This is a genomic window from Mesorhizobium sp. M6A.T.Cr.TU.016.01.1.1 (assembly GCF_003952585.1).
Taxonomy (GTDB): domain Bacteria; phylum Pseudomonadota; class Alphaproteobacteria; order Rhizobiales; family Rhizobiaceae; genus Mesorhizobium; species Mesorhizobium mediterraneum.
Genome location: NZ_CP034452.1, coordinates 3,248,373 through 3,305,439, shown reverse-complemented (window position 1 = coordinate 3,305,439; position 57,067 = coordinate 3,248,373). Strand labels below are relative to the sequence as shown.

Annotated in this window: 51 protein-coding genes and 8 pseudogenes (2 of these 59 only partly in view); 21 read left to right on the top strand and 38 right to left on the bottom strand. The window is 60.4% G+C overall.

Features of this window, described 5'->3' with window-relative positions; genetic code table 11:
* Positions 1-191, bottom strand: the 5' portion of a protein-coding gene (locus EJ075_RS15935; protein ID WP_126097316.1) for a beta-ketoacyl-[acyl-carrier-protein] synthase family protein. The gene continues 1,018 nt to the left of window position 1, outside the view; the window shows 191 of its 1,209 coding nt (coding positions 1-191); its start codon is at positions 189-191; its stop codon lies off the left edge, out of view.
* On the bottom strand, positions 192-473 hold the full coding sequence (locus EJ075_RS15930; protein ID WP_029356603.1) for an acyl carrier protein: 282 nt from the start codon (positions 471-473) through the stop codon (positions 192-194).
* Positions 474-913: 440 nt separating this feature from the next.
* On the opposite strand from EJ075_RS15930, the pseudogene EJ075_RS34150 reads away from it, so the two are divergent.
* A pseudogene (locus EJ075_RS34150) lies at positions 914-1,251 on the top strand (LysR family transcriptional regulator); the annotation flags it as partial.
* Positions 1,252-1,693: 442 nt separating this feature from the next.
* Here EJ075_RS34150 and EJ075_RS15925 read toward each other — a convergent pair.
* Positions 1,694-2,917 (bottom strand): IS110 family transposase, encoded by a 1,224-nt coding sequence (locus tag EJ075_RS15925; protein ID WP_245458168.1) that lies wholly within the window; start codon positions 2,915-2,917, stop codon positions 1,694-1,696.
* 255 nt (positions 2,918-3,172) lie between these two features.
* Between EJ075_RS15925 and EJ075_RS33625 the strand changes: the two are divergent.
* Together EJ075_RS33625 and EJ075_RS15920 are read left to right on the top strand one after the other, a co-directional pair.
* Positions 3,173-3,378: pseudogene (locus tag EJ075_RS33625) on the top strand (integrase core domain-containing protein); the annotation flags it as partial.
* Between the two features lie 238 nt (positions 3,379-3,616).
* Positions 3,617-4,534, top strand: a complete 918-nt coding sequence (locus tag EJ075_RS15920; RefSeq protein ID WP_063170390.1) for a LysR family transcriptional regulator — start codon at positions 3,617-3,619, stop codon at positions 4,532-4,534.
* A gap of 48 nt (positions 4,535-4,582) precedes the next feature.
* Here the strand turns inward: EJ075_RS15920 and EJ075_RS15915 are convergent, their stop codons facing one another.
* The 14 genes and pseudogenes from EJ075_RS15915 to EJ075_RS15855 all read right to left on the bottom strand — a co-directional run bounded on the left by EJ075_RS15915 (position 4,583) and on the right by EJ075_RS15855 (position 17,646).
* A complete protein-coding gene (locus tag EJ075_RS15915; protein ID WP_029356612.1) occupies positions 4,583-5,386 on the bottom strand; it encodes a TIM barrel protein in 804 nt (267 codons plus the stop codon).
* Positions 5,387-5,550: 164 nt separating this feature from the next.
* Entirely contained in the window at positions 5,551-6,612 is a 1,062-nt protein-coding gene (locus EJ075_RS15910; protein ID WP_051695606.1) for a LacI family DNA-binding transcriptional regulator, read from the bottom strand.
* A 275-nt stretch (positions 6,613-6,887) separates the two neighbouring features.
* Positions 6,888-8,171 carry a dicarboxylate/amino acid:cation symporter gene (locus EJ075_RS15905; RefSeq protein WP_210326678.1) on the bottom strand — a complete coding sequence of 428 codons (1,284 nt, stop codon included), beginning with the start codon at positions 8,169-8,171 and terminating at the stop codon, positions 6,888-6,890.
* Between the two features lie 392 nt (positions 8,172-8,563).
* Positions 8,564-9,325: a sulfotransferase domain-containing protein gene (locus EJ075_RS15900; protein ID WP_126104967.1), complete on the bottom strand. Its 762-nt coding sequence runs from the start codon at positions 9,323-9,325 to the stop codon at positions 8,564-8,566.
* Positions 9,326-9,612: 287 nt separating this feature from the next.
* On the bottom strand, positions 9,613-10,401 hold the full coding sequence (locus EJ075_RS15895; protein ID WP_095517113.1) for an ABC transporter permease: 789 nt from the start codon (positions 10,399-10,401) through the stop codon (positions 9,613-9,615).
* 3 nt (positions 10,402-10,404) lie between these two features.
* Positions 10,405-11,319, bottom strand: a complete 915-nt coding sequence (gene nodI, locus EJ075_RS15890) for a nodulation factor ABC transporter ATP-binding protein NodI (RefSeq protein ID WP_029356623.1) — start codon at positions 11,317-11,319, stop codon at positions 10,405-10,407.
* Positions 11,320-11,582: 263 nt separating this feature from the next.
* Positions 11,583-12,908, bottom strand: a complete 1,326-nt coding sequence (gene nodC, locus EJ075_RS15885; protein ID WP_095488116.1) for a chitooligosaccharide synthase NodC — start codon at positions 12,906-12,908, stop codon at positions 11,583-11,585.
* 15 nt (positions 12,909-12,923) lie between these two features.
* A complete protein-coding gene (gene nodB, locus EJ075_RS15880) occupies positions 12,924-13,583 on the bottom strand; it encodes a chitooligosaccharide deacetylase NodB (protein WP_091600617.1) in 660 nt (219 codons plus the stop codon).
* Positions 13,580-14,170, bottom strand: a complete 591-nt coding sequence (locus EJ075_RS15875; protein ID WP_063169401.1) for a NodA family N-acyltransferase — start codon at positions 14,168-14,170, stop codon at positions 13,580-13,582. The genes nodB and EJ075_RS15875 overlap by 4 nt, the downstream gene beginning before the upstream one ends.
* 853 nt (positions 14,171-15,023) lie before the next feature.
* Positions 15,024-16,232 carry a beta-ketoacyl-[acyl-carrier-protein] synthase family protein gene (locus EJ075_RS15870; protein ID WP_126104966.1) on the bottom strand — a complete coding sequence of 403 codons (1,209 nt, stop codon included), beginning with the start codon at positions 16,230-16,232 and terminating at the stop codon, positions 15,024-15,026.
* A complete protein-coding gene (locus EJ075_RS15865) occupies positions 16,233-16,514 on the bottom strand; it encodes an acyl carrier protein (RefSeq protein ID WP_029356603.1) in 282 nt (93 codons plus the stop codon).
* Positions 16,515-16,665: 151 nt separating this feature from the next.
* Positions 16,666-16,870: pseudogene (locus tag EJ075_RS15860) on the bottom strand (acyltransferase); the annotation flags it as partial.
* Between the two features lie 179 nt (positions 16,871-17,049).
* Positions 17,050-17,172: a hypothetical protein gene (locus tag EJ075_RS34000; RefSeq protein WP_281033468.1), complete on the bottom strand. Its 123-nt coding sequence runs from the start codon at positions 17,170-17,172 to the stop codon at positions 17,050-17,052.
* Positions 17,173-17,370: 198 nt separating this feature from the next.
* Positions 17,371-17,646, bottom strand: coding sequence for a hypothetical protein (locus tag EJ075_RS15855; protein WP_063169403.1), 276 nt, complete (start codon positions 17,644-17,646; stop codon positions 17,371-17,373).
* A 409-nt stretch (positions 17,647-18,055) separates the two neighbouring features.
* On the opposite strand from EJ075_RS15855, the gene EJ075_RS15850 reads away from it, so the two are divergent.
* Genes EJ075_RS15850 through tnpB form a run of 3 tightly spaced genes read left to right on the top strand, consistent with a single transcriptional unit; the run spans position 18,056 to position 18,978 of the window.
* Entirely contained in the window at positions 18,056-18,529 is a 474-nt protein-coding gene (locus EJ075_RS15850) for a transposase (RefSeq protein WP_095488108.1), read from the top strand.
* Positions 18,530-18,583: 54 nt separating this feature from the next.
* Entirely contained in the window at positions 18,584-18,826 is a 243-nt protein-coding gene (locus EJ075_RS33615) for a transposase (RefSeq protein WP_245458167.1), read from the top strand.
* Positions 18,823-18,978: an IS66 family insertion sequence element accessory protein TnpB gene (tnpB, locus tag EJ075_RS33995; protein WP_095488107.1), complete on the top strand. Its 156-nt coding sequence runs from the start codon at positions 18,823-18,825 to the stop codon at positions 18,976-18,978. The genes EJ075_RS33615 and tnpB overlap by 4 nt, the downstream gene beginning before the upstream one ends.
* Before the next feature lie 46 nt (positions 18,979-19,024).
* On the opposite strand, the gene EJ075_RS33990 is transcribed toward tnpB, so the two are convergent.
* Both EJ075_RS33990 and EJ075_RS33985 read right to left on the bottom strand, forming a co-directional pair.
* The gene (locus EJ075_RS33990) at positions 19,025-19,273 is read right to left on the bottom strand and encodes a tyrosine-type recombinase/integrase (protein ID WP_236372574.1); all 249 of its coding nucleotides are present in this window, start codon (positions 19,271-19,273) and stop codon (positions 19,025-19,027) included.
* Positions 19,222-19,518 carry a hypothetical protein gene (locus EJ075_RS33985; RefSeq protein ID WP_281033164.1) on the bottom strand — a complete coding sequence of 99 codons (297 nt, stop codon included), beginning with the start codon at positions 19,516-19,518 and terminating at the stop codon, positions 19,222-19,224. The genes EJ075_RS33990 and EJ075_RS33985 overlap by 52 nt, the downstream gene beginning before the upstream one ends.
* Here EJ075_RS33985 and EJ075_RS33605 point away from each other — a divergent pair.
* Both EJ075_RS33605 and EJ075_RS15825 read left to right on the top strand, forming a co-directional pair.
* The gene (locus EJ075_RS33605; protein WP_245458166.1) at positions 19,512-19,886 is read left to right on the top strand and encodes a hypothetical protein; all 375 of its coding nucleotides are present in this window, start codon (positions 19,512-19,514) and stop codon (positions 19,884-19,886) included. The two genes, EJ075_RS33985 and EJ075_RS33605, sit on opposite strands and share 7 nt — an antisense overlap.
* Positions 19,887-21,153: 1,267 nt before the next feature.
* The gene (locus EJ075_RS15825) at positions 21,154-21,570 is read left to right on the top strand and encodes a hypothetical protein (RefSeq protein WP_063169404.1); all 417 of its coding nucleotides are present in this window, start codon (positions 21,154-21,156) and stop codon (positions 21,568-21,570) included.
* Between the two features lie 250 nt (positions 21,571-21,820).
* On the opposite strand, the gene EJ075_RS34145 is transcribed toward EJ075_RS15825, so the two are convergent.
* The 6 genes from EJ075_RS34145 to EJ075_RS15785 form a co-directional block, all read right to left on the bottom strand.
* Positions 21,821-22,591 (bottom strand): redoxin domain-containing protein, encoded by a 771-nt coding sequence (locus EJ075_RS34145; protein ID WP_245458165.1) that lies wholly within the window; start codon positions 22,589-22,591, stop codon positions 21,821-21,823.
* Positions 22,592-22,643: 52 nt separating this feature from the next.
* Positions 22,644-22,868 (bottom strand): DUF411 domain-containing protein, encoded by a 225-nt coding sequence (locus EJ075_RS33595; protein ID WP_236372580.1) that lies wholly within the window; start codon positions 22,866-22,868, stop codon positions 22,644-22,646.
* Positions 22,865-23,701, bottom strand: a complete 837-nt coding sequence (locus tag EJ075_RS33590) for a multicopper oxidase domain-containing protein (RefSeq protein ID WP_245458164.1) — start codon at positions 23,699-23,701, stop codon at positions 22,865-22,867. The genes EJ075_RS33595 and EJ075_RS33590 overlap by 4 nt, the downstream gene beginning before the upstream one ends.
* On the bottom strand, positions 23,598-24,248 hold the full coding sequence (locus EJ075_RS33585; RefSeq protein ID WP_245458163.1) for a multicopper oxidase domain-containing protein: 651 nt from the start codon (positions 24,246-24,248) through the stop codon (positions 23,598-23,600). The genes EJ075_RS33590 and EJ075_RS33585 overlap by 104 nt, the downstream gene beginning before the upstream one ends.
* Before the next feature lie 817 nt (positions 24,249-25,065).
* Entirely contained in the window at positions 25,066-25,272 is a 207-nt protein-coding gene (locus tag EJ075_RS15790; RefSeq protein ID WP_164547116.1) for a hypothetical protein, read from the bottom strand.
* An 879-nt stretch (positions 25,273-26,151) separates the two neighbouring features.
* Positions 26,152-27,081: a TauD/TfdA family dioxygenase gene (locus EJ075_RS15785; RefSeq protein WP_126104964.1), complete on the bottom strand. Its 930-nt coding sequence runs from the start codon at positions 27,079-27,081 to the stop codon at positions 26,152-26,154.
* A 609-nt stretch (positions 27,082-27,690) separates the two neighbouring features.
* Between EJ075_RS15785 and EJ075_RS15780 the strand changes: the two genes are divergently transcribed.
* The 5 genes and pseudogenes from EJ075_RS15780 (at position 27,691) to EJ075_RS15760 (ending at position 36,313) form a co-directional block, all read left to right on the top strand.
* Positions 27,691-27,948 (top strand): hypothetical protein, encoded by a 258-nt coding sequence (locus tag EJ075_RS15780; RefSeq protein ID WP_126104963.1) that lies wholly within the window; start codon positions 27,691-27,693, stop codon positions 27,946-27,948.
* Positions 27,945-28,232, top strand: a pseudogene (locus tag EJ075_RS15775) (pyridoxal-phosphate dependent enzyme); the annotation flags it as partial. The gene EJ075_RS15780 and the pseudogene EJ075_RS15775, both read left to right, overlap by 4 nt.
* A 290-nt stretch (positions 28,233-28,522) precedes the next feature.
* Positions 28,523-29,635 (top strand): TlpA disulfide reductase family protein, encoded by a 1,113-nt coding sequence (locus EJ075_RS15770; protein ID WP_126107345.1) that lies wholly within the window; start codon positions 28,523-28,525, stop codon positions 29,633-29,635.
* A gap of 349 nt (positions 29,636-29,984) precedes the next feature.
* Entirely contained in the window at positions 29,985-34,715 is a 4,731-nt protein-coding gene (gene gltB / locus EJ075_RS15765) for a glutamate synthase large subunit (RefSeq protein WP_126104962.1), read from the top strand.
* 143 nt (positions 34,716-34,858) lie between these two features.
* Entirely contained in the window at positions 34,859-36,313 is a 1,455-nt protein-coding gene (locus EJ075_RS15760; protein WP_126104961.1) for a glutamate synthase subunit beta, read from the top strand.
* Between the two features lie 68 nt (positions 36,314-36,381).
* On the opposite strand, the pseudogene EJ075_RS33580 reads toward EJ075_RS15760, so the two are convergent.
* Positions 36,382-36,576, bottom strand: a pseudogene (locus EJ075_RS33580) (DUF459 domain-containing protein); the annotation flags it as partial.
* Positions 36,577-36,830: 254 nt separating this feature from the next.
* On the opposite strand from EJ075_RS33580, the gene EJ075_RS15750 reads away from it, so the two are divergent.
* Entirely contained in the window at positions 36,831-37,094 is a 264-nt protein-coding gene (locus EJ075_RS15750; protein WP_126104960.1) for a hypothetical protein, read from the top strand.
* 18 nt (positions 37,095-37,112) lie between these two features.
* Positions 37,113-37,451, top strand: a complete 339-nt coding sequence (locus EJ075_RS15745) for a hypothetical protein (protein WP_126104959.1) — start codon at positions 37,113-37,115, stop codon at positions 37,449-37,451.
* Positions 37,452-37,640: 189 nt separating this feature from the next.
* Here EJ075_RS15745 and EJ075_RS34140 read toward each other — a convergent pair whose 3' ends face one another.
* A complete protein-coding gene (locus tag EJ075_RS34140) occupies positions 37,641-38,396 on the bottom strand; it encodes an RHE_PE00001 family protein (RefSeq protein ID WP_348627374.1) in 756 nt (251 codons plus the stop codon).
* Here EJ075_RS34140 and EJ075_RS34135 point away from each other — a divergent pair.
* The 4 genes and pseudogenes from EJ075_RS34135 (at position 38,374) to EJ075_RS15725 (ending at position 40,292) form a co-directional block, all read left to right on the top strand.
* On the top strand, positions 38,374-38,982 hold the full coding sequence (locus tag EJ075_RS34135) for a hypothetical protein (RefSeq protein ID WP_348627373.1): 609 nt from the start codon (positions 38,374-38,376) through the stop codon (positions 38,980-38,982). The two genes, EJ075_RS34140 and EJ075_RS34135, sit on opposite strands and share 23 nt — an antisense overlap.
* A gap of 56 nt (positions 38,983-39,038) precedes the next feature.
* A pseudogene (locus EJ075_RS33575) lies at positions 39,039-39,278 on the top strand (transposase); the annotation flags it as partial.
* 80 nt (positions 39,279-39,358) lie between these two features.
* A pseudogene (locus EJ075_RS34130) lies at positions 39,359-40,060 on the top strand (IS6 family transposase).
* A 25-nt stretch (positions 40,061-40,085) separates the two neighbouring features.
* Entirely contained in the window at positions 40,086-40,292 is a 207-nt protein-coding gene (locus EJ075_RS15725; RefSeq protein WP_126104958.1) for a hypothetical protein, read from the top strand.
* A 25-nt stretch (positions 40,293-40,317) separates the two neighbouring features.
* On the opposite strand, the gene EJ075_RS15720 is transcribed toward EJ075_RS15725, so the two are convergent.
* From EJ075_RS15720 to EJ075_RS15705, 4 genes are all read right to left on the bottom strand, one after another.
* Positions 40,318-42,348, bottom strand: coding sequence for a class I tRNA ligase family protein (locus tag EJ075_RS15720; protein WP_164547115.1), 2,031 nt, complete (start codon positions 42,346-42,348; stop codon positions 40,318-40,320).
* A complete protein-coding gene (locus tag EJ075_RS15715; protein ID WP_126104956.1) occupies positions 42,312-43,670 on the bottom strand; it encodes a SidA/IucD/PvdA family monooxygenase in 1,359 nt (452 codons plus the stop codon). Before EJ075_RS15715 ends, EJ075_RS15720 begins: the two co-directional genes overlap by 37 nt.
* Positions 43,561-44,622, bottom strand: coding sequence for a saccharopine dehydrogenase C-terminal domain-containing protein (locus EJ075_RS15710; protein ID WP_245458199.1), 1,062 nt, complete (start codon positions 44,620-44,622; stop codon positions 43,561-43,563). The genes EJ075_RS15715 and EJ075_RS15710 overlap by 110 nt, the downstream gene beginning before the upstream one ends.
* A 227-nt stretch (positions 44,623-44,849) precedes the next feature.
* Positions 44,850-46,085, bottom strand: coding sequence for an MFS transporter (locus EJ075_RS15705; RefSeq protein ID WP_126104954.1), 1,236 nt, complete (start codon positions 46,083-46,085; stop codon positions 44,850-44,852).
* A gap of 393 nt (positions 46,086-46,478) precedes the next feature.
* On the opposite strand from EJ075_RS15705, the pseudogene EJ075_RS15700 reads away from it, so the two are divergent.
* Positions 46,479-46,709 (top strand): annotated as a pseudogene (locus EJ075_RS15700) (IS21 family transposase); the annotation flags it as partial.
* A gap of 161 nt (positions 46,710-46,870) precedes the next feature.
* Here the strand turns inward: EJ075_RS15700 and EJ075_RS33570 are convergent.
* A complete protein-coding gene (locus EJ075_RS33570) occupies positions 46,871-47,338 on the bottom strand; it encodes an extracellular solute-binding protein (protein WP_245458162.1) in 468 nt (155 codons plus the stop codon).
* A gap of 1,178 nt (positions 47,339-48,516) precedes the next feature.
* On the opposite strand from EJ075_RS33570, the gene EJ075_RS15685 reads away from it, so the two are divergent.
* Positions 48,517-49,575: a class I SAM-dependent methyltransferase gene (locus EJ075_RS15685; protein WP_095487025.1), complete on the top strand. Its 1,059-nt coding sequence runs from the start codon at positions 48,517-48,519 to the stop codon at positions 49,573-49,575.
* 441 nt (positions 49,576-50,016) lie between these two features.
* Here EJ075_RS15685 and EJ075_RS15680 read toward each other — a convergent pair whose 3' ends face one another.
* The 6 genes from EJ075_RS15680 to EJ075_RS15655 all read right to left on the bottom strand — a co-directional run.
* Positions 50,017-51,447 carry an FAD/NAD(P)-binding protein gene (locus EJ075_RS15680; protein ID WP_126104953.1) on the bottom strand — a complete coding sequence of 477 codons (1,431 nt, stop codon included), beginning with the start codon at positions 51,445-51,447 and terminating at the stop codon, positions 50,017-50,019.
* On the bottom strand, positions 51,444-52,619 hold the full coding sequence (gene ssuD, locus EJ075_RS15675) for an FMNH2-dependent alkanesulfonate monooxygenase (protein ID WP_126104952.1): 1,176 nt from the start codon (positions 52,617-52,619) through the stop codon (positions 51,444-51,446). Before ssuD ends, EJ075_RS15680 begins: the two co-directional genes overlap by 4 nt.
* A gap of 30 nt (positions 52,620-52,649) precedes the next feature.
* The gene (locus EJ075_RS15670; RefSeq protein ID WP_126104951.1) at positions 52,650-53,897 is read right to left on the bottom strand and encodes an SfnB family sulfur acquisition oxidoreductase; all 1,248 of its coding nucleotides are present in this window, start codon (positions 53,895-53,897) and stop codon (positions 52,650-52,652) included.
* Positions 53,894-54,685: an ABC transporter ATP-binding protein gene (locus tag EJ075_RS15665; RefSeq protein ID WP_126104950.1), complete on the bottom strand. Its 792-nt coding sequence runs from the start codon at positions 54,683-54,685 to the stop codon at positions 53,894-53,896. The genes EJ075_RS15670 and EJ075_RS15665 overlap by 4 nt, the downstream gene beginning before the upstream one ends.
* A gap of 66 nt (positions 54,686-54,751) precedes the next feature.
* Positions 54,752-56,083 (bottom strand): ABC transporter substrate-binding protein, encoded by a 1,332-nt coding sequence (locus EJ075_RS15660; RefSeq protein ID WP_126104949.1) that lies wholly within the window; start codon positions 56,081-56,083, stop codon positions 54,752-54,754.
* A 49-nt stretch (positions 56,084-56,132) separates the two neighbouring features.
* On the bottom strand, positions 56,133-57,067 hold the 3' portion of the coding sequence (locus EJ075_RS15655) for a branched-chain amino acid ABC transporter permease (RefSeq protein ID WP_095487013.1). The gene runs 115 nt beyond the window's last position; the window shows 935 of its 1,050 coding nt (coding positions 116-1,050); its start codon lies beyond the right edge, outside the window; it ends in the stop codon at positions 56,133-56,135.

Here is a 57,067-nt window from a genome sequence, read left to right as displayed (position 1 = left end):
TTGCGATCGATGTCGTGCTCGGGCAGCGCCTTGATCTCAGCGCCGGTCATGCCCTCCAGGTCATGAAGCTCGGAATTGGCGAGCGGGCCGATGGCGGAGCGGCCTTCGCGCATCTCTTTCCACATAGAGGCGGCGTCAGTGCCCAGTCCGCACAGGCCGCCCACTCCGGTGATAACGACGCGCCTGTCCATTCAAGCCTCCTTCGCAAGCAAGCCGCGGACGGCTTCCACGACGTCGCCGACATTCTTGAGATTGGACCAGGCATCGGCCGTGTTCATGTCGATCTTGATGCCGTAGGCCTGCTCCACATCCCAGAGGACGTCCGCCAAACCCAGCGAATCGAACCCGAGCGCGTCCAGTTCCGTGGCGATTGTTATCTCGCCGACGAATGACGCAGGCATTCCCTCACCGCTCTCCGACTCGGCGCGTTTCTTGATCAGGGCAATGACGTCCGTTGCGAATTGATCGGCCATTCTGTTTCCTGTCTTTCTTTCCCGCGTTTCGACCTGGACGCGGCTCAGTTCCTGAGGCGCGCCGCGTCGCGAAAATAGCCACGACGCTTGTGCGTCTGACAAAGCCCAATGCTCATAAAGCCGGATCAGGTCCGGCCGGTGTGTGGCGTAGGTGCAGTATGACGATGTGAGCCGCTACACCGTGCGCGTCTCCCAGTCTGTCCATAGGCTCGGAAGAAGTCGGACAGTTTGACATGGCCGGTCAGTTGCAACTCCCTTTCCCAGCACTCCACTGCCCGGTAGAGCGCATGAAAAATCTCCTTTCGGGCGGTTTCTTAAGACGCTCGCCACGCCATGAGGCAGTGGGGCATCGGTGTCCGTCAGGTGCTTCTGCCCATGCAGGATTCCAGAACATTGATGAAATCGTTTGTTTCGATGAAAGGCATCCACACTTTGGATAGTTGACCACGCGTTTCAAAGGTCGTGAACTACATCTCCTCGTTGTGCTCGACGCACTCCCGACAGAGCGCAACCTCATGGGCGCGGCATGCAGGATTAACCGAGCCCAGCCGGTCATGAGTGCGGCCGGCGCTCGGCTGCTCGATTATTTGCGCGATGAGCTCGCGACCATGTCCGCGGAGGTATTCAAACTTAACGCTGCGTCCGGGAGCTCTTGCCCTCCAGTTCGCGACGCTCTCCCGCCCATCCAGTGCTCGTTTATTTCGTCGGATAGTTTGACCCGGCTCTACCGAATCGCCGCTTCAGGATCATTCTTTCCGATTTCGTCACGCTCGTATTTCTGCCGCGTCCTACACCGATTGGGCGCGAACAAAACTGAGCGCCTTGGAACCCGAACCCGTGCGTCGTGACCGGGAGCAACCGGGGCGAACTCATCCGCTCGGGGGCATCGCATCACCGGACGGCGACAGGCACGGTCGACCGGCATCTCGGCATCGGCTGGGAATTCGTCCATGGTCTGCATTGGCGACGCTTCCTGAGGCCACGTAGCCCTTATGCCAAGCTGGGCGCCCGGGTCGAGCGCGTAATGACGACAATTGCTTCGCTACAGGTCAAACGCTTTCCGGGCCACCTGCAAAGTCTTCACCCGGCCGTACAGCGCCCAAGACCACTGATGTGATCGACAAGAGCCTTTTTGATAAATCTGCGCTATTCTCCTGTCGCGCACGGACGACCGCGTGGCGAAGAGCAGGGTCCGAGATGAGAGCCCTGCCGCGCAGCTTCTATCGTCGCGCCTCGTTTGCGGCATCCGTGCCTACCCTCTTCGGACCTCGTGGGTTCCAACCGGCGACGAGGCGTGCATAGGCGCCCTCGGCCTGCTCCACCCAGCGGCGCTCTTCTTCCCGGTGGCTCTTTATGTTGTAGGCGTGCGCTCCCTTTTGGCCGCGCACAGCCTTGCTCCCGGCCTTGAGTTCCACATCGCGCAAGCTTCTTGGCATGCAGGGAGGGTCGAGCCCACGCGTAACTCTCGCCCTTCTCAACAGATGCCAGATCACGACAGAGAGTTTGCGTGCGGTTGCCACGGCCGCGACATGCTGTCCGCGCCGGGCTCGCACGCCGCAGGGAGAAGGCTCGCAACGGTCCGGGAGCACGAGCGGCCGCCCAGGCCGCCTCGACGAGCATGCCGCGCGCATGACCACGGCCCTGCTTGGTGATCCGCCCATGGTAGGCCGGACCTGGCCGGACTGCCGGACGCTTGGGTTCAACCCGAGATAGGTCACGAGCTTCTGCGGATCGTCGAAGCGCGACACGTCGCCGATCGCCGCCTTCATCGCCAGCGCGACGGTGATGTCGACGCCGGGAATGGTCATCAGCCGCTTCACGCCTTCATCCTCGAGAGCCGAGCGGACAAGATCGCGTTCGATGACCTGGAGGTCTTCGCCCAATCGGTCGAACTCGCGCAGATGCCTATCGATCGCGAGGCGCTCGTCCTGCGGTACGACCTGCTCGATTAACCAGGTCCGACCCTTGGCGCCGCACAGGTCGGCATGCGGGCAGGACGGGATCAGGTGGCTATGAAGGATCGACTGGATGACGCTCTTCAATCGAGATCTCTGTCGGACAATCTGATTGCGCCGTGTCACCTGTCGACGCAGAGCCTGCGTCGGCTCGTCCGCAATCCAGACTTCTGGCAAGAAGCCGCTGGCATAGAGCTGCGCAAGAACGTCGGCGTCGATCGTCGTTTTGATCTTGGCATAGGCAACGATAAACACCTGTTTCGGGTTGGCGATCCCCACCTTCTTCACATGCGGCGCAACCACAGCTGCAGCGGACGTCGCGTTACCGGTGGCCTCGATCACCCCGACATCGTTCGGCGACAGCTTCGCGGCGAACGCCGCCAGCAGATCGCGCCGCATGTCGACGCGGCCGAGTCGCCTGAGCCTGCCCTCCTCCCATGCCACTGCTTCGGCGAAGGCGCGGTGAATATCCAGTCCGATGATAAGCATGCCCGTTCCTCCTTCTTGGCTCGGTCAAAGACGGGAGCTGGCGGGCAACACGACATCTACTGATCCGCGCTCGCAGCGCATCCGGGAAAGTCGCGAGGGGTGGCCATGTAACGAGTTCGGGCTCTCAGCCCACGGTCTATTGACGGCCTGCCTGCACCTTTGTGCTCCCGGTGCCCCACGTCCCGGATGGGCTCACCATAAGGGTCCAAAACCAGAACAGCAGGACGAAAAGGCACCACAGATCACATACCGGATAGCGGCAAGGCCAAGCGCTTCGTTCAGACAGGCTTGCGCCAATGGGCTTAGGCCGAGCCTACAACAGCTCTCAAAAACGCTGCCGGACTGCTGCATTGGCTTCGCCGATACAATTGGCACAGGCCTCACGGCAGCTTAGGATCAAACCGCCCATCAGTCGCCTCGGACTGGAAGGGTGCACCCTATTAGGTTCCACGCCTAGCTAGGTCGGGGCCGCCGAAGACGCTGGTTGATAGCCCGGCGCCATCGGCCCGGCGTTTCAAACTGCCAATCTCTGACCTGCACAGTACGAACGATTGCTCGCTTCGGCAGATCACGCGGCTCATATGTCGGACCTTAACGTCATCCATCATAAACTTTTTGCGACAAAAGATTGCAAGAATGCTAAATTGTTAAAGTCGTTTGTTTCGGTTAAAGGCATCCATCCCATGGATGGCTGATGACATGCGTTTCAAAGGACTTGATCTAAATCTCCTCGTTGTGCTCGACGCACTCCTGACGGAGCGTAATCTCTCGGCGGCGGCACGCAGGATCAACCTGAGTCAGCCCGCCATGAGTGCGGCCGTCGCCCGACTGCGCGATTATTTCCGCGATGAACTGTTTACGATAAGAGGTCGCGAACGATTTCTAACCCCGCGTGCGGCAGCATTTGCCCCCGCAGTTCGCGACGCTCTCCAGCACATCCAGTGCTCGATTATTTCTTCGGATCCGTTTGACCCAGCTCGAGCCGATCGCCTCTTCAGGATCATTCTTTCCGATTTCGTCACGCTCGTGTTTTTCGAAAAGCTTGTGGAGCGTATTTCACGGGAAGCCCCCGCCGTCAGCTTCGAACTGCTGCCTGTCGACGATAGCCCCGATGAGCTTCTCCGGCGCGGTGACGTCGATTTTCTAATTCTACCGGATATGTTCACGTCGAGTGTGCATTCAAGCGTTGCGCTGTTTGACGAGAAGCTCGTGTGCGTAGGCTGTCCCACAAACAAGCAGCTGCCACAGCAGCTTACATTCGAGAGATACATGTCGATGAGGCACGTCGCGGTCAGGTTCGGGCGTACGATGAAGCCGTCTATCGAGGAATGGTTTTTGCTTGAGCATGGCCTTAAGAGACGTGTCGAGGTCGCCGTGCAGGGCTTCAGCATGATTCCACCTATGGTGTCCGGCACAGCTCGTATAGCGACCATGCCCTTACGGCTGGTCAGGCATTTCGAAAAAACGTTCCCCCTGCGGGTTATCGAACTTCCGCTGCCATTTCCCACATTCACCGAGACCCTCCAATGGCCGGCCCTCCACAATAGCGATCCGGCAAGCATCTGGATGCGGGAAATAATGATACAGGAGGCATCTCGGATGGCTGCCCCGCTGTGAACCCACGGAAAATTCAGGCGCACCTATAGTCACTACTGCTGTCACCATCTACTCTGACGACAATAGCCCTCGCCGGATAAAGTCGATGCTGGCGGCAAGTGCGCCTGCGAGATCGTCCAGAGAATGGACTTCCTCGACCAGCTCGAACGAGAAAGGTCCCGCGTAGCCGCCATCCAGCAGCGCCTGAATCTGGCTGCCATTGTCGGAACCTGCAAGAAAGCGATCGGGGTAAATCCAGAAGGTCGGGTCGTTTACGCTTGAAATGTGCACCAGGCCGGTAAGCTCGCAGAACAGGCATGTCTCCCCGGCCAGGGTGTGGTGGAACGTGTCGTGCACGAGGCGAAAGACGGACTGGCCATCAACCGCGGCAACGGCCTCGGCCGCTTCCTTCTTTGATCGAAGCGAGCAGGTTCGGAAACCCAGCGGCTCGATGAGACCGATCAGACCCCGCGACTGGAGGATTGGCTTGATCTCGTTTAGAGCGAAACGAAGATTGTCCTGGCGCTCGCTATTGGTGGGCCACGAGCTGCGGTTGGCCGGCACCAACACGAGCGTCTCCGCCCCGCACGCCGTCGCATAATCGGCGAGGTTGCTTGCCTCGGCCTGACGCGTTGGAGTCCAGTCGTTGAACCGCTGCAAGGCGTTGACAGAGATGATCGTGACGCCCGCTTCGGTAGCGGCAAACCGAACGTCCGCAGCCGGAATGCCGCGTGCGACAGGATTGCTGAAATGAGGGTAACGGATTTGGACGTCGGTCAGGCCTTGGTCACGGGCAAGCGCGAAAAGCGCACTGACGTCAAGGCGGGGCGCCGCCATGTGATCGAGTGCAAAGCGGGGCGATACCTGGCGCATTGCTTGACTTTCCTTCCATGAAGCGCGGCTGCCATTTCGGCATCCGGCTTCTTTCAAGACGGAACCACGCCGGTTCACAGATCGGACAGAGACGGCCGAGTCAATCGAGCTTTCCTTTCATCGGTGAAAGGAAAATGGGCGCTCATGATAGAAATCCATCAAGGTCAAATATTTTCCGGAAGATAAATGTCGAACGGCAGAAATGTCTGCCCCGGGCTCTCCGCGACGCCGGCTTTGATGGCCCGCTCCATTGCCATTATCAGCTCCTGGCAAAGTCGGCGCATTGGCGTGCCGACCGCCATCGTCAAGATGTCATCCGCAAGCGCCCCACGTGACTGCGGCGTCATTTCACTCACGATCGCGACGAGATCCTGACCGCTCCCCTCTTCTCGGAGCGCGGAAATTGCCCCCTCTATCCCCCCGCCGGCCATATAGAAGCCGACGAGCTCTGGTTCCCGCTGCATAAGATCCAGCAATTTTTCGTAAGTGAGCTGCCGTTCATCAAGGTTCACGAGCGCATCAAGCACCTCGAATTTTGGCGCGTTCTCACGAAAATACGCACGAAAGGCCGTTTCCCGCGTCGCATGCGCCTGGAAGCGATGGCTTCCGACAAACACCGCCACCTTGCCGGGCCGTTTTGCGGCCTTGGAAAACACCCAAGCGGCAGTCCGTCCGACCTTGCTGTTGTTGAGGCCGATGTAGCCCTCGCGCACGCCATCGGCGAAGTCGGATAGCAGCGAAAATACCGGGATACCTTTCGCCTTGAGCTCCTCGACTGATGCTGTGATTTTCGGGTGATCGGCCGCCACCATGGCGATCGCCTGGCAGCGGCTCCCAAGGTCCTTAAGAAGCGGGAGCAGGTCACGCGGCAAATGTGACTGCGCGAACTCGATGATCGGAAGGCCGTGGAAGGATTTAGCCATACTGACCGACTCTTCGATCTTGCGAGCGAAATCTTGGTAGAAATCGTGGGTAGGTTTTCTCAAGATGAAGCCCAGCTTGTAGTGCGGCAGGTGCTGCTGCAAGCGCTGTTTGATGAGACCGGCAGCATGATAGCCGATCGCGTGCGCGGCCGCATGGACCCGCTGGGCGGTCTCCTCTCGCACCGGAAGGCGGACGTTCAGAACCCGATCGACTGTTGCTACGCTGACTCCGGCTTCGCGGGCGAGATCGGCTATTGTGACGCGCTTTCCCCTAGCGATTCTGATCGGCCGGTCCTCCATCATCCGGTGCGCTCCCGCGACGGCTTGGGGCGGCAAGCTGAAATAGTTCCCCCACCCCGCGGATAGCGCATTCGACGAACAGCGCTCCATGCGCACCCAGATGAGTCTCCGTGAACCGTTCGTTTGCTTAGGGGCTTCATGATGTTGTATTACTCACTGCGTTAGTACTCTATTTCCAGCGCTCTTTGGAGGCTGGCAATTCGACTGTTGTGTCAAGGCCGCTACTTACACGTCGCGCTGTTGCGATCTTGCTTGCGGGGAGCCAGTTTGATGTAACCCTAACCGCGGAAAGCGGTTTCCATCCGTGACTGGTCCAATTCGCCTTCCCAGCGAGCGACAACGAGCGATGCCACCGCATTACCGACTAAATTCGTCAGCGCGCGGCATTCCGACATGAAGCGGTCCACGCCAAGAATTAGAGCCATTCCGGCAACGGGAACACTCGGCACGACAGAGAGAGTAGCGGCCAATGTGATGAAGCCGGCGCCGGTGACGCCTGCCGCACCCTTCGAGGAAAGCATCGCAATTAGCAGCAGGAGGATCTGATCGGCAATTGACAAATCTGTGTTCGTCGCCTGGGCGATGAAGAGGGCGGCGATCGTCATGTAGATATTGGTACCGTCCAGATTGAATGAGTATCCAGTAGGGATGACGAGACTTACGACCGAACGGGCGGCGCCGGCCTTCTCCATCTTCTCCATTAGCGAGGGCAGCGCGGCCTCCGAGGAGGACGTTGCCAGGACAAGCAGCAGCTCGTCCTTGATGTAGCGGACGAGAGAAAAGATCGAGAAGCCGTTGTAGCGGCAGACCGCGCCGAGAACCCCGAACACGAAGAGGAAGGCGGTAAGATAGAACGTCGCGACCAGTATCGCGAGGTTGGCCACCGAACCGATTCCGTATTTGCCGATCGTAAAGGCCATTGCGCCGAAGGCGCCGATGGGTGCAGCCTTCATCAGAATGCCGACGAGCTTAAAAATGGGGGCGGTAAGCGCCTGGAGAAAGGTAACGACCGGCCTGCTCGTCTCTCCGGTCATCGCCAAAGCAATGCCGAACAGGACCGAGAAGAACAGGACTTGCAGGATGTCGCCTTCCGCGAAGGCACTGGCAATGGTTGATGGGATGATGTTCATCAGGAAGCTGGTCACGGACTGCTCGTGAGCCGTGGCCACATAGCCCTTAACGGCTTGGACATCGAGCGAGGCCGGATCGATGTTGAGGCCGGCGCCAGGCTGAACGATATTCGCGACAATCAGTCCGACAACGAGTGCAAGTGTCGAGAAGGTGAGGAAATAAACCATCGCCTTGGCGGCAACTCGGCCGACCTTCTGCAGATCGCTCATGCCGGCAATGCCGGTCGCAATTGTCAGGAAGATGACAGGTGCGATAATCATCTTGACGACTTTGATGAAGGCATCGCCGAGCGGCTTCAGGCTCTGGCCGGTTTCCGGATAGAGGTAGCCAATTGCGGCTCCCAGGACTATGGCGGCAAGCACCTGCACGTAGGTCCGGGCAAAATGGGGCTTGCGGGGCGCTGCGATCGCGCGGGGGACTCTTGGAACCAACACCGTTTCTCTCTCCCTGACCGGATCGGGGTGGGGGCTCCTCCTTCTCCCATGCTGCGCTCCGGTCGAGCGCTGCTGTCATCTCGGAGCAAGCGCCGTGCCAACTGGAGGCCTGTCCCGTCCAGCGAGATTGGTGCGGGTTGCGCACTGGAACCCTCCACCTTTGCCGGAATTTGCACTCAAGGCTCGCCAAAGATCGCGTCTGAAGAAGTGCTTCGCCAGAGAGGGAATTGACCAGGTCGCCTTGCGGCCGTGTCTTTGATGTCTGCCGCAGATCGACTGCCGGCCGATATCTCTGTCGTCTTGGTGACTTTGGTTTGTCAGTTTTGCGACGGAATGCGCGCAAACTGCAGGATATCCTACACGCCCATCAGAGCACGCGGTACAAGCGATTAAGCGTAGGAGCGCATTGAATCTCCGAGGTCAAAAAATCTTGAATAAGGTCCCCGTGCGAAGTGAATCCGCAACTCGTCAAAGTTCTCCACCGTTTGATCCAGCGGTCGCGTTTCCTGGCGCTGCAGGATGGCGTTATCTGATGGCTCAAGCGCTGGAACGCCCAGGAAATCCCAAACCGCTCCCAAGCATTGGGCAGGTCCGTGAAGAAGGCTCTCGTATTCCATTACAAGCAGGTTGGTCGACGTGAAGGATTCCATAACGCGAGCGTGAAAATCGTCGGCGGCTTTGAAATAAGCCTCACAGTCAGCGATTGACAACCTGACGCTCGGTGGCCGAGCGGTATCGTTGTCCGACCTGAACTTCAGCCACTGACCGCTTTCCCTGGCCTGCACAAAGGATCGGAGCGATTCCAATACGTTTCGGCGAACAACGAGGATGACCTTGAGTGCTGGCCAACGAGCTAATTCCGCAAAGAATGCTGGACGCTCGCGAAACTGAGGTTCATTGATCTTGCAGCCAAGATGCGTCACATTCTTGTAGTCGCGCATAGGGCAGCGCACATAGGCAAGCTCAAGAAGCTCGCGATCCGTGCCTAGCAGGCGATCCGTGCTGGGCCAATTGGGATCATATTCGTTTAGCAACTCACCGTTACTCAAAACGGTCGGATGCTCGTTTAGCAATTCTTCTAAATAGTGTGTTCCGGTCCTTGGCATAGCAAGGATCACAAAAGGCTCAGGAGTTGGTTCGTTGTGGGTCATTGCATGTGTATCCAACTAAATAATGGCCGCGACGGTCTGGGGACGCGCACAAGAAGCTTGGCTGCTATCGCTTGAACGCTCCGGGTGGGTCCGCGCCTCACCACTCAGCCTGTACTCCGAGGTGTGGTCGCGAAGATGGGCGCGTGCCTGCAGCGGCTGGGTGGCGCCCGGCTTCGGCGTTGTTGTACCACTCGCGATTCCTGGCACACGCATGCCTCCGGGCCGCTGTGGGCAGTTTGCAATCGGGCATTGCGGACCTCCTTCTCGTTGATGGGCGTAGGTAAGCGTCAACGCATTAGTCGTCGATGAAACAGTCCAGCCGACAGAAAAAAAGGCAATACAGCGAACATGCAAAGTGCGCCTATATGCAGCCCTACATTGTCGCCCAGGCGGCCGAGCATCACCGGACGGATTAGATCGATAGAATTCGCCAGCGGCGAGAAGGCCGCAATCTGCTGAAACACTCCTGGCAATTGGCCGACTGGAAAAACCGCGCCCGAAAGGAACAGCATGGGTGTGATGACAAGCGTCTGATAGAAAATAAAATAGTGATAACTGGGCGCGAGCGCGATGACGAGCATGGCCAGGCTCGCAAAGGCGAACCCGGTGAGAGCGATGACCGGCAGCACGTAGAGAACCGACGTCCACGCGGCATAACCTAGCGCGGCGGCAACAATCGCAATTGTCGTACCGGCCAGAAAGGCCTTTGTGGCTGCCCAGGTCAATTCACCGAGAACGATGTCGCCGAGGGTAAGTTGTGTGTGCAAGATTGCTTCCCAAGTGCCCTGATCCCGCATTCGACCGAAAACCGCGTAAATTGTTTCGAAGGTCGATGCTGTCATCGCGCTTGTCGCAACCATGCCGGCTGCCAGAAAAGCGATGTAGGATGCACCTTCGATGCGGCCTACCAACAGTCCAAGGCCAGTGCCGAGCCCGAAAAGGTAAATCATCGGATCAGCAAGGGTGCCGAGCATTGAAGCAAATGCCACCTTCTTCCATGCCAAATGATTGCGGCGCCACACCGCGATCCAGTTCCAGGCGTTGGCGGGTAGAGCGGCCGCAAGACGTTCACCCATTGCTCACTTCTCCATCTCACGTCCGGTTAGCCGCAAGAAAACGTCCTCCAGACTGGGTGGACGCTCCAGAATACGCAGACCCGCTCGACCGCGAAGCTGGATGCGCACATCCTCCGGATCAGGCGCATAGCAAAAGAGCGTCTCGCCGCTTACCTCGATACGCTGAACGTACGGCCTGATCAGCGAAATCAGCTCCTGTGGATTGCCGCCGAAGATCTCGATCACGTTGCACCCAATGTACTCGTCGATCAGCGCATGAGGACTGCCCTCGGCGATCTTGCGTCCCCGCTCGAGAACACACAGCCGATCACAAAGCCGCTCAGCCTCTTCCATGAAATGGGTGGTCAAAATGATCGTTTTTCCGCTCGCCAGCAGGAAACGAAGTCGCTCCCAGATCAGATGGCGGGCATGCGGGTCGAGGCCGGTCGTGGGCTCATCCATCACAAGCAACTGGGGGTCGTTGATCAGAGCACGTGCCAGCGTCAGGCGCCGCTTCATCCCGCCGGATAGCAGGCCGACACGTGAATCCGCCTTGCTCTCAAGGCGAGCGAACTCGAGGAGCCGTGGGATGACGGCGTTGATCTCTCTTGTACTCATGCCGAAGTAGCGCCCGAACACCAACAGGTTCTCACGTACCGTAAATTCCAGGTCGAGATTGTCGAACTGCGGGACCACGCCTATGCCCTTGCGGGCCAAGCGGCTGCGTGCCGGCACTGGTAGACCGAGGACTGTTATATCACCCGCGTCAGGCCGGGTCATACCGAGGAGCATACGCGCAATCGTGCTCTTGCCTGCGCCGTTCGGCCCCAGCAGACCGAAGCACTCTCCCGATGCAACGGTGAAGGACAGCCCGTCCACAACGAGCTTGTTCCCGAATAATTTGGTTACGCCGGTAAGGTCGATTGCTACATTGGACATGCGTCTATCTCAAGCGGAAGTGAGTCCGATTGGCCACCGGCAGCTTACTTACGAATTCTGGTTCAGAGCAGGCCACCGCCTTGAGATGGCACCTTTGGAAAGTCGCGGCCGGAGCGACGCGTGTATCGCTTCCGCCAAAGAATTAACGTCAAGGTGCCAGGTGTCGCTTCCAGATAGTTCCCGATCTGACCATAGGTAACTCGACAAGCTTCACCCCGTGTCGACTGACACAACTTACTCGGTCACTCGGCGCTGCAAGGCCGTCAGACTTCACCAGCTGTGAGCGAAAGATCTGCAGTATGAAGTGACTCCGCAATTCCAGAATTGCCCGCAGCATTTGCTCCGGCAAGCGGCATCGCGCTTGTGATTTCCTTTGTGCTCCTGTTGGGCAGGGGAACACTTTTACGCGACAGCCAATCGCTATTGCTCAATGTACACAGGGCGTAAGCCTTCAAGGGGATCAACAGGAATATCCTGATTAACGCGTGCATTGAATAGCCGATGAATCGAAGCTGCCGAGTGCGGAAAGATAACACTGTAGATCTGATTATGGTCATCGTGACAATAGCCAGCACCGTCCACCAATTTACTGTATGTGAAAATAGTAGCTCACCGAGCGCCGTTACTACCGCGATGCCGAGCAACAATGGGCCGAGATTCTCTCCCATCACATCCAAAGTTAGATAGCGATCCAGGCCACGCAGTAGACCTCGCGCAAGCATCGTGTCCCGGAAAGTGCTTCGTGCCCAGCGGAGTTGTTGGCGCAAATAAGGTCCCATCTTGTCCGGAACGACTGTCGCCGCGACGGCACCTGGAACGTACTCGGTTCGAAAGCCTGCTTTCAGCATGAGGATCGTAAGATGACGGTCTTCACCGAAGTCGCTTGGTTTCCCCCTGAACAGCTGCGTCTCGTATTGATCCAGCAGAGAAAGGAGACAAGACCGGCGGTACATTGCACATGGGCCGCAGCAGCACATGACCGCACCAAAGCGACCTTGTGCCGCGCGCTCCTCATTGCAAGCCAGCCAGTATTCCATATCGATCAATCGGGTCAACCAAGTGTCGCTGCGGTTGTATGCCGTCAGCTGGCCCATGGCCGCTCCGACCATGGGATCCCGCATTTTTACTGCAAGCTTCGTGATGACGTCGGACGCAAGTGTCGTGTCAGAGTCGACGCTGAGCACGAAATCTCCAGATGAGCGGCGGATGGCGGCGATCTGCGCCTTGCGTTTGCCAACATTCTCGCGGAGCAGAATGAAATTGAATCTCGGGTCGCCCTCGTAGGCGTGATGTACCGGGATGACGGCATTACGATTTCCAGAACCGTCGTCAACCAGATAGACCTGAAATGTTCCGGCGTAATCTTGAATTGCAATGGAAGCTAAACACGCCGCGAGTGTGCGCGGGTCCTCATTGTAGCAGGGGATGATGACATCCACGCTCGGCCAACGGTCGGATCCGAACAAGCTTTCCGACGGCGGCGTAACATTTTCCGGTTGGGAGTAGACCGCTTGCATGCCTCTGTAAACAGTCGAGAGCACCGCATAAGACGAAACGGCAACAGTACTGGCTGTGGTGAGAAGGTCCATAGGATCTCTGTTTGTTCAGGGATGTTGAGGAAGTGATCGGATTACAAATCCGCGGCCGTGCAATTCTGGAATTAGGCGTGACAACGCTGTCACCGTCTGGTCGCGCAGACTGGCTTGATTGCCTGGTTGCAATTCGTCGGGAGCGCACCCGTCGTGCAACAGCACGATTGCGCCCGGCCGGATATCGGCGAGCACTCTGTCGACGATGGCGTCAACGCCGGGGCGAGACCAGTCGCGTGGATCAATGGACCAATGGACGGGCGCCAATGCCGCACCCGCTGATGCAGCGATTACTTCTTCGGTCCAGATGCCATACGGTGCACGAAAGTACCGAACCATGGCCTGCGGGCAAGCCATCCCTATGACTCTGTTTGCCTCAACTATCTGGCGGTCGACTTCGACGGGCCCGCATTTAGCCAGGTCCGGATGAGTCATCGTGTGGTTGGCTATACCGTGCCCGTCTGTAATAATTCGGCGAACGAGTTCCGGCTCGTCGGCCGCGTAGGCCCCAACAACGAAGAAGGTCGCCGGCACCTGATGTTGCGCCAGCACATTGAGTATCTGCGGTGTGAAAAATGAATTGGGACCGTCGTCAAACGTCAGATAGACGCTGCGCTCTGCAATGCCATCGGCATTGTCACTCTGCCCTTCGCATATGTAGTCCAGAGGCTTCATAGTTCCGGACCGTTCCGGTCGATCAGGGTACCGGACGGCCACTCGTCCATCGAGCGTCCGATCGGCGAAACCAACACGAGTACGTCTTCCAGGCGCGTGGGCGGCAGGTCGGGATGCACATCTGGACGGGTCGACCGTACGCGAACGCCCGACACAATGTTCGCGAGGCCGGCTCTGCAGAATCTTTCGACATGGTTTCGCAGCGCGTGCCGAACCGTGCCGAAAGCGAATGGAACACCCAACTGATGGAGCACTGGGTACGCCACGCGCATCGAAAAACCGATTCCGAGCCCTTCAAGATCCGGACGAACCGCGTACAGGCCCAATTCAGCGACGATCAAGTCGACCTCGCCAACTTTGATGAAGCGCCGCAGCATGCCGATGTGAGCCGCTACCCCATGCGCGTCGTAGCCGATTGCGCGGAATTCCGGCCTCGCGCCGGCCCAACTGCGGCCGCCTTCGAATGGCTCCGCGTTGAAGGCGCCAGTCCGTCCATAGGTCTTTCGAAAAAAGTCGGAGAGTTCGACATGGTCGGCCAGTTGCAACTCATTTTCCCAGCACAACTTCCACTCGACATTCGGGCGCATGGAAGACCTCACCTTGTAGCTGTCTGGTTGAGATAAATGTCCAAGCATTGGTTAAATAATTGGCGTCGCGCCAACGGGGCGTAACTTGTGGAGACCGCCGAAAGACCAAGCCGCAATGCAGATGCGACTGACTTTGTACGCCCCGCACACCAGATGATGCTCCTCGGATCCAACGCAACCATCGGAACTACCTATCTTTCCAACTTGAAGCGCTTCTATGGGACCTGCAGCAAAAACGGTAAAATCCTTTGTTTAGATGAAAGGTATCCACGCTTTGGATAACTGGGCGAATGCGTTCCATATGGCTGGTCAATTATCGTCGTCACGCTCGAGGCACTTCTGACGAAGCGCAAAGCTCACGCCCGCGGCACGCGCGGCCGTTGCCGGGCCGCGCGATTATCTCCGTAAGAGCCGAGCGGAGCTCAGACACGACGATTGATCAGAATCTGATTCGCGGGTTCAGTATCTCTTTCGTGTATCCAGCTCTGGGCTGTCCTTTGGCGGGAGTTAGGTTCGCCCAGGTTCTGAGCCTGGGGCGTCGGCCCGTTCGCCGCACAGGCTCCTTCGCACATCGTCGAGGCCGAGAAAGAGGGGGCCACACAGCTCCCCCTGTACTTTCCACCACCCGACACCAGCGCTCACCCAGGGCGCCGGCCTTGCTCACCTCAACGGATAGCGCACTCGCGCCGCTTCACGATTAAAAGAATTCTACAAGCAGATGCCTGTTTGATCGTGAGACGTCCGCTGCCAATTCCCGCATCGCAGAGGCAGCCAATAGCGCTCGCTTCACATAGTGGTCCGGCAAGCAGCTAGATACGACAGGTGACCTCAAATGAGGCGTCTTGCATGGCTTCTACACCTGCCTGAATGCCAGAACTGCGTTCGTGCCGCCCATGGCGAAGGCGTTGCTCATGGCGACGCGCACCTTGCGCTCGCGCGGCACATTGGGTGTGATGTCGAGGTCGCAAGCGGGATCTGGCTCGCGATAGTTGGCGGTCGGCGGCACGACGTCCTCTTGGATTGCCATCACGCAGGCGATCATTTCAAGCGCGCTCGCTGCGCCGAGGCAATGCGCGTGCGTGGACTTGGTGGAAGAGATGGACATCGAATAAGCGTGGTTTCCAAACACACGCTTGATCGCCGCCGTTTCAGTCTGATCATTGCTCTTGGTACCGGTGCCGTGCGCGTTGAGGTAGTCGACGTCCTCGGCATTCAGCCCGGCATCGGCAAGGCAGGCGCGCATCGCCGACGCTGGCCCCTCGACAGATGGCGCGGCGATGTGGAAGGCATCGGCGGAAAGGCCGACGCCGGCGATCTCGGCAAGAATTGTGGCACCACGCCTCGTGGCATGCTCGTAGCTTTCCAGCACGGCCATGCCCGCACCCTCGCCCAGCACCAGGCCCTTCCTATCGGCGGAGAAGGGCCGGCAGGTATCGGGTGAAAGCACGCGCATTGCTTCCCATGCTTTCAGCACGCCCCATGCGAACGGCGCGTCGCTGCCCCCGGAAACCATTACGTCGGCCCGGCCCAGCTTGATCTGATCCACCGCCGAGGCGATCGCATGGTTGGCCGAGGCACATGCGGAGGTCACCCCGAAGACCGGCCCGCGCAAGCCGAGGCTCAAGCTAAGATGGACGGAAGCGGCGCTGGGCATCACCTTTACTCCAGTGAAGAGTTCAGCACGGATTGCGCTACCCAAAAGCAGTGAGCGGTAAGTTTGTTCTGTTGCGTATGAACCGGTAAATCCGACGCCCACTGTAGCGCCGAAGCGATGGGCATTCCCTTCGTCGCAGGAAAGTCCGGCCTGCCGCATGGCTTCGCGCGCTGCAAGCACGGCGAGCAAGCTGAAGCGGTCCATGGAGATGAGATGCCCCCGGTTGATGTCGTGCTCGGGCAGCGCCTTGATCTCAGCGCCGGTCATGCCCTCCAGGTCATGAAGCTCGGAATTGGCGATCGGGCCGATGGCGGAGCGGCCTTCGCGCATCTCTTTCCAGATAGAGGCGGCGTCGGTGCCCAGTCCGCACAGGCCGCCCACTCCGGTGATAACGACGCGCCTGTCCATTCAAGCCTCCTTCGCAAGCAAGCCGCGGACGGCTTCCACGACGTCGCCGACATTCTTGAGATTGGACCAGGCATCGGCCGTGTTCATGTCGATCTTGATGCCGTAGGCCTGCTCCACATCCCAGAGGACGTCCGCCAAACCCAGCGAATCGAACCCGAGCGCGTCCAGTTCCGTGGCGATTGTTATCTCGCCGACGAATGACGCAGGCATTCCCTCACCGCTCTCCGACTCGGCGCGTTTCTTGATCAGGGCAATGACGTCCGTTGCGAATTGATCGGCCATTCTGTTTCCTGTCTTTCTTTCCCGCGTTTCGACCTGGACGCGGCTCAGTTCCTGAGGCGCGCCGCGTCGCGAAAGCCACGACGCTTGTGCGTCTGACAAAGCCCAATGCTCATAAAGCCGGATCAGGTCCGGCCGGTGTGTGGCGTAGGTGCAGTATGACGATGTGAGCCGCTACACCGTGCGCGTCGTAGCCGATTGCGCGGGCTTCGGGTCTCGCGCCGGCCCAACTGCGGCCTGCTTTCGAATGGCTGGAAGGTTTCCAGTCTGTCCATAGGCTCGGAAGAAGTCGGACAGTTTGACATGGCCGGTCAGTTGCAACTCCCTTTCCCAGCACTCCACTGCCCGGTAGAGCGCATGAAAAATCTCCTTTCGGGCGGTTTCTTAAGACGCTCGCCACGCCATGAGGCAGTGGGGGCATCGGTGTGCGTCAGGTGCTTCTGCCCATGCAGGATTCCAGAACATTGATGAAATCGTTTGTTTCGATGAAAGGCATCCACACTTTGGATAGTTGACCACGCGTTTCAAAGGTCGTGAACTACATCTCCTCGTTGTGCTCGACGCACTCCCGACAGAGCGCAACCTCATGGGCGCGGCATGCAGGATCCGAGCCCAGCCGGTCATGAGTGCGGCCTTGCCGGGTCGGGCGATAGGCAGTCATGCCCTGCCCTTCCTGCGGGTCAAGCACTCCGAAAAAACATTTCCCCCATAAATGCTAGATCTTCCGTTGCCTTTTCGCGTCACAGGCCGTCAAACGCCCGGCCGTTCACAACAGTGATCCGGCAAGTGTTTGGCTGCGCGAGACGATGCTGCAGGGAGTCGTCCTGCATGGCACTTCGCTATGATGCTGCGGTGCCGTCTAACGGCGCCTCGTGCTTGAACGCACTGAACGGCCACCGCGATCGAAATCGATGGTTCGAGGACCGTTGATCATCACCCCGCCAGCCTCGATCTTGTTTGCCGCCACGAGAGCGACACAGAGACTGCTGGTGAAGATGCCCGCCTGCCCGCTATGTTCCGGATGGTTGACCATCCCGGATGGACCCATCGAGGGTGTCAAGGCGAGCATGAGCACAGGCGCGAACAGTTCACGGGCAGGCGCGACGGTGGCCGCAAAGCAACGTCGCGCCAGCATGCGATCTCAGCAGGATCGGCACCATCCTGTCAGGGAGCAATGCGAGTGGCTGGCTTAGCCGCTGCGACGCTGCCCGGCATCGATGACGAGGACCTGGCGCCGTGCGAGGAGCAAGAGTAGACGGATAGTATGCGCGGGAGTGGCGACCGACCACCTTGTTTCTAAGGCAGACTGAAAGCGGCTCTTACCGGGCGGCTACGCTGTTTCAGAGACTGGGGCGTCGTGCACATCCAGCCGATACTCTTTGTTGCGGATTGCGAACCGATTGCATTGCCGCAGTTACTGGCATCATGTTAACGCGTCGGACGGCGACATTGGCGAGCACGGTTTTGTGGCCGCAGTTGACAAAGCCCATAAGTTCTAGATGCTGCGTGCTAGAATAGATGTTTGAAATCGCAGGGAGTTTCTGATGTCCAACCTTAAGGAAACTGAGGCAACCCAGGCAGCAGGCGAGGTGCCCGTGAAGGAACAGACACCCGATATAAAGGCGCCGAAGACGCGGAAGCGGACCGCGCAGCGCGCAGGTGCTATACGAACCAGCGCCGCCAGCTCGGCTCTTCAGGCGTCTTCATCTAAAGCGATCGCTTCGCCTACAGTCCGGGCAGCGCGGAGAAATTACTCTGAGAACGAGCGTGCCCAGAAGCTCGGCGAGATCGAGAAGCAGATCGGACGGGGAGAGAGTATCAAGGCAGCCGTTCAGAACGCTGGAATATCGGAACAGACGTACTATCACTGGAAAAGGGCTGCTGGGCAGACAACACAGAGCGATGAGCTCAAGGATCTTGTGAAGCTTGAAGAAGAGAACGCCCGTCTGAAGAAGCTCCTCGCTGACCGGCTCCGGAAAGAAAACGCCGAGCTCAGGAAAAAGCTCGGGCTTGCTTGAGCCCTTTGCCGCCATAGGCAAAAAGCCCGAGGGGCGACTGACCTGAGCTCCAAGGTGACCTTCCTTTCTTCCTGTGACACAGCGTCGCGCCCCAGCAGCCGATACTGGCGCAACGAGCTGTTTCGACCTGAGACCGGGCAGCCGGCAACTGAAGACGTTCTTGACGAACGCGCCCAGCCGCTCCCGCCGCCAGTGGTGATCGAGCTGGAGGTCGCCGGCAAGGTGCGGCTGCGGATTCCACTGACCACGCCGCCAACACTGGCAGCGGCGATGGTGAAGGCGCGGGGCGTGTCATGATCCCGGTCCCGAGCCAGGTGCGGATCTGGTTGGCGGTGGGCCGGACCGATATGCGTCGCGGAATGCAGGGTCTCGCTCTGCAGGTTCAGGAGACATCGGGCCGGGATCCGCATTTATGCGTCGGGCGAGATTATGTGGCGGAGCCGCCCTGACCCCTTCGGACCGGCCAAACCCAGCTTGCCTCCGCCACATAAAGATTCAGATGGAGTTCAGCAGTTGCAGAACGGAGTCATTTGGTCGGAAACGCACGCCGTGATCGCCGGTGACGCCCGCCTTCTCGAGTCCATTGCGCATCATCTCTACATCCGCTGTGGCATAGCGGTGGGTCGTGGCGACCCGTGCATGCCCGAGCCAGGCTTGGATCGTCAAAAGGTCCACGCCGGACTGGAGAAGCTTCATGGCGAGGGAGTGCCGGAAGATGTGCGGCGATATGGGCTTGTCGGCCAAAGCCGGTCTGGTAGGCCCGGCGCTCGTTGCGGGCGCCGAGGAATATCGGTCGCGGCTCGTGATGGGCGATCCCGCGCTGGCTCAACAAGGATGTCAGCGCCCGCAGCCGGGTCCTTAGCAATGGGGACGACGCGGTCTCTACGCCCTTTGCCGCGCAGCAGCACTTGTGGGTGCGGCCGCTCCAACTGAAGGTCGTTTGCGTTGACGCCGGTGGCTTCGGAGGCCCGGGCGCCGGTCCGTGCCAAGAAGAGCAGAAAGGCTCGTCGCGCCGACCACGGGGCGTCTTTGGATCGGGCGCCGCGATGAGGGTGTCCACTTCGGCCGTGGTGAGGTGGTACGTCACGTCAATGTGCGTCCGTTTAATGGGAATCGTCAGCACGCGTTGGGCGACGCCGAAGGATGCCGGGTCGGCGGCAGCGACGTGGCGGAAGAAAGATCGGATCGCGGCCAAGCGGGCGTTGCGCGTGGTGACGGAATTGTTCCGCTTCTCCTCGAGTTCGTCGAGAAAAGCGAGAACGAGATCTCGATCAGCTCTTCGAGCGCCAACGCCGCCGGCTTCTTCCGCAATCGGGCGGCGGCAAAGAGGATCAGCATGCGCAAGGCATCGCGATAGCTGGCCACGGTCGCGGGAGTCGCATTGCGCTGCTTCGTCAGGCGCCGGCGGAAATAGGACTCCAGGAGCGGCGCTAGGAGTAGGTGTTCGCATGCTGCTCCTTGAGCGCGCCGCCATCGAGTGCCACCTCGGCTTGATCATCAGATCAACGAGGCGTTGACGGTGGTCGAGGCGGATATCGCGGTGCATGCCCACTAGATCCGACAATCCGTCGCCTGATGACGTTGCCTCCGACGTCACCGTGGGTGCGAACGTTGCCGCGGCAATCGGCAACATTCGGCGCTTCAGCGATCCACAGAGGCTTGTCGCCTACCTTGGCTTCTTCCGAGCGTGCGGCAGTCGGTGAGGGACCGGCCTATCATGGCCGCATCACGAAGCACGTCTCCTGAATCGAAACCTCTATCCGATCGACGAACGCCTCAAGTCTCGCAGGCGAGCAGGGCCGGGCGGGTCCAGATGTAGTCGGTATCCTAATCATCGCCGAGCGTGTTTAGCTTGGGTCGCGCAGAAAGGTGGATGGCGTGAGCGCGCTGAGATGGATCGCCATTTGGACTAAACGACGGGACGGCTGACTGGTATGCGCGTTCAATTGATCTGGCGCCTTAAATGCAGGAAGGCTTCGCGGCCGGTACGAGGCGCATCCCTCCTCCGAAGCAGCACGCCCAAGTATCATCACAAGCCCCGAGCGCTCGCGTTCGGCGATGTCCAATTTCCGACAATGTCGGAATACAGTCAGATCTGCTGGATTGACTTTAAATGGTTTTCTCATTTGGCACAGCGCATGCTGGTTATCCGCAAACACGTGACCGACCAACAAGAAGTCGCATGATCACCTCACCAAAACATACAGCCGCGGAACAATCACTTGGCCCGAACTTGCTTATCGCCCTCCCCGTCACCACAACCGGAGCCATCCATGTCTGACGGGCTGCCCAGGATACCTACTGCGACCGCGCTTGCCCGGTGACGACCGCTCCGGCTCCGCCCGTTACCGACGAGGCAAAGTGACGGATTTCCTGCTTTTCAACGACATGGAGGTGGTTGTCATTCCCGCTGGGGGACAGACTCGGCCTGTTCAAGGCATTGCGCGAAGGCGGCAAGATGACGGCCACCCGTGCGCGAACTCAAGGAGCGCAGCCTGTATCGTGTATCAGGCAAATAGGCCGTCGGTCAGTGACCTTGACACAGGGGACATGCGCAAGGTCCTGAAGTTTGATGTAGCGATAGAAGGGTGCCAATGACAACAATAGCTTACAGGAACGGAACCATGGCTGGCGACGGCCGAGCCTTGGGTTTTGACTCAGTATCCGTCGGTGAGAAAACGAAGGTGTTTCGCTTATGCGACGGCACACTCATCGGCGTTTCCTCTTCGTCCTTGGGTATTCCAAAGGCCGTTCGAGACTGGGTTGAGAAGGGCATGGATGTTTCTGATATTCCTGTGCCGCGCAACGACGACAATTTTGAATTTGAGGCGCTGATAGTGCGCAAAAATGGGGAAGCCGTATTGTTGGACGGCAATTGGCTGCCAAGTGATCCCGTGAAAGGTGAATATTATGCCATCGGGAGCGGCAAGCAGTATGCTTTGGCCGCGCTGGTTTTGGGCAAGTCAGCTAAGGAAAGTGTCGAAGTTGCCGCGAAACTCGACGTTTGGACTGGTGGCACAGTCACTGCCATAACTCACTAAACCCGCCTTTCGGCGGGAGTGTGACAGTGCGAGCGTGGAAGTAGGGCGCCACCCCGGGGCACGTCGAGCCCTGTCATCTGCTTGCGTTGTTGGACATGTGAGCTGGTCCATAAGCGCGCGAAAGCGTCCAGTTGTGGCCAAAAGCACGATTTGCGACAGAACCGGCCCGCTTCTATGAGTATGGGCCGCTTTTTGCGGCCAGCGTGCTTGCCATCCTGCCGCCAGTGGCCGTCGCCTTCTTCTTCCAAGGTTACCTCGTCATGAAGTAGAGCACCACGATCTTGTCGGAGAAATCGGAAAGGCGGACGGCCCTTCCGTCCGCGTCGGCCAGTTCGAAAGGCGGCGCGGCCTGCTCGTCGATCGCCTGGAAGAACCTCTCCGCGCTGTCCCTCATCTTGTCGAGATCGGCGCCCGGATGGTGGGCCAGCGCGGAGGTCGCGAGGATCAGCGCCAGAAATTGAATCGCAAGCGACGGTTTCGCTTTCATGGACAATGCATTCCGGTTGGGGGCGTTCGAGGGCTCCGCGGCTAGGATTGGTCTCACTGTGTCTGCTCCCGCTCCCGGCGGCTCATCTGCCTGATAGGCGCGTTCCCGCTCGGGCCATGTGCTTTTGATGAAGGCCAGAACGGCCCGGATCTCCTCGTCGGTGAGGACATTCCCGAAGCCCGGCATGTCGCTCTGGTAGCCGCCGCCGACGACCGCGGCCGGTCCCGGCGCCGGCATGCGTCCCGAAGGCAGCGGGCTTTCCAATCGCGCTGACCTTCGCCTGGCTAAAACCGTCTTGCCTAGCGCTATCGCCGCGGCCGGGGCGCCGCCACCGGCCATCCGGTTGGCGAGCCAAGGCAATGTCCAGACCAATCCGAGGCCTGCCGCGGCCACGCATCCATAAGAGGACCGACGCCCTTCTCCTTTGCCGCCGCTGGAGAACAGGTACTTGATCAGCGCGGCCGTCCCGAGGACGAGCACGACGACGACAAGCAGCCACACCAGGCCCATGCCGAACATCATCATGCCGCTCATGCATTCCATCATCGAAGCCTCCTATTCCGTGGCGTAGACGCCGCCGGTCCCGTCAGACTTCCGGATTTCGAGAATCTCGAAGGGCGCTTCCTTCGTGCCACTCATGCCGGGGGAGCCCATCGGCATGCCGGGCAGCGTCATGCCCTTTGATGTCGGGCCGCTCGGTCAAGAGCTTGTTGACCGTGCCGACCGGCACATGGCCGCTCACCACATAGCCGTCGATGAACGAGAGAAGGCAGCCATCGGCTTCCGGCGGAATGCCCTCTTCGCGGCTCATGGCGAAAAGGTCGTGAGTCGGCCTTGACGGTGACAGCGAAGCCGTTTCCTGCAAATAGCCGGCATAACCTTCGCAGCAGCCGCATTGCGGGTTCTTGTAGAGCGTGACGTCCTTTCGCCGGCGAACGCCGGAGCGGCGCCTGACAGGATCGAGGCGAGGACAAGAGCTATCAGGGTATTGGACATTTTTGCTTCTCCTTCGGCTTGTGGACTGGTCAGGCGACCGGCCGCCTGGTGTTCGAGAACGTGGCAGTGGAACATCCAATTGCCGGGATTGTCGGCGACGAAGGCGATCTCGACCTTCTCGCGCGGCGAAACCAGCGCCGTGTCCTGCCATTCGCGACGTGGGGTGGGCTGGCCGTTGCGGGAAATCACCCGGAAGGAATGGCCGTGCAGATGGATCGGATCATGCCACGCGGTTGCGTTGGTCGTGGCGATGACGTGGCTCTTATTCCGCAAGAGCGTCAGCCCCGGCTTCATGTCGTGATTGGCCTCGTCGGCGGCGACGCCGTTGATGAACCAGGCGGTGCCGGAATTCATCGTCCCCGGACCCATGCTTTCACCCATGTCCTGCGCCACCATCTCGCCCATCATGCCGCCGGTGAAGACGACTTCGTTGCGGGACGCTGTATCGAGGTCCGGCTCCGGCAGCGGAATGGTCGGCAGGTTCAGCGGCCAATCAAGCACACGTGCCCTAAGCGGAGTGTCGGAATAAACAAGATCGACGAGCTCATATTCCAGCCCCTCGTAGAACCGGTCGAAGATCGAAATCCGGCTGCCCGGCTTGCCTGTCATGTCGAGGATCAGATCGGTGCGCATTGCGGGACCCAGCACCACCCGCCTCCGGCGCGTGTGGCGTCACCGGCTGGCCGTCGAGCGCGATGACGGCCGGCCGAAAACCCGTGAAGTCGGGACTGAAGATGCGTGCATTGGCGGCGTTGATCAGCCGCAGCCGGATGCGCTCGCCCTTTCTGACCGCAAAGGTATCCGGCACGCGGCCATTGATGGTAACCGTGTTGCCGACGCGGCCATCGTGGTGAATGTCGTGCCGGTTGCCGAGATCCTCGCTGATTGCGCCAGATTTCGTCAGCCCCCAGTCACCGAGCATCCAGGTCACCTCGCGATCGGCCCGCACCGCCGCCGGTTCCTCGATGATCAGCGGACCATAAAGTCCGCGCCCGACCTGTTCGAAGCTCCTCTGGTGCGGGTCATGCCAGAAGGTGCCGACGTCGACGGCGTCGAACTCGTAGACGAAGCGCTCGCCCGCTCCAATCGGCTTCTGCGTGAGGTGAGGCACGCCATCCATGGCATGTGGCACACGCACGCGATGCCAGTGCACGGTCGTTTTCTCGGCAAGGCCGTTCTCTACCTCGACCCGCACGCGCTCGCCCTGACGGACCCGGATTTCCGGGCCTGGAACGGGCCTTCGGCGCGCAATCGAGCCCGGTTCACCCGGCCCAATGGCGTCCACTTTGGGGGCGCATGCACTGCAGACCCGCTGGACCTGATCCGGGAGAGAATGGGCGCGGCGATTGGAATAGCTATGAAAGCGCATCGGACCGTGGAACTGCGCGCGCAGACTTTCGGAGGAAGGCTCGCTTTTAAGCGTTATCGTGCAACTCTGATCGTTCTTCGCCTTGGCGGGTGCCGCGGAAGAATCCCGGGTTCTGCGAGCGCTCCGAGAACACCTGCGGTCGATCCTATACCACAATCTCGCGAAGCTCGATGCTCTCTACAAACGATGTCTTGGATTCTCACGCCCTTATTTCAGCACTTCGCTCGCTTGCCCGACTCGGCCGCGGTCAGCCTTCACCGCCAATTTTGGCGCAGCGACGTTCCTATCGGGTCAGGCGAAGCTTCTTGAACCTGCCGCTCTCTCGTTGCCCTGGCACGATTAATCGTCCTCTCAGTCTCGTCATTGGCGGAGTCGCTCCTAAGGCGCGCGCCGGCGAGTTCGAGGAGCGCGTGGCTATCTCCTCGGTCCAGCCGGATTCCGCTGCGCGCTCAGCCAATTCCTGGAAGGCCGATTCCAAGGCGAGCTGGCATTGAAGGCCGCGGTTCGGATGGTCGACTGGGCAGCTTGGTTCCACGATCGCAATGCTTGATCGCTTCATTGCAGGCCATGGGCTCTCGTCTCCTTTTGCCACACGAGGCGCCAGCTCACGTGTTGTTGTTGGCGTGCGCCCCGGCAACCGCTTTCACCAGCCGCTCCAGCGATCCCGCGCGCTCCAGCTCCGCAAAGAATGATGCGGCGTGACGCTACCCAGCCGGTGCTTCTCGGCCAATTTGCACACATAGGGATAGTCGACCATGAAATCGGATCGAGGCGAGGCGTTGGACGTTTCAGTCTTGGTCTGAATGCCGCCGCCCACGAGCCGATCGGCCTTCTCGATGATTTGGCGCACCCTCGTTGTCGACAAGCCATGTTCCTGAGCCAGGTCGGCGAAACTCTTGCCCTTCAGAAAGCCGTCGACCAGGGCTATGTTCCTATCGACGGTCGGCTAAATCCCAGCAGGCGCGCAGTTTTCCAGCATCATTCCGTTTGTTCATCCGCTTGTCCGCGCCCCCTGCAAATCCTACCGGGCCAAATCGGTGCTAGGAAGACCCACTCATGTCATGCCTCGGGAAAGTACCAGGCCGACGGTCATGTGAATACGAAAGATGCTGGCGATCACCATGATCGTTGGTGACCGCTGACCTCCCGAATGTCGGCTTCGACGGCACACCGGGAGCTCTCGGCAATGTTGAATAATTCCGTTTGAAGATGGTTGACTTCGTCGTCGAGGCTCGATCCATCAGGATCGGTATCGACGATTCTATATTTGAGGAACCCAAATTCGTTTGGTTCGCGCAATTCGCTGTACGGCGTATCATCGCAAGCGCGGGATTGCGACATCCTGCGAAGTGCCCGCGTTGCTGGAATCGATTTTGCGGAAGTAAAAAGGCCCCGGCGCTGGGTCGGCGCGCAGGGCCTTCAGGCATGTACGAGCTACCAGCATGTCCAGTTATGATCGTGCGCTATCATAATGAACAAACGGTGAATGATCGCTATCCGAGGTGCAGGGCGGGCGAGATGGTGGGGCGGTGGGGGACCTGTACCGCTGCAGCGGGGCCACGAGCAGCGACTCGAGCCATGCGCTACGCTGCAGGACCTCGATTTCGGGCCAAGCCTCGAGCCCGCAACTCGCCTTGCTTCTCGGAAATCATAAGGCTTTGTGGGGCGGTTAAGCAGCGCGATATGGCCGCGGCGATACGAAGTTTTCATCTTTACCCTGTTCAGACGGTCAGGCTGCCTTCGCCGCCGGCTTGGCTGCCTTGACACGGGTTATACTGCGGCGACCGTCGACGCCGATCGGAACGTCACCGTCAACCGTAGCGCGACGCACAACCCGGTGCTGGTCGCCATAGTCGTTGACCGCATAATGCTGGGTAGCACGGTTGTCCCAGATAGCGACGTCGCTTACTTGCCAGCGCCACCGCACGGTATTTTCCGGGGCAGTGACGTAGGACTGGAACACCTCGTAGAGTTTGGCGGAATCGCTCTTGGAAAGGCCGACGAGGCGCTGCACGAAATTGCCGAGCAGCAGCGACTTCTCCCCGGTTTCGGGATGGACGCGCACGACCGGATGCTCGGTCTCGTAGATCGTCGATGTGAAGACTTCCTCGAAGTGCCTCTTCTCTTCGGCTGTGGCGCGCGGGCGCACGGCTGCGTAGTCGTAGGCATTGCTATGAATAGCCCACAGATTGTCCGCCAATATTTTGAGCGGCGCCGGCAGATTCTCGTACGCGGCGTGCGTGTTGGACCAGATCGTGTCGCCCCCCGCCGCCGGAATGACGACGCCACGTAGGACCGAGAATTTCGGATAGGCATCGACGAAAGTCACATCGGTATGCCACTGGTCTGCCCTGCCACCGCCACGGCCGGAATCGAGATTGAGGATTGAGGCCGTGCCGGCTGCCGGCCCCTGCGTGGGATGAGGTACAAGGTCACCCAGACGCCGCGCGAACAATTCCTGCTCCGCATCGTCGAGATGCTCCTGGCCGCGGAAGAAGATCACCTTGTGTTTTAGAAGAAGCTGGTTGATGGCTGCTATCGCTGCATCCGAAAGGTCTCCGCCAAGGCGAACGCCTCTGATTTCAGCTCCGACACGGCTGGTCAGCGGTACAACGTCGGAGTCAAGAATGGTCCGGTTGACAAGGAGTGGATTGCTCATGGGTTCTCCTGTTTGATCTTGAAAGGATAGCAAGTCACATCCGGCCAGCGGATGTCCGCGCTGCGTTGAAAAGTCTCATCGCTAGTCGACAGAGCTATCGAACAGGATAATTGACGTAAACTATAGAAAGAATGTTCTAATTTAAACTGGCTCGACGAAAGAGCAGTCTCCGTTGCTCCGGTCTCGGTGTTGAGTTCTCTAAGGCTGCGCCACACTTTGGTCCCCACGCCGGCATATGATCTCATTGTGCAGCCCCGTGCTCGCACGCCCCGTAGTGGCGAAACTAATTGCAAGCTGCTGCAACACGCCCCCCTGGCGGCCTGCACCGAAACGACGACAGGGGTGCATCTGATTAGCCGTGAAACCAGGTCTCAAAAACCATCCGGCGTGACGAGCGGACGCACCGCACGTGTGACACCCGCCTTGTGGGGCAGGGTTGCCTTTCTCAATCCCGGCGTTGGTCGACGTCCCAATGAGCAGCAAGCTATTATCGGCCGCCGAATCTGGTGGCTTCGTCGAGAGCCTCAATCAACCAAGCGGCGAAAGCCTCGCTAGAGTCTCGCCCGCCTGTCGCTATGAAGCAGTTGCAGGCAGCGCTGCTTCAGGCGCATGAACTCGCCCGATGCAATGATTTCCGTTGCCCTGGGTCTTTCGAAGGGCACTGTTTCGATTCCCTTCTTCTTCGGCGCGCTGCTTGATGCCGACATACGGTTTCTTGACCTGCCGCCTGAACGGCTGCCGAAGCGGGTCCCCCGCCAGCGACCCCGACAATCCACTGTTCCGCAACTGCTGAAGAGCCGACTGCGCTCGCATCCCGATGCTGCGCAATGGCACTATGCCGACATTCTGGAGACCGCAGCCGCATGAGCCTCGAGACGTTCCGCCGACCGTCGACAAAGGCGTCCTCTCGCCTGCGTCCGCCATTTGCGTCAGTGCTCGATCTGATTGGGGAGACGCCGGTCGTCGAACTGAAGAGCTTCGATACCGGCAGGTGTCGTCTCTTCGTCAAGCTCGAAAGCCAGAATCCCGGCGGATCGATCAAGGATCGCATTGCGTTGTCGATGATCGTTAATGCCGAACAGCGTGGCCAGCTCGCGCGGGGCGGTACAATCATCGAAGCGACCGCTGGCAACACAGGGCTCGGCCTGGCCTTCTGGCGGCACGAAGCGCGTGATCGCGTGTCCAAAAGCTGACAGCGTCAGACAAATGTCAGGTTCATTACAACCAACATCTGGGCACTGTCGAGGTTTTTCGAAGCAATGGGCGCTAACTGCGCGCTGAGCGCGTTGGCATGGTTTTTGACACTGAGTGACTGTGACTGCACTCAATGGGGCAAGACGAGCGATCCGCTCCTCCCTGAACCCGTGTGCCGTCTCTGAGAGGAAACCAGCTCGTGCAGAAACCTTTGGAAATAGCTTTGGACCGCAACGTGGTATTGCAGATGGAGTCCCCGGCTCCTTCGATTAAAGTCGAGAACTGGCTGCGTGGCGAGCCCCTCACCAGCTTTGAGCCCGGCAAAGTGTGCATAGTCGAATTTTGGGCAACTTGGTGCGGCCCATGTGTGGACGGGATGCCCCATCTGATCCAGCTGCAGGAGAAATACAAGGACAACGGCGTTGAGATCGTCGGAGTCGCGGCTTCTGAAGACGCTCCAACGGCCGACGAGGCCCGAAGCACGTTGGACGCTTGGTTGACCGAAAAATTCCCGAATCTGAACTATCGGATCGCATTCGACTCCACAGGCGAAATGGACAAGCTTTGGATGGGGCCCAGCTTTTCTTACGGGGTCCCGACCTCGTTCGTGGTCGACCGAGACGGCCACATCGCCTTTATCGGTCATCCCACGCAACTCGATGAGGTTTTGCCGAAGGTGCTTAACGGCAGCTGGCGCACCAGCGATCAGGCAAAATCCGCCGATACGGAGCGGATTGCGGAAGGCGAAACCATAGCGCGCGAACAAGCGCTGACCAAGCCCATATACGACAAACTTCGGCCGGCAATGGAGGCCGAGGATTGGAAGACGGCGCTCTCGGCGATTGAAGAAGGCATCGCCTTGATACCGGACAAACTCAACTTCCGAGTGAGTCATGTCAATCTGTTGCTTCACAGAATGCGCGACATGCAGGCCGGCTTGCCCGTAATGCGCCAATTCGTTCGCGACGCGATCGACAGAAAGTCCGAGGAATGGATGTATTGGGCGCTATACCAACTCTTCGCGCCGGGCTTTGATTATTCCGGCTTTCCGTCTGCTGAGCGCTTCGCGATGGGCGAAGAGCTGTCCAAACACATCGTGGCACTGCCGCAAGGCGGCGGCTCTAAGTTCCTGTCTTATCCGGTGGTCGCTCAGTACTATCATGAGAGCGGCAACAAAGATCGCGCCATCGAGTTGCTCGAGCAGACACTGAAAGCGCTGGAAGGTCCGGAGCCTGTCTCGGACGACCTGAAACAGCACCTTCTACCCGAGTTGCTGCAGGCTCTGGCCAACTACAAGGGTGAGAAGGTTTGTTACGGCGCTCTCTGTGTGGCTCCGCAAGAGGATTTTCCCAAAAGGTGAAAGGGGGCGGCCAAGGAGGAAACCAAAGAGGGGCGATAGTCGAATGGCTTACTGGCCAATTCGTCCATTTCCCTGACGTGGTTGTACAAATAGGCCGGCCCAGGCGTCCAGCCCAGCCTCGCCGTTATCCGCAAACACGTGACCGAGCAAGGAGAAGACGTGCCTGATCAACTCACCAAAACATACTGCCGCTAAGGGTCTCCCGGACCCGTCAAAGATGGCACTGGAGTAAGGCTGGCAACATGAAGCTCGGCGCTGCCCACCGATCCACCTGCGCCCACAGGCGGGGAAGACGGGGGACGCAGCCGACCGCCTGTCTCTGCGCCAGGCAAGAACCGAGGACAGGACGATGACGGACATGACGCCATCTGCGACGAAGGCCGCGCAGACGAAAGCGGCAGCCGTCAAAAATCCGTCCCTGACCAATATTTGGCGAACCCATAGCGGCTTTGCCGCGCAAGGCCTCTACGATCCGCGCAACGAGCACGATGCTTGCGGCGTCGGCTTCATCGTCAACATGAAGGGCGTGAAGTCGCACCAGATCGTCGAGGACGGCCTCGCCGTGCTCGAAAACCTGACGCATCGCGGCGCCGTCGGCGCCGATCCGCTGATGGGCGACGGCGCCGGCGTGCTGGTGCAGCTTCCCGACCGCTTCTTCCGCGAGGAGATGGCCAGCCAAGGCGTCGAATTGCCCAAGCCCGGCCATTACGCCGTCGGCCATGTGTTCATGCCGCGCGATCCTGAGCTTCAGGCGCATATCGAAGGCATCATCGCCGAGGTGGCGCAGCTCGAAGGCCAGCCGCTGCTCGGCTTTCGCGACGTGCCGGTCGATAATTCATCGCTGTCCAAGGCGCCCGACATCGCCGCTTCCGAGCCGGTGCACCGGCAGGTGTTCCTGGGCCGCGGCGCCGAGATCGAGAACGACGACGATTACGAGCGGCGGCTCTACATCCTGCGCAAGGTCATTTCCGGCCGTATCCACGAGGAGACCAAAGGCGTCGACAACGGCTTCTATGTCGTCTCGATGTCGTCGCGGACCATCGTCTACAAGGGCATGTTCCTGGCCTATCAGGTCGGCGCCTACTACAAGGACCTCACCGACCCGCGTTTCGAGACGGCGCTGATCCTGGTCCACCAGCGCTTCTCGACCAACACGTTCCCGTCGTGGAAGCTGGCGCATCCCTACCGCATGGTCGCCCACAATGGCGAGATCAACACGCTGCGCGGCAACGTCAACTGGATGGCGGCACGGCAGGCCTCGGTCGATTCCGAACTGTTCGGCAACGACATCTCCAAGCTGTGGCCGATTTCCTACGAAGGGCAGTCGGACACCGCCTGCTTCGACAATGCGCTCGAGTTCCTGACGCAGGGCGGCTATTCGCTCGCCCACGCCATGATGATGCTGATCCCGGAAGCCTGGGCCGGCAACAAGCTGATGGGACAGGACCGCAAGGCCTTTTACGAATACCACGCTGCCCTGATGGAGCCGTGGGACGGGCCGGCGGCGGTGGCCTTCACCGACGGACGCCAGATCGGCGCCACACTCGACCGCAACGGGCTGCGCCCGGCACGCTACATCGTCACCGACGACGATCGTGTCATCATGGCCTCGGAGGCCGGCGTGCTGCCGGTGCCGGAGGAAAGGATCGTCAAGAAGTGGCGGCTGCAGCCCGGCCGCATGCTGTTGATCGACCTGGAGAAGGGCCGCATCGTTTCCGACGAGGAGATCAAGTCGGAGATCGCGACTAGGCATCCCTACAAGAGCTGGCTCGCCAACACCCAGCTCATCCTCGAAGACCTGAAGCCGGTCGAGCCACGCGCGCTGCGCAGGGACGTTTCGCTGCTCGACCGCCAGCAGGCGTTCGGCTACAGCCAGGAAGACACCAAGCTGTTGATGTCGCCGATGGCGACCACCGGACAGGAAGCGGTCGGATCGATGGGCACCGACACGCCGATCTCGGCGATGTCGGACAGATCGAAGCTGCTCTACACTTATTTCAAGCAGAACTTTGCCCAGGTCACCAACCCGCCGATCGACCCGATCCGCGAGGAGCTGGTGATGAGCCTGGTGTCCTTCATCGGGCCGAGGCCCAACATCTTCGACCTCGTCGGCAATTCGCGCCGCAAGCGGCTCGAAGTGCGCCAGCCGATCCTGACCAATGGCGATCTCGAAAAGATACGCTCCATCGGCCACACCGAGGACCGCTTCGACACCAAGACGATCGACATCACCTACGCTTCGAACGAAGGCGCGGCCGGCATGCAGGGCGCCATCGACCGGCTATGCGAGCGCGCCGAGGCGGCGGTCGCCGGCGGCTATAACATCATCATCCTGTCCGACCGTCAGCTCGGGCCGGACCGTATCGCCATTCCGGCGCTGCTGGCGACGGCGGCCGTTCACCATCATCTGATCCGCAAGGGGTTGCGCACGTCGGTGGGGCTCGTGGTCGAGTCCGGTGAGCCGCGCGAGGTGCATCATTTCTGCTGCCTTGCCGGCTACGGCGCCGAGGCGATCAACCCCTACCTCGCCTTCGACACGTTGCTCGACATGCACAAGCGCGGCGAGCTGCCGGCGGAGGTCGACGCCTATGAAGTCGTCACCCGCTACATCAAGTCGATCGGCAAGGGCATCCTCAAGGTGATGTCCAAGATGGGCATTTCGACCTATCAGTCGTATTGCGGCGCGCAGATCTTCGACGCGATCGGGTTGAAGTCGGACTTCGTGCAGAAGTACTTCACCGGCACGGCGACGCTGATCGAAGGCGTCGGGCTGGACGAGATCGCCGCCGAAACAGTCAGCCGCCACACCGACGGCTTCGGCAACGACCCGGTGCTGCGCAACAGCCTCGAGGTCGGCGGCGAATACATGTTCCGCATGCGCGGCGAGGCCCATATCTGGTCGCCCGACGCAGTGGCGACCTTGCAGCACGCCGTGCGCCAAGGCTCGTGGGAGACGTTCAAGGACTATTCCGCCCAGATCGACAGCGAGACGGCGCAGGCGCAGACCATTCGCGGCCTGTTCAAGATCAAGCTGGCGCAAGAGACCGGGCGCAAGAAGGTCACGCTCGACGAGGTCATGCCGGCAGCCGATATCGTCAAGCGCTTCTCGACCGGGGCGATGTCCTTCGGCTCGATCTCAAGGGAAGCGCACACGACGCTGGCGCGCGCCATGAATGCCATCGGCGGCAAGTCGAACACCGGCGAGGGCGGCGAAGAGGCCGACCGCTATCTGCCACTGCCGGGCGGCGGCAAGAACCCCGAACGTTCGGCGATCAAGCAGGTCGCCTCGGGACGCTTTGGCGTCACGGCGGAATATCTGGTCAATTCCGACATGATGCAGATCAAGGTCGCGCAAGGGGCGAAGCCGGGCGAGGGCGGTCAGCTGCCGGGCCACAAGGTCGATGCAACCATAGCCAAGGTCAGGCATTCGACGCCGGGCGTCGGTCTGATCTCGCCGCCGCCGCATCATGACATCTATTCGATCGAGGATCTGGCGCAGCTCATCTACGATCTGAAGAACGTCAATCCGGCGGCCGACGTATCGGTCAAGCTGGTCTCGGAAGTCGGCGTCGGCACGGTTGCGGCCGGCGTCGCCAAGGCGCGTGCCGACCACATCACCATATCAGGTTATGACGGCGGCACCGGTGCCTCGCCGCTGACCTCGCTCAAGCATGCCGGCAGCCCGTGGGAAATGGGACTTGCCGAGACGCACCAGACTCTGGTGCTCAACGGCCTCAGGTCGCGCGTCGCGCTGCAGGTCGATGGCGGCCTGCGCACCGGCCGCGACGTCGTCATCGGCGCGTTGCTCGGCGCCGACGAATTCGGCTTCTCGACCGCCCCGCTGATCGCGGCCGGCTGCATCATGATGCGCAAGTGCCATCTCAACACCTGCCCGGTCGGCGTCGCTACGCAGGATCCGGTGTTGCGCAAGCGCTTCAAGGGCACGCCGGAACACGTCATCAACTTCTTCTTCTATGTGGCGGAAGAGGTGCGGGCGCTGCTTGCCGAGATGGGCTACACCCATCTCGACCAGATCATCGGCGACACCGACCTTCTGGAAAAGCGCGAGCTGATCCAGCACTGGAAGGCGCGCGGGCTCGACTTCAGCAAGATGTTCTACAAGCCCGATGCGCCGCACGAGGCGGTACATTGGACTGAGCGGCAGAAGCATCCGATCGACGACGTGCTCGACCGCAAGCTGATCGAACTGGCAAAGCCGGCGCTCGAAGCCAGGCAGCCGGTCAGTATCGAACTGCCGATCCGCAACGTCGACCGTTCAACCGGCGCCATGCTGTCGGGCGAGGTGGCAAAGCGCTTCAAGCACAAGGGCCTGCGCGAGGACACGATCTCGGTCAAGCTCACCGGCACCGCCGGCCAGTCCTTTGGCGCCTTCCTGGCGCGCGGCGTCTCGTTCGAACTGGTGGGCGCTGCCAACGACTATGTCGGCAAGGGCCTGTCGGGCGGCCGCATCGTCATCCGTCCGCCGGAGAACACGAAAATCGTTGCTGCCGAGTCCATTATTGTCGGCAATACCGTGCTCTACGGCGCAACCGAGGGCGAGGCCTATTTCTGCGGCGTTGCCGGCGAGCGTTTTGCCGTGCGCAATTCGGGTGTCGCCGCGGTCGTTGAAGGCGTCGGCGACCATGGCTGCGAATACATGACCGGCGGTATCGTCGTCGTCATCGGCCAGACCGGCCGCAACTTCGCCGCCGGCATGTCGGGCGGCGTCGCCTATGTGCTCGACGAGGCGGGCGATTTCGCCGAGCGCTGCAACATGGCGATGGTCGAGCTGGAGCCGGTTCCGGAAGAGGACGACCTGATGGAGAAACTGCTCCATCATGGCGGTGACCTCGACCACAAGGGCCGTGTCGACGTATCCGGCGATATGACCAGCCACGACGAGGAGCGGCTCTACCAGCTGATCTCCAACCACGTCCACTACACGGGCTCGGTACGAGGTCGCGAAATCCTCGACGACTGGACAACTTTCCGGCCGAAATTCCGGAAGATCATGCCGGTCGAGTACCGCCGCGCGCTGATCGAGATGGAACGCATGCGCATGAACGTGGCGGCGGAATAGATTTGGAAATTGCCGGGAGGCCGTGCGTCCCGGCAACCATTTTCATCAGCAATCCTGACCTCGGACTGAAGGTTGCCACGGCTGCCTTATGAGGTTAACGGGTGCGTCGTCAGGCGTGCCTTCCGGACAGCAGGGACTGGACTATGGGCAAGGTAACAGGGTTTCTCGAGATCGACCGGCAGGTGCACAAGTACCAGCCGGCTTCCGACCGCATCCGGCATTTCCGCGAGTTCACGCTGCCGATGTCGGACAAGGAGGTCGAGAAACAGGCCGCGCGGTGCATGGATTGCGGCATTCCGTATTGCCATGGACCGACCGGCTGCCCGATCCATAACCAGATCCCGGACTGGAACGACCTCGTCTACAATGGCGACTGGGACAACGCGATCCGCAACCTGCATTCGACCAACAATTTTCCGGAATTCACCGGCCGCATCTGTCCGGCACCTTGCGAGGAAGCCTGCACGCTGAACCTCGAGGACATTCCGGTCGCCATCAAGACGATCGAGCAGGCGATCGCCGACAAGGCCTATGAAACCGGTCATATCCGGCCCTATCCGCCGGAAAAAAAGACCGGCAAGCGCGTCGCAATCATCGGCTCGGGGCCGGCCGGCATGGCGGCCGCCCAGCAGCTTGGTCGCGCCGGCCACGACGTCCACGTCTATGAGCGCGAGAGCCGGCCGGGCGGGCTGATGCGCTACGGCATCCCCGACTTCAAGATCGAGAAGCACTATATCGACCGGCGCATCGAGCAGATGCAGGGCGAGGGCGTGAGCTTCCATTGCGGCGTCAATGTCGGCGTCGACAAACCGGTGGCGGAGCTGCTCGCCGAATACGATGCGGTGCTCTATTGCGGCGGTTCCGAAACGCCGCGCCCGGCCAACATTCCCGGCGACGATCTCGACGGCGTGCATGACGCGATGCCCTATCTGGTGCAGCAGAACAAGCGCGTCGGCGGCGAGCCGATCCAGTCGGTGGCGTGGCCCTCCCAGCCGATCGTCGCCGGCGGCCAGCATGTCGTCGTCGTCGGCGGCGGCGATACCGCATCCGACTGCGTCGGCACCGCTTTCCGCCAGGGCGCCGTGCGCGTCACCCAGCTCGACATCCGGCCGCAGCCGCCGGAAAAGGAAGACAAGCTTTCGGTCTGGCCCTACTGGGCGACGAAGATGCGCACGTCATCCTCGCAGGACGAAGGCGCCGAGCGCGAGTTCCAGGTGGCGACGCTCGAATTCATCGGCGAAGACGGCCAGCTGAGCGGCGTCAAATGCTGCGAGGTCGATGAAAAGCGCAAACCGATCGCCGGCACGGAATTCGTCATCCGCGCCGATCTCGCGTTCATCGCCATCGGCTTTGCCGGGCCGGCCGCTCGAGGGCCGGTGTCGGAACTCGACGGGCAGATGACGATCGCCATCGACAGCCGCCGCTCGAACAACGTCGAGGCTAATGACCGCGACTACAAGACCAGCGTCGAAAAGCTCTATGCGGCGGGCGATGTGCGCCGCGGTCAATCGCTGGTCGTCTGGGCGATCCGCGAGGGCCGGCAGGCAGCGCGTTCGATCGACGAGGCGCTGATGGGATCGAGCGTGCTGCCGCGCTGAGTCTGTCTCGAGACCCTACTTGTGCGGCATCTGAAGGCGCTTTCCGCCCTTCCGCTGCCCCGGGCAGCTTACGGACTGATCGCCGTGGTCGTTTCGGTTGTGGCCGCGGCCGCAGGCTGCCGCCTTGGCGGCCAAGAAAAATCGTCGGCGCGGCCGGGCGAAGCAGCGGGCGCCTTGCCCTCGACGACGAATTTTTCACCGGGCCCGTCCGGCTTGGCCGGCGCTGCGGCACCGAGGAGTTCCGAACCGCCGTCGAGTGCCGGTGATTTCGAGTCGGCGTCGGTAGCCGGGGCGGCGGCCTCAGTCTTTTCGTTCGAGGGTGGACTACGCTACTGGCCCAGTACCGGCAAGCATCGAAGGACCTTTACAATCATAAAGGTACGTCACCGGTCTCGCGGCTCACCTATGACGATCTAGACGCGCATTCGAGTGAAGTCTTCTTCAACGCGATCCACAATCCGACTGGCATTTTCGTAAAGGCCTCCTCGGTGCGGGCGGCATCAGGGAGGGTTTTCTCATGACGAGGACTTCTTACAGAAATGGGGGGGGCTACTCAAACACATTCAGTGATCAGCGCGGGGGCGGCGTCAGCTATTTCACCGCCGATCTTGGATATAATTTCTTGAACGCGCCGCGCTACCGCATCGGTGCTTTTGTTGGCAACAATTTCCGGCACGAGAGCTACGACGCTTTCGGTTGCACGCAGCAGGCGACCAACTGGAGGACCTGTGTGCCAACCGTCCCGACCTACGTCAACCTCATCAGCCAGGACAACGATTAGCATTCGCTGCGACTCGGCTTGGCCGGGCAGACGCAACTCACCGCGCGACTCAGCCTTTCTGGTGACGTGGCGTTCCTCTTCACGCGGCTCGACGGCAAAGATCAGCACCACATGCGCCCCAAGATCAAGCTAATTCCCGAAGACGGCGATGGGCATGGCGTCCAACTCGAGGCGGTGTTGAACTACAAGGTCACGGATTTGTTCAACATCGGCGTCGGCGCCCGCTACTGGGCGGTGGCGAATAACGGCACCGCTCATTTCGAAGAGGCAATGGGCGGTCGTGGTTCCCCGCAGGCCGACGATTGGAAGGCAAAGCGCTACGGCGTGTTCGTGCAGGCTAGCATCAAGTTCAACTGAGAGAGCAAGAACCGGGGAGAGCGGCGATGCCACTCCAGCTCATTACGATCATTGGATCAACAGAAGGAAGTTTTCCGAAGAGTTCTGCAGGCGTGCGCAAAGTCCCCAGACAAAGTTCTCTCGGTCCATAGTGTACGTGCCGTCACGCCCGTTCTCGACATGGTTGAATGATACGTCCCGCGCGATCGATCAAAGTCGTTCTTCATTGGTTTTCCGGAAATCGCGGGAGCACAGCGTGCTGTGACCCTCGGCTGCTGGTTTTCTGTCAACGCGCAGATGAGGGAGAATGAGCGTACAGCAAAAATCATCAGTGCTGTCGCTTTCGCCAAAGCCCGCCGCAGCTAAAGGGCCCCACGCCCGGTAGCGCCCCCTGCCGGTCACCTCGCGGATGCCGAGTTCGGCGACCAGCCCGAGCGCAGCGCGCTGGCTGATTTTCAGCTCGGCCGCGACCAGACCTGCCGACACCAGCGGCCGCGCCAGCACCAGCTCGATCAGCGCCGGCAGGCTCGAGTTTTTGCGCCGGTTCCTGAGCCGGCGCTCCATCTGGCTTTTGGCCAGCGCCAGTCGGTCGATCTCCTTGAGCCCGGTCGCGGCGGCTTCGGCGAAGGCATGGAGGACGGCCAGCAGCCGGGTGGTCCGGTCGCGGGCGCGCCGCCGGTCGCGCGAAATGATGCGCAGCCCGGCATTAAGGCAAAACAGATGCGAGCCGACCTTGCCGGTTTGGCGCAGCAGCGCCGCGACGAGCAGATTTCCGAGCCAATGCTGGTGCTGCAGCGGCTCGATTGTCTGCCATGCGTCCCAGGCGATCGCCGCTGCCAGCGCGGCCGGCATGTTTTCGCCGCGCAGCCGGTCGACGATGGCGAGCCAGTCGGCCAGCCGCTGGTCCTCGTCCCAGTCGAGGTCGCGGATCAGCGGCCTGAGATTGTCCGGCAAGACCTGGCGCACTTTCCCCCTGCCCTGCCGTGTCGACCTCCGGGCCGTCTGCCGCGCGCGGCGCCAAATTCTCGCCGGCCAGCAGTCGGCTGGAGCGGGCCAGCACAGCATCGATCTCGGCCAGCTCTTCGCTCAGCGCGTCCTCCTGGTCCGTGTCTTCAGCAAGGTTTTCGCCGGCATCGTCGTCCGCACTGACGGCGGCCGTCGCGGCATCGAGTCCGGAGCCAACTCGGCCGGCGCTCGCCCCGTTGCCGCCCTGCCCTTCGCGGCCACGCAGCGCCAAAAGGCCGGGCCGCGACAGCGCCCAGTCTCGTTTTTGTGTGAAAATGCGGCGGCGGGCGCGCAGCACGGCGTGCGCCCGGGTGAGCTCGTGGGTCGGAGTGCGGATGTCCATGTGGGCGTCGTGCAGCAGGAGGTCTTCGGCATGGACGAGCTCGCCGTCGAGCCACAGCGCGGCGGCGGCGTCGGCAAAGTTTCGCGTTCGAGCCAGCCTTCGCGGACCGGGCTTTTGGCCACGCGCTCGTCGAGGCGGGCGAGGAGGTCTTCGGCTGTCGCTTTTACTTCCCGATTTCAACAGGGAAAGTCAGGTGTTGTTTAGGTTTAGGCGCCACGACAGCCTCGATTTTTCGCTAACGATTTCACTGACTGCTCGATTTGCCACACCGATTGCACGACCGCAAAGCCGCACCCGGCACGTCGCATTCCGACGAAGCATGGTCGGCGGCACGTCGACTCGCTCGCGAGCTCGACAGGATTCTCGACGGTTCGGGGCCAAGACGCGCGGCAATCAACCGGGCCGCGGCCGAGCTGCGCCTCTCGACCCGCCAAGTCTACAATCTGCTGGCGCGCTACCGTAACGATCGGACCGTGACGTCGCTGCTGCCCCAGTTGGATGGCAGCCGCCAGGTTGTGTTGCAAAGCTTTGGTAACTGGTCGCGTGGGAGAACCCTGCATCAATTTTCGCGAGGTTCGAGATGTTCAAAGGCCGTCAGTTCGACCAGTCCGTCATCTTGTTATGCGTGCGCTGGTATCTGGCCTACAATCTGAGCCTGCGCGACTGGAAAGAAATGATGGCCGAACGCGGCATTCGGCGTCGATCATTCGACGATCCATCGCTGGGTCATTCATTTCGCGCCGCGGTTGCTGGAGCGCTTCAACCGCCGCAAGCGTGCCATCACCGGCAAAATGGCATGTCGACGAAAGCTACGTCAAGGTTCGCGGTGAGTGGATGTATCTCTACCGCGCCATCGACAGTGTCGGCGACTCGGTCGAATTCTGGTTCAGCGAGCACCGCGACCTGCTGGCGGCCAAGCGCTTCTTCAGGAAAGCCCTGGAGCGCCATAACCGGCCCGATCGCATCGTCATCGACGGCAGCCAGACCAATCATGAAGCCATCACTTCCTGCGATGCGGCAAATCGGTTGCAGGATCGTTCCCGGCGCTTGCTGAACCCGATCACGATCAGGAAAAGTCGATACTTGACAACAGGATCTCGAGCAGGACCACCGGCGCATCAAGCGCCGTGTGCGGCCGATGCTGGGTTTCAAGTCGCCGGCCACCGCCAGCATCACCCTGTCGGGGATCGAAATGCTTCACCTGATGCTCAAGCGACAGGCGAGATACGCGTTCAACCCAAATCCCTCCCTGGCCGAGCAGTTCGCCATACTGGCGGCATGACAGCGGCCTGTCTCGACCAACCTTCATGACACAGAAAAAAACGTTGCAACACAACCAACTCTTGTCGTCGTTTAGCCGCGCTTTTGAAAAGCCATCAACACTTCAGACTTCGCCCGAGCCGGACGACATCGGCGTCGTTTCGGTGACAAGGCTGATCAAAGACGACGTCCACGATGCACTTCCTGGCTTGCCCGCATCCTCCGGGCTGATTCTCGAAAAGTGGCTGCGGTGAACGCCCGAAGTCTTTGATCGGTTATTCAACGGCCTCCGGCGTCATGGCTTGCAGACAGACGGACTGGCTCGGCCATCCAGTCGCGGTCGAACCAGCTGAGCTTGGGAACCCCTAGCCCCAGACTCCTTGCGATGGAGATGGCGAAATCAGGTACGACCGGGTATGTCGCGACACAGAGTCCGACGAGCGCGAAGGTCACCGCGCGGGCCGCAGTCCGGGCAAGCGCCTCCTTCACCTTCGGCGCAGCCGGAACTTGCAGCACTGAACATGAATAGTGGTCAATTGCGTCGACGAACGCCTCGATTGCGCGTGTCAGCTGACGTACGTCCGGGTAATCCGCTTCGAATCGCGCCCGCACTTCCGCGTTGAAGCGTCTGCAGTCCGCGAGGAACGCAATGTCGGTGGCTGACCACTGGCCAGGACACGGGAGCTCGTCTGTCGCGACCCGCCCGATGACCTCGTTAGCCTTCGCGACCGATCTCGACAGCCGTCCGTCCCAGAAGTCCCGTTTCCAGCTCTCGTAGGCACCCATGGAGAAGTCCTCGACAGAACCGTCCGGACGACACCGACACAAGTAGAAGCGAAGCGGCTCGGCAGTTTCTTCCGCAGCGATGTCGTTCACCCAGATTGCGTGTTTTCGTGATGTTGAGAACTTCTTCCCCTCAAGCGTGAGCATCTGGTTGACGAAAATCCGTCGGGGGAGCATCTCATGGAGATCAAGCGCCGAAAGTACCCCGGGAATAACCAACAGACGTCCGAAGGCGTTGTCCGCCCCGAAGAGAATGTCCAGCTCCGGCATCTCGTCCCGTGGGATTTGGTACCAGAAGGCGGGGCATCCGCTCTTTTCTCTTATCGTTTCTAAGGCGAGCAAGTGCCGAGGCACGTGTTCCATGGTGATGGTAAACCGCTGGCATTCAAATCCTGGGATTGGAATCCGAATTCCCTCCCGGTTTGGATTTGAGATGCAGACCGCCGGAAGCCCCCGGGACAGCCAGGACTCGATGTAGAGCTTGGCGTAAATGGGCAGGAAGTTCCGCGAGGCGAAGGATTCGAGTGCGTCATGCAATGGAGCGAGGTTCAGGAAAAGGCGCTTCAGGGGACGACGTTCCAGCGAGCGCCCGTCGAGATCGACCGGATCCTGGAGTTCGGCATCGAGGACCAGCGCGCCGCAATCCTCGCATTCGTGACCGGAGGAATAGCCGCCGCAATATGGACATTTGCCGTGGACGAAGGCGTCCACCTTGAAGCGCCCACTTTGGACGTCATACGGGACCAAATGCTCTCTTTCAGCGATCAGGCCCTTGCTGCAAAGTCGCTTGAAGACCTCGAGAACGACCGCCTTGCCGCGGCGGTCAGGCTTTGTCCCAAGGAAAATATCCGAAACTGCATTGAGCCGATGCAGAGCCTCCTGGAAAGAAGCCGTGTTTTTCTCGGCCAGCTGGTAGTATTCCAGTCCAGCAGCGTCGGCCGCAATTGCAATGTGCTCAAGGTGACCGTGCGTGCCCTGCAGCACGAAAACCTGTCGGCCGCCGGTTTCGGCAATTCGGCGCAACACATCCGCGTAGAGGAACGGTCCTGAGGCATGACCTATATGCATGTTCCCATTCGGGGTAAGCATTGCGGGCACCAGCAGCAGCGGTCTGCTCTTTCCTATCGCTTCGGTCGTGGAAGTCGCCTCTTCGAAGGCTGCGCGGCTGTGCCACCACACTGTCTGCATGACTGCACCGCTGTCCAAAGCCTCAATCCTGTGCCTGCTCAGCGGGTCCATCCTAATGCTCTCTCCGCCAAGCAGCAGGAACGTCTTTTCGTCTAGATGAATTCGAACGCCGCCAGAGATCACCGTCCAAAATTCGACTTCCGTATGGTTGTGACGGCAAGTGGTCGCGCCTGGACTGAGCTTCAGTAGTCGGATGGAAACGTCGCCCCCTTCCGGGAAGGGATCATGCATGACGATGCCCCCTTCGATCGAGATGGGGACCGCGCGTGTTTCATTTTTGAGATCTATTACTTGCGAACACATCATTTCGTTTCCTCTCTCGAATTTCGGGTTGGCCATGCCGCTGGCAAGGTCTCGGGGCGACCTTGAGCAGGTTGAAGCACGTGCCCGTCTTCCAGCGCCCTCGCCACCACCGCAGCCCGTTCGGCCAGACCGCCGAGTGTGTGCTCCGTTGGGCCCCGAAGGCCAAAAGAGTGGTTCACCAAGAAAACGCGAGGTTTCGGACCGGTGAGACACGATTCTGGCATCTGATCGAGTCCCACTTCGAAGGACTCGTCGACAACGACGTCGGCATCTTCCATTCGCGGTTGCAGCAGTTGGAAGAATGATAGATGGCGACGGTTTGAAAAGCCCGTCGCGCATACCAGGAGTTCAATTTCAAGCCTCGTCGAGTCCGGCCTGCCTCCGATTCCGCGAAGGTCAAGACGAAGACCATTCTCGAGACGCTTTGCCGCCGTGATTTCAGTATACGGGAACAGCCTGAGCCTGTCGCGCCCGCACGCCTGGTCCTCGAATCGAAGATCGTAGATGCTTTTGAGGACGTCCTTGGTGACGGTGGAGAAGTTCGTGTTCCTCGTGTCGGAAAGAAACTTCTTGCGATCTTCGAATGGCAACTCCGCGAACTTCAGTGAGTGTGGATAAGTGTAGAAATCATTTACGAACGGGTTGTCATCCGTCTGTTCGAAGAGGTGGCGCCGACCAACGACGATAACTTCCGACACTTCCCGGTGTTGGAGCAGGAATCTGACTATCTCGCCGGCGCTTTGCCCGGACCCGACGACCGCAACGCGAGCATTAGCGTTGATCATTCCCTCGTTCGCATGGGATAGGAAGAAGTTTGAATGCACCACGCGGCCGGAGTCGACGGCCAGTTCTTCGGGGATGTATGGCTCATGCCCAAGGCTGACGACCACGTCGTCTGCCTCGATTTCTGAAACATCTCCGCTCGAGACATCCCTGGTCATGACGACAAGGGTTTGGGTTCCCGACGGCTTCTCGTGCAACCTGACCGCCACCGCCTCCTTGCCGAAAGAAATCTTGTTCGCAAAGAACCGGCTTACCCAGACCAGATAGTCGGAAAACAGCTTCCTTGAAGGATACAGATTGTTCGTATGAATGAAGTGATAGAGAAGCTCCTTCTCACGCAGGAACGAGAAAAAAGTGAATGGGCTTGCCGGATTCCTCAGGAACGCCAGGTCCTTGAACAACGATACTTGGAGCATCGAATCCTCGAAAGCGATGCCCGGGTGCCATTCTGCGCTGTCGCGGCGCTCAAGGACTTCCAGCGAATCCAGAACTGAGGATCCCCGCTCCTTGAGGCAGGTCAGCAGTGCCAGGTTTGCTGGTCCGCTCCCCACGAGCAGTGTCTTTCGTCTTTGCATGCCCGGCTCCCAAAATCGTGCTTGTTTCCAACAGCCCGGTCGCGCGCTCGGCTAAGACAGCGATCCGGCTTCTCCTCAGTTGCTCGAGGGCCATCGCGGCGACATCGGCGAGCGCGGCTTTGCCGGGGTGTATGGGACCCCGCAACTGTTGACGCGTGACGCATTCCACGGCTGCGGCCACCGGAACTGCGGTGGCGATAGCCATGCTTGAGATGCCTCGCTCCTGAAGCTCGGAGCGCAGGATGCACGTCCAGCGGCCAACCCGCCCTTGGCGATCCTCAATGGCGATGTTAAGGACGACCTGGTCGCCATCGTCATTTGGGCTCTGGCGACTTAAAAGCGCCTCCGTGACCTCCTTAACCTGCAGGCGCGCGCTCCCGATTTCGATCTCCTCATCGGACAGCAGCCCGAGGCGATGCAACATCCGAACGCCATCCGCAAAGCCAGGCCACCGCACAGTCAATTGTCGAAGCGTTGGAATGCTAGGATGAGCGCCTTCAGCCGTCGACGAAACCATTGCATCATCGTATGCTTCGAGAAGGCCGACGCCATCCACGAACAGCTGAGATACGCTTTCGAATCGATTTCGCGTTACGGCTTGGCCATCGATTCGAGCCAACGCGAGCCTCTGCTCTATGGGCAGCCGACGCCCAAAAGCAAGAGCATAGTTCAGCGGAGGTTCCGGAATTATGGGAATCCCTCCGCAATGAGTTACTATGCTCTCTATGTCCTTTATTTCAGCCGCAACCAGCGAGACTAAAGATTCAACCAGTCCTGGTTCGAGACCCGCTCCCAAGACTACGGGCGGACCGTTAGGCGGTACCCGGAGAATGTCAGGATCCCCAGGGCTCGGCCTGCCCACGCAAATAATAGGGGTGTGTAGACCTGCCTCGTGCGTTTGGTGCAAAAGCTTGCCGACCAAAACTCGGGAATCTCTCCAAGACGTAGCCATGATCAGCGATCGGGCTTGAACCGAGAGAGCGGATGGACCCAACGACACGTCGAAGCGGACGTTTTCGAGATTGCCCAGAAGCCGTTGCGCCACGGCAAGCGCAGAATGGCTCCTGTCAATCAGGACAACGAACGAGTCCGGCTGGTCCGCAAGTTGCAGCGCCACTGCCCGACCGACCGGCCCGGCTCCGATGACGACGTGTGATCTCCCGTGCATAGTGCCCTGCTTCAGCCTTTTCTGCCAACTACGGTCGGGGTCGGCTTGCGCCGGATCGTGCGATAGCCAAGGAGAGCGATAGCCGTTTGCAGTAGAGCCAAGCCGGCAATCAACAGCGTCAGCGTGTCGTATCCCAGCTGGACTGAGACGAGCCCGGCGGCGAAGGGGAAGAAATACAGGCCAAGAAAATAGGAAAGGCTGAAGATGATCTGCACCAAAGTCCGGGACTGCGGCGCAGTCACGCGGACGGCTTCTGCCTGCATCAGGGGATAGGATAGCCCATAAGTTATGCCGGTCGCCAGCGATGCCATTGCGTAAACGACGGGGTGGCCCGGGGAGTAGTGAAAAACGAGAAGCGAAACGACCATCCCGCCCAGGAGTAGCGGCAACGTGCGGTCGGCCGCACTGCGGGTTACGCGCGGACCAATTGCAAATCTGGAGCCGACTACTCCTATGGCCCAAAAGCCAAAGAATATTTCGTACGGAAGACCTGAATTGTTAGCAAATAGAGCCTGGAAGTTTATCAAAGTAGTGTAAATGCTTCCCGACAACAGTACAAGAACAAAAAACAGAGCAGATTTGCTGAAGAGGAGACCGAAAAGGTCGCGCGCAATCGAGGCGTTATTCGGAATATCGGCTTCGCGGATGTTCGCCGCACGTTGCGCTGCCCACGATGACAACGCTGACCCTGCCGTCGCCGCGAGCATTGCCAGAATGAACATATCCAGCGTGCCCAAGCCGGCGTACCGGGCAAGGAGGCTGCTCAGCAGCGGTCCGCAGGTTAACCCTAAGGTGGAGAATGCAGAGTAGGCCATGAAGCTCGATGGCCGGTCTGCATCGCTTGAGAGGGCGGAAATGCATATCGAGCCCATAGTGAAGTGCAGCGCCCATCCGCTTGATTGCAGCATGTAGCTGAGGAAGTAGGGGAATGTCGCGCGCACCCCCGACAATTCGTTCAAGAGTATGGTCGCGCAGGCTGCTGCATAGAGAAGCCCGCCGATGGGTGCGAGCCTCCGCACACTAAACTGGCGTGTCAGCGTAGGACTGATCAAAACTATGAATATAGCGACCGCCATGCCTGCTGCTGAGATCGAACCAAAAAAGATCTCGTCGCGATCAACCGACAACAGGTAGACTGGAAACAGCGCAAAAACGCCCATCGCGAAGGAAATCAGAGATCGTTCAGCAATGAACATGCGCCTGTACCACAAACGGCGATTAATGATCGAGATGCTGCGAGCGTTCATTTTGTTAGGCCGTGGAATTGTACTTTGCGTCGGGCAGGATGAAGATAAATTATGTATTCAAATATGATTCGCGTTTTTGGTGCGACCATTGTCATGGTCGAAGGAATACGTTTCCTTAGATCGAGAGCCTGAAGCATTGCGGTCCTTCGCCTGTTCATCGTGGCTACCCGTGACACGAGTTATGGCCGGCAGCTGTTGCCCGCCCGGCAACGAAGGCTCTCAAGAGTCATGCCAGTTTGCTTGATTGAGCTGAAGAAGGAACTTTGTGATTGCTTTTCAGTTGATTAGCCCGAGGCAAAGCAAGAGATCGACTGAAAATGGCCATATCGCAAACTCGACAAACCCGACAAAAGATGTCGGATGGCGTTGTTGAAACTGCTCCGCTCTGACCTCGCCGAGGCGACCTGGAGCCAGACCCTGCCGGACTGGATTGGCTCGCATGTGCGCATGTTCCGCTTCTTTGGCGGCGTCCCGCGCCTGATTGTTCCCGACAACCTGAAGTCCGGTGTGAACCGCGCAAGCTTTTACGATCCGGAGATCAACCGCAGCTTCGGCATGATGGCTTCCCACTACGGTGTCGGCGTTCTGCCGGCGCGACCGAAGCGACCGAAGGATAAGGAGCAGGCATCACGATGCTCCTTGTTGGAGTTGTTGAGCGACAATTAATCTGGGCGGACGACCACCCCTTGAGCGCCACCTGCTTGGAGGTGGCCCACTGGATGAACAGCCAGGCCGCGCCCTTCTTTTCGGAAGCCGCGTTCATGGCGAGAGCCCAGATCCAGATGTTAGAATCGAAGCTCGTGGCGTTCGGTGCGTGCAGCGGCGGAGCGAAGGCGATCTTCGCCAGATGCCGGCTTCCCCGCAACATCGTTCCAGAAGCCGAACATATTTGAGTCGATCGCCATCGGGGTGCGGCCGGCCATTTCCGGCGGAGACGTCGGAACCGCGATGTTATACTTCTCCAAGGTATCCTTGCGGTAGAACAGCTGGATGTTCTCAAATGCATGCGGGATTGCCCAGATCTGGCCGCCCTCCCCCGTTGCGATCTGACCGGCTTCCATCTTCCAGGTAAGCGCCGCACGCAGGCTCGGGAAGAAGTCGTTGTAGTCGTATCCAGCATCGGTAAGCTTCGGATCGCTCAGGTATTTGTCCAGCGGCTCCAGGGTGCCACTCGAAGCGAGGTCCCACGCGGGCTGAATGCCAGTGCCGAACACATCCCATGCTGGCGACTTCGTCGTCAGTTGGATCGTCATCTTGTTCCAGTAAGAATTGTCTGGGTAGAGTTCCGGCGTGACCTTGATGCCGGGTCAGCTTCTCGAACTCCGGAAGTTGCGCAGCGAGAGCATCCGCATAGGGGTGGATGTCGTAGGCCCAAGTTATGCTGGTCCCTTCGAATTGACGCCAGTTCACGGTATCGGCAGCGGCCGAATTAGTGAGCGATGCCGAGACGGCAAAAAACGCCAAGTCAAAAGCAAGCTGTTTGCGTAGCGACGCGCATCTGTAACGAGTACGGGGAATGAGCGACCCATGTAATCCTCCCTGGGGCATTTTGCCAATTTTTGGGTCCACTCCTCCATCCCGAGTTCGCCCATAGCCACAATAAGCGGTTTCCAACCACCTCGCTCTGAATGCACCAGGCCAACTGGGTAAAAACGGGTAACCGGCACTTAAAGGCGTTGTAGTATCGCCACCAGAAATACTGCTCCGTGGTGCTGGCCTTTGCCTGGGGGCGCAACACGGCAACTACCTGCTCAAAACGGTTGGTCCTCTACCTCTTATTCACCGTCGCTTTCCTCGCGGCCTAACCCGGCCGGAATATCCGTTGCCAGAGGAAGGCCTCGCGGCCGGTTCGAGGCGCATCCCTCCTCCGAAGCAGCACGCTCAAGTATCGTCACAAGCCCCGAGCGCTTCGCGTTCGGCAATGTCCAAATTCCGACAATGTCGGATACAGTCAGATCTACTGGATTGCGTTTGAATGGTTTTCTCATTTGGCACAGTACATGCGGGTCATCCGCAAACACGTGACCGATTAACAAGAATTCGCATGATCACCTTACCAGAATATACAGCCGCCGCGGAACAATCACTTGGCTCCTGATCGCCGGCCCCGGCACCACAACCGGAGTCATCGATGTTCTGACGGGCTGCCCAAGGATACCTGCTGCGACAGGGCTTGCCCTGGTGACGACCACTCCGGCTCCGCCGGTTACCGACGAGGGCAAATGACGGATTTCCTGCTTTTCAACGGCATGGAGGTGGCTGTCATTCCCGACCACCGCGCCGGTCGTCACCCATATGGTCTGGTGCAGGATCGGCAGCGCGGATGAGCCGCCGGGGATATCTGCATGTCTTCGAGCATCTGATGCTCAAGGCGCCTCATGACGAGCACGGCTCCGTCGCCTGGAGAGATTGAACCCAAAGGGAGATTCAGATGTCTGAAGCGAATCAGGAAAAGTTGGACGCATTCTTGGGGAAAATGGTCGGCGATCTCGGTGCGATCGCAACGGGCGCGGGAGTCCTGCTGGGGGACAGACTCGGCCTGTTCAAGGCATTGCGCGAAGGCGGCAAGATGACGGCCGCCGAACTTTCGACACGCACCGGCACCCAGGAACGCCTCGTAAGGGAATGGCTTTCCGGGCAGGCGGCGGCGGGCTACGTCGACTACGACGAAGCGAGCGACAAATTCTATCTCAACGCCGAGCAAGAGCTGGTGTTCGCCGATGAAGACAGCCCGGCCTTCATGGCAGGCGCATTCGAGTTCCTGTCCGCGCTGTGGCTCGATGAAGAAAAGGTGAGGCAGGCATTCCAGTCCGGCAATGGCGTCGGGTGGCACGATCATAGCGCGTGTCTGTTTCGCGGTACGGAACGGTTCTTCCGTCCAGGCTACAATGCCAATCTGATCGACTCCTGGCTGCCGGCCTTGGAGGGCGTCGTCGAGAAGCTCGAACGCGGCGTGGACGTCGCGGATGTTGGATGCGGTCATGGTGCATCGACCGTGCTCATGGCACAGGCCTTCCCCAATTCGCGCTTCGTCGGCTTCGACTATCATGCCCCTTCGATTGAGCGCGCCCGCAAGGCGGCCGAGGTAGCCGGCGTCGGCGTCAACACGCGGTTCGACGTCGCGGCCGCCAAGAGCTATCCCGGAACCTACGACCTCGTCACATTCTTCGATTGCCTTCACGACATGGGCGACCCGACGGGCGCCGCCACCCATGTCCACGGATCGCTCAAGCCGGATGGCACGTGGATGATCGTCGAGCCGTTCGCGCATGATCATCTGGCGGCGAACCTCAATCCCGTCGGACGCGTTTACTATGCCGCTTCCACGTTCGTGTGCACGCCCGCGTCCGTGTCGCAGGAAGTCGGGCTCGCGCTTGGAGCCCAGGCCGGTGAGGCGAGGCTGCGCAAGGTGGTGACCGGCGGCGGCTTCAAGCGATTGCGTCGCGCCGCGGAGACACCGTTCAACATGGTGCTGGAGGCCCGCCCTTAGCGTGGCCGTCGCCAGAAATTGCAGCTCATCGCATTTGATGAAGATCACCGCCAAAAATCCGGACGCATAGGGCTTTTCAAGGCGTCTGGGTTCACGCAGAGGTCGCTGCCGAGCCGCCTTCTCTAAACCACTGAAGTCGATGTCCGGCGGCAGATTCTTTCCCTCTCTGCGGCCACAAGGCGAGCAGCCTCGCTGTAGGCGTCTTCCCGCCCAGTGCTTTCTCGACCCGCCGCGGTGGGCTGATCGTCTCGGATCGTCATCAAAGCGGTGGACGCCGGTGCGAAGTCTGGGCATGGAGATCGGCACCTCCGAGGTCGAGCGGATCTGCTAAAAGCGCCAGGAGCGGCACGCGACCAGTGGCCTATTTACGACACGATGGGCTTCCACCTTCGCAATACGCTCGGTGAGTGTCATCTGGATAGCCTCATCGTGTTTGCAGCTTCACGACGCCTTACGACGCAACGCCGTTTGGTATCCAAGCCATTGGTGGATTTCAGCGGCTATACGCTCGGCATGCGCGGTGACTTCGGGAATTCCCATCAATTCGCCAACGCTGCCGCGCGCCAGCGGCCCGCTGACGAAAATGCTGTCGGTCGGTCGGCCGGAAGTGCTGAGCGCACGGCCTTGGCTGTCGGTCGCCAGGCCAAGGCCAATCGGGTCTAGCCGGACCAGTCCCATTCGCCCGAGATCGGCAATTGCTGTGTTGGTCCGGAAAATATCGGCATGCGCCGGCCCGGTCGTGACGACCACCCTGTCGAACGTCTCGGTTGTCTGAGTGGGTTGGCGCCTTGGCCGCATCGTGACGCGAATGCGCCCGTCGACCTGCTCGGCGCCGACGATCGATGCGGCGCGATAGGCGAGCATGCCTTCGGCAACGCGGCGATCGAGCACGTCCGCGACCTGTGGCGCGATGCGGAAGCGATGCACATCCCACAGCGTGCGCAAATGGCGCACGAGGCGGCGTTGCTCGTCGAGCGGCAGGGCCTGCCAGATGATTTGTCCCTGACGTCGGACGGCATCGAGCACCGGGTGCCAGTCTTCGCCCCGACGCTTGGCATCTAGGATCGTGGCCCGGATGCGTCTGAGCATCACTGTTGCGCTGCGTGAAGGCAGACTGATGAAATCACCAATCGGGTCGACCGGGAGCACCGCGTGGCTGCGCGAACGATAACCATGACGTGACAGCGCGACGATGCGGCTACGATGCCCATTGCGGTCCAGCGTGGCAATGATGTCCGCCGACGTCAGTCCAGTGCCGACTACGAGCACATGGTCGTCGCGGCCGATCGCTTGCAGCCCTCCGAGATCATAGGGATTGGCCAACAGCCGGGCTGCAGCAGCCACGGACCGCAGGGCCGATGGCAAGGCGGGTGGCGGATGCGTCGCCGCAATCACTAGGGCGTCGGCTGCGAGCGTCCTTCCATCAGCGAGAATCAGGATGTAGCCCTGGCCACTGAGCTCGACTGACGCGACGGCGGACCTGACATGACGGATCACTTTGCCGAAGAGAAAGGGTTGGAGATAAGATTCCACGTAGCGCCCGAAAACGCGTCGCTGTGGGTAGAGTGCTCCATTTGCGGCAATAGCCTCGGCATCGTCGAGAATCGCGCCGGTCTGCTCCAGCCAATCGGCAAAGTGGCTGTCCTGGCCGGAGATCAGCGTCATTCTCGACGCCGGCACGTTGATGCGGTGTGAAGGATCGGCCGTCGAGTAGGCCAGACCATAGCCGAGCCCGTCTCTGGGCTCGACGACCACGATATCGGCAGCACCGGCGGGCAGCAGCCGCGCAAGATGAAACGCGGTCGCCGCACCGGAAAAGCCGCCACCGATGATGGCTACGACCGGTCCCCTGCCCAAGTCTCTGGCGCTCAAGACTGACTCGCGCGCGGTGCCGAAGGCCGATGGTCGCCGGCCACCGTTTCGCCGAACGGTCCCATGTTGACAGCCGTCGGGCGGGTCGAGATTTCATGATCGAGCGGCAACAACGGCAACACCAGTTCGCCGAACCGATAGGCCTCCTCCAGATGCGGATAGCCGGACAGGATAAAGCTATCGATGCCAATGCGCCGGTATTCGTCGATCCGTTCCGCAACTGTCGCCGCATCGCCGACCAGGGCGGTGCCGGCGCCGCCGCGCACCAGGCCAACGCCAGCCCACAGGTTCGGACTGATTTCGAGCTTGTCGCGGCGGCCGCCATGAAGCCGGCTCATGCGCGACTGGCCGACGGAATCCATGCGCGCGAAAACCTTCTGCGCCTCGGTTATCGTGTTGTCGTCCAGGCGGCTGATCAGGCGGTCGGCATCGGCCCAGGCCTCATCATTGGTCTCGCGGACGATGACATGCAGCCTGATGCCGAAAGTCACCTGGCGCCCGGCTTTCTCGGCAAGACCGCGCACATGGGCAATCTTTGCCGCGACGTCCGCCGGCGGTTCGCCCCAGGTCAAATATTTGTCGATCTGTTCGGCGGCGACCGCGTTACCGGCATCGGACGAGCCGCCGAAATAGAGCGGCGGATGTGGCGTCTGCACGGGCGGAAACAGTAGGCGACCGTCCTCGATACGGAAGTGCTTGCCTGCGAACGCTACGGTCTCGCCGCGAAGCACCGCCTTGTAGATGTCGAGGAATTCCCGCGTCACCTCATAGCGCTCGTCATGGCTGAGGAAGATGCCGTCGCCCTTGTTCTCGACCGGATCCCCGCCGGTGACGACGTTGATGAGCAGGCGTCCGCCGGAAATGCGGTCGAGCGTCGAGGTCATGCGCGCGGCTAGCGTCGGCGATTGCAGGCCCGGCCGGACGGCGACAAGGAAGCGAAGCCGCTGCGTCAGCGGTGCCAGCGCCGACGCCACGACCCAGCTATCTTCGCAACTGCGTCCTGTCGGCAGCAGCGCGCCATAGTAGCCGATGGCATCGGCGGCTTTCGCGACTTGGGTGAGATAGGGCAAGTCGACCGCCCTTCCCCCCTCTGAGGTGCCGAGATAGCGGCTGTCGCCATGAGTCGGCAGAAACCACAGGACCTTGATCCGGTCGGGAGTGGCAATGCTCATGAATGGTCCTCTGTGATTTGGAGGCGCTCACTAGCTCCAGGCATGGAGTGGCGGATTTACGTCGTTGAGGTAGTAGTTGCCGAGGATCGCGTATTTCCAGCGCACCGGATCGTGCAGCGTGTGGGTGCGGGCGTTGCGCCAGTGCCGGTCGAGATTGTGCTCGGCCAGCGTCGAGCGTGTGCCGGCGAGCTCGAACAGCTTGTTCGTGGCAATGATGGCGATCTCTGTGGTGAGAATCTTGGATTCGGCAACCGCGATCTGCGCTTCCGCGACGGTCTTCTCGTTCGGGTCGGCCACGGCGCGATCGACCGCAAGCCCGGCCCTTTCCAGAACCGCCTCTGCCGCGTTGGTCCGCAGGCGAAGGTCGCCAATCGCCTGGATCGTATAAGGATCCTGCCAGGCATGATCGACGCCGCTGTCGATCCAGGCGCGCGACTTGGTGCGCACGAAGCCGACAGTCTCGTCGATCGCCGCCTTGGCGATGCCGAGATCGACCGCGGCCTGGATGATCTGGAAGATGGCGCCGTCGGCCGTCGGCCTGTCGTAGCCCTTATAGCCGGGGACGAGATGCGTTTTGGGCACCTTGACATTGTCGAGCAGGACCGTGCCGGACAAAGTCGTCTTCTGTCCGAAGCTCGACCAGTCGTCGATGACCGTCAGCCCGGGCGCGCCGCGATCGGCGATGGCATACCAGGCACGCCCCTCGTCATCGAGGGCCACGATCGGCACCAGATGGGCAAGCAGAGCACCGCTCGAATAGAATTTCTGGCCGTTGACCACGACATGGTCGCCGGCGTCGACGAACTTTGTCTCGAAGTCGGCCGCGCGCTTGGAGCCGAACTCGGAGAACGCGTTGCCGAAGCGCGTGCCGGACAGCACCTCAGCGAAAAGCAGCTTCTTCTGCGCCTCGTCGGAGACGGTGCGGATAGCGGCGACGACGCCAAGATGGTTCTGCGGAATCTGGCCGAGCGACGGATCGGCCGCCGAGATGATGGTGATCACCTTCGACAGGGTCACATAGGAGAGCTCCGGCCCGCCATAGGCTTTCGGCACGTTGATCGACCACAGGCCGCTCTGCGAAAACACATCGAGCTCTTCCTTCGGCCAGATGCGTTCACGATCCCGCGTGGAGGCATCCCTGGCGAATTCGGCGGCGAGTTTTTCGGCGACAGCGATTGCCTCGGCATCGGCCTTGATCACATGCGCCTTGGCAGAGGGTCGTTCGACCGGCGGGACGGCACTGCGGCTATCCGACGCCTGCCTGGATTGGATGGTCATGCTGCTGTCTCCTTGGGAAAATGTTGCGGTGGAAGCGGCGCGCCGCCGAGGTAGTAGGTTTTGATATCGGTGCGCTGGCGCAAGTCGGCAGCCGATCCTTCCAGCACGCTGACGCCGTTCTCGAGCACGGTGGCACGGTCGGCGTATTTCAGCGCGACCGCCGAATTCTGTTCGGCAACGAGGATCGAAAGGCCTTCGTCGCGGTTGAGCCATTTCAGGGCGCTGAAGATCTCGTCGACGATCAGCGGTGCCAGCCCCATCGACGGCTCGTCCAGAACAAAGAGTTTCGGCCGCGACATCAGACCCCGGCCGATAGCCGTCATCTGCTGCTCGCCCCCGGAAGTGAGGCCGGACCGGGTTCGCCGCTTCTCGGCGAGCCTTGGGAAAAGTGAATAGACACGATCGAGGTCGGCCTTGACGCCAGTGCGAGAGGACGAGCGTCCGAGCGCGCCGGTGAAGAGGTTCTCTTCGACCGTCAGCGAGCGGAAGCAATGCCGGCCCTCGAGGACTTGGACAAGGCCGCTGCGGACTAGGTGCGAGGGGCTTGCCCTTGAAACATCCTCGCCACCGAAGGTGATCCGACCGGCGGTAATGGCGCCGCGCTCAGCATGAAGGAGATTGGATACGGCGCGCAGCAGTGTCGTCTTGCCGGCACCGTTGGAGCCGAGCAGCGCGACGATCTCGCCCCTGCCAACCAACAAGTCGACGCCGTGTAGGGCGGCGATGGCGCCGTTGTAGACAGCTTCCACGCTGCTAACTGACAGTATCGGGTATTCCGGGATGGACATCGATGACTCCGCTCGGGAAGGTGGATGGCGCGGCCGGCCAGATTTGTCGGCCGCGCCATACCAAATTCAGTTGCTGACCACCGCGTCGGCGTCCTCGGCCGTGCGGATCTTGATGCCCTTTTCCTTGGCATAGGCCTCGGACGACTTCTCGATGATCGGACGCAGCAGCTTCCAGTCGGGAGCGATCCAGTCGGAGACGACATTCCACTTCTTGCCGTCCCATTGCTGGAAGGTCACGTAGCCGTCACCCTCGTGATTGTCCCAGGAGACGTTGATCGAGTGGAACAGGTCCTTGGCGCCGAGTGCCTCGACGCGCGCCGGATCGAGCTTGAGATGCTCGAAGCCCCAACGCACTTCGTCGCCGGTCAGCGTGCGGTTGCCGAACTTCGCCTGTGCGATGCGGACCGCCTCGACATTAAGGATGCCATTGACGATGCCGAGATTATGGTAGACCGAGCCGATGCGGCTCTTGTCCTCGAGATTGCCCTTGCCGGCGCCGTAGACGGTTTTGACGATCTCCTGGACCACCGGATACTGCTCGCCCGAGGCCTGGGTGGTGATGGCGGTGTAGCCCTTAGCGGCATCGCCGGCGGGGATGACGTCTTCCTCGGAGTTGGACCAGACGTTTCCGACGATATGGTCGGCCGGGAAGCCGGTCTTCTGGGCGGTTTTCAGGGCAACGGGGTTCATCACCCCCCAGCCGCGCAGCACCACGTAATCCGGATGCTCGCGCCGGATCGTCAGCCATTGCGCCTGCTGCTCGTTGCCGGGATGCGGCACCTCGATCTGCGACAGCTCGAAGCCGTATTTCTGCGAAAGCAATTCATAGATCGGGATCGTCTCCTTGCCGTAGGGCGAGCCGTGATAGAGCACCACGATCTTCTTGCCTTTGAGCTTGTCGAGGCCGCCTTCCTTGGAGGCGATGTAGTTCACGATGCCGGAGGTCTCGCTGTAGGGATTGAGCAGCAGCGGGAAGACGTAAGGGAACACGCGCCCATCTGTCGTGTCGGTGCGGCCGTGGTTGATGGTTATCAGTGGAACCTTGTCATCGGTGATGCGGTCGATCATGGCGTATGCGATGCCTACGGAAAGCGGGTTCCAGGCGGCGATGCCGGGATTGCTCTTCAATCGTTCGTAGACCTCGACGCCCTTCTCGACCTCATACTGCGTCTCGCCTTCGCTCCAGGTCAGCTTGACGCCGTTGACGCCTCCGTCTCGGATGTTGATCAGGTTGAGATAGTCGATGAAGCCGCCGAAGAAGCCGGTGCCGCCGGCGGCATAGGGGCCGACGCGGTAGCTCTGCAGAGGAAAATACTGTTCGTCGGCGTGAACCGCCGTCGCGCCGAAGACGAAGGCCGTGGCGATCGCCGCCTTTCGTAGGTGACTGAAGAAGGTCATGGGTTGCATCTCCTGAGGTTGTGGTCCGTGAGAGGATGTCGAGCGGCGCTCAGCTGGACCTCGAGCCGATCCGTCGTTTCAGGCGGTCGAAGAGGGCCGACAGCCCGTTCGGTTCCGCGATGAGGAAGATGATGATGAGCGCGCCAAGCACGATGCGCTGGCTCATGTCGAGCACACCTGAATCGAACAGGCCGCCGAACACGAAGGCGCCGAGCCGGGACAGAAAGAGCGGGAAGACGACGATGAACGCCGCGCCCAGAAAGGCGCCGCGTATCGAAGCCAGCCCGCCGATGATGATGATGAACAGGATCTGGAACGAGCGGTCGAGGTTGAACCCGGCCGGCTCGACGGTGCGCAGATAGGTGAAGGCCCACAGCACGCCGGCAACGCCGATGATGAAGGACGACAGCGCGAAGGCGAGCAGCTTGGTCTTGAGCACCGGAACGCCGATGACCCGTGCCGCGGTCTCGTTGTCGCGCACGGCGATGAAGTTGCGGCCGGTGGCGCTGTTGACCAGCCTCGACACGAGCACTGTGATCAGGATCACCGTCGTCACCGAAAGCAAATAGCGGCCGGTCGCGCTGTCGAGCGAAAGACCGGCGACGGCCAGGTGCGGCGCCGAGACCACCCCGGACGGGTTGTCGTTGGAGAACCAGCCGAACTTGGTTAGCGCCCATTGCACGAAGAACTGGGCGGCGAGCGTCGAGACGGCGAGGTAGAAGCCGCGCAGCCTGAGACTGGGCAGGCCGAACACGACGCCGAAGCCGGCGGCGGAAATTCCGGCCAGGATCATGGTCACCGCCAGCGGCAGGCCTTCGACCCTAAGGTTGAAATTGTAGGCGCCGAACGCGCCCACCGCCATGAAGGCGGAAGAGCCAAGCGAGAGCTGGCCGCAATAGCCGGTCAGCAAATTGAGGCCGACCGCCGCCAGGCTGAGCGCCAGGAATGGCAGCAGGATCGCCTCGACCAGATAGCCCGAAGCAT

What these genes read in the sequence shown, in the direction of transcription:
- EJ075_RS15930 (WP_029356603.1), bottom strand. Translation starts at nt 473, where the DNA reads ATGGCCGATCAATTCGCAACGGACGTCATTGCCCTGATCAAGAAACGC.
- EJ075_RS15925 (WP_245458168.1), bottom strand. Translation starts at nt 2,917, where the DNA reads ATGCTTATCATCGGACTGGATATTCACCGCGCCTTCGCCGAAGCAGTG.
- EJ075_RS15920 (WP_063170390.1), top strand. Translation starts at nt 3,617, where the DNA reads ATGCGTTTCAAAGGACTTGATCTAAATCTCCTCGTTGTGCTCGACGCA.
- EJ075_RS15915 (WP_029356612.1), bottom strand. Translation starts at nt 5,386, where the DNA reads ATGCGCCAGGTATCGCCCCGCTTTGCACTCGATCACATGGCGGCGCCC.
- EJ075_RS15910 (WP_051695606.1), bottom strand. Translation starts at nt 6,612, where the DNA reads ATGATGGAGGACCGGCCGATCAGAATCGCTAGGGGAAAGCGCGTCACA.
- EJ075_RS15900 (WP_126104967.1), bottom strand. Translation starts at nt 9,325, where the DNA reads ATGACCCACAACGAACCAACTCCTGAGCCTTTTGTGATCCTTGCTATG.
- EJ075_RS15895 (WP_095517113.1), bottom strand. Translation starts at nt 10,401, where the DNA reads ATGGGTGAACGTCTTGCGGCCGCTCTACCCGCCAACGCCTGGAACTGG.
- nodI (WP_029356623.1), bottom strand. Translation starts at nt 11,319, where the DNA reads ATGTCCAATGTAGCAATCGACCTTACCGGCGTAACCAAATTATTCGGG.
- nodC (WP_095488116.1), bottom strand. Translation starts at nt 12,908, where the DNA reads ATGGACCTTCTCACCACAGCCAGTACTGTTGCCGTTTCGTCTTATGCG.
- nodB (WP_091600617.1), bottom strand. Translation starts at nt 13,583, where the DNA reads ATGAAGCCTCTGGACTACATATGCGAAGGGCAGAGTGACAATGCCGAT.
- EJ075_RS15875 (WP_063169401.1), bottom strand. Translation starts at nt 14,170, where the DNA reads ATGCGCCCGAATGTCGAGTGGAAGTTGTGCTGGGAAAATGAGTTGCAA.
- EJ075_RS15870 (WP_126104966.1), bottom strand. Translation starts at nt 16,232, where the DNA reads ATGGACAGGCGCGTCGTTATCACCGGAGTGGGCGGCCTGTGCGGACTG.
- EJ075_RS15865 (WP_029356603.1), bottom strand. Translation starts at nt 16,514, where the DNA reads ATGGCCGATCAATTCGCAACGGACGTCATTGCCCTGATCAAGAAACGC.
- EJ075_RS34000 (WP_281033468.1), bottom strand. Translation starts at nt 17,172, where the DNA reads ATGACTGCCTATCGCCCGACCCGGCAAGGCCGCACTCATGACCGGCTG.
- EJ075_RS15855 (WP_063169403.1), bottom strand. Translation starts at nt 17,646, where the DNA reads ATGCTGGCGCGACGTTGCTTTGCGGCCACCGTCGCGCCTGCCCGTGAA.
- EJ075_RS15850 (WP_095488108.1), top strand. Translation starts at nt 18,056, where the DNA reads ATGTCCAACCTTAAGGAAACTGAGGCAACCCAGGCAGCAGGCGAGGTG.
- tnpB (WP_095488107.1), top strand. Translation starts at nt 18,823, where the DNA reads ATGATCCCGGTCCCGAGCCAGGTGCGGATCTGGTTGGCGGTGGGCCGG.
- EJ075_RS15825 (WP_063169404.1), top strand. Translation starts at nt 21,154, where the DNA reads ATGGCTGGCGACGGCCGAGCCTTGGGTTTTGACTCAGTATCCGTCGGT.
- EJ075_RS34145 (WP_245458165.1), bottom strand. Translation starts at nt 22,591, where the DNA reads ATGAGCGGCATGATGATGTTCGGCATGGGCCTGGTGTGGCTGCTTGTC.
- EJ075_RS33595 (WP_236372580.1), bottom strand. Translation starts at nt 22,868, where the DNA reads ATGAGCCGCGAAGAGGGCATTCCGCCGGAAGCCGATGGCTGCCTTCTC.
- EJ075_RS15785 (WP_126104964.1), bottom strand. Translation starts at nt 27,081, where the DNA reads ATGAGCAATCCACTCCTTGTCAACCGGACCATTCTTGACTCCGACGTT.
- EJ075_RS15780 (WP_126104963.1), top strand. Translation starts at nt 27,691, where the DNA reads ATGAACTCGCCCGATGCAATGATTTCCGTTGCCCTGGGTCTTTCGAAG.
- EJ075_RS15770 (WP_126107345.1), top strand. Translation starts at nt 28,523, where the DNA reads ATGGAGTCCCCGGCTCCTTCGATTAAAGTCGAGAACTGGCTGCGTGGC.
- gltB (WP_126104962.1), top strand. Translation starts at nt 29,985, where the DNA reads ATGACGGACATGACGCCATCTGCGACGAAGGCCGCGCAGACGAAAGCG.
- EJ075_RS15760 (WP_126104961.1), top strand. Translation starts at nt 34,859, where the DNA reads ATGGGCAAGGTAACAGGGTTTCTCGAGATCGACCGGCAGGTGCACAAG.
- EJ075_RS15750 (WP_126104960.1), top strand. Translation starts at nt 36,831, where the DNA reads ATGACGAGGACTTCTTACAGAAATGGGGGGGGCTACTCAAACACATTC.
- EJ075_RS15725 (WP_126104958.1), top strand. Translation starts at nt 40,086, where the DNA reads ATGACACAGAAAAAAACGTTGCAACACAACCAACTCTTGTCGTCGTTT.
- EJ075_RS15720 (WP_164547115.1), bottom strand. Translation starts at nt 42,348, where the DNA reads ATGGCCAACCCGAAATTCGAGAGAGGAAACGAAATGATGTGTTCGCAA.
- EJ075_RS15715 (WP_126104956.1), bottom strand. Translation starts at nt 43,670, where the DNA reads ATGCAAAGACGAAAGACACTGCTCGTGGGGAGCGGACCAGCAAACCTG.
- EJ075_RS15710 (WP_245458199.1), bottom strand. Translation starts at nt 44,622, where the DNA reads ATGGCTACGTCTTGGAGAGATTCCCGAGTTTTGGTCGGCAAGCTTTTG.
- EJ075_RS15705 (WP_126104954.1), bottom strand. Translation starts at nt 46,085, where the DNA reads ATGAACGCTCGCAGCATCTCGATCATTAATCGCCGTTTGTGGTACAGG.
- EJ075_RS33570 (WP_245458162.1), bottom strand. Translation starts at nt 47,338, where the DNA reads ATGACGATCCAACTGACGACGAAGTCGCCAGCATGGGATGTGTTCGGC.
- EJ075_RS15685 (WP_095487025.1), top strand. Translation starts at nt 48,517, where the DNA reads ATGTCTGAAGCGAATCAGGAAAAGTTGGACGCATTCTTGGGGAAAATG.
- ssuD (WP_126104952.1), bottom strand. Translation starts at nt 52,619, where the DNA reads ATGAGCATTGCCACTCCCGACCGGATCAAGGTCCTGTGGTTTCTGCCG.
- EJ075_RS15670 (WP_126104951.1), bottom strand. Translation starts at nt 53,897, where the DNA reads ATGACCATCCAATCCAGGCAGGCGTCGGATAGCCGCAGTGCCGTCCCG.
- EJ075_RS15665 (WP_126104950.1), bottom strand. Translation starts at nt 54,685, where the DNA reads ATGTCCATCCCGGAATACCCGATACTGTCAGTTAGCAGCGTGGAAGCT.
- EJ075_RS15660 (WP_126104949.1), bottom strand. Translation starts at nt 56,083, where the DNA reads ATGACCTTCTTCAGTCACCTACGAAAGGCGGCGATCGCCACGGCCTTC.